The sequence below is a fragment of the Streptococcus xiaochunlingii genome (assembly GCF_006385805.1).
In the GTDB taxonomy this organism is placed as follows: domain Bacteria; phylum Bacillota; class Bacilli; order Lactobacillales; family Streptococcaceae; genus Streptococcus; species Streptococcus xiaochunlingii.
Map to the genome: position 1 here is coordinate 344940 of NZ_VFSG01000001.1, position 56192 is coordinate 401131.

The following is a 56192-nucleotide window of genomic DNA, read 5'->3' on the forward strand; positions in this document are numbered from 1 at the left end:
CGACCCTAATCGGTCCTATCACAGAGGAATTGGTATTCCGGGCAGCTGGCTTGAGAGCCTTAGAAAAGTATGGAAAAGTCTTTGCGATTGTCATGACAGCGCTGGCTTTTGGAATGTTCCATGCCAATTTTGATCAGTTGTTCTTTGCGACGATTATCGGCTTTGGTTTTGGCTACTTGACCTTCGAGTATTCGATCTGGTGGGCTATTTTCTACCATATCTTTAACAACCTGGTCCTCTCTCAAGGGCTTCATTACCTCGGCACGCATGTCAATATGAATGTGGCCGAGTGGGTTCAAATTCTCGTCTTTTTAGGTGGAACCATCGTCTTTACCATCGTCTTGATTTTAAAGAGAAAAGCTATTTTTCACTACATTCAAGAAAACCGACCAGCACCAGGCGTCTTCCAAAGAAGCATGTATTCCTTCTGGTTCTGGGTCTTGGTCCTTGGGACAACCTTTATGTCCTTACTTCCTTACCTAAGAGGCTATTAATATCAAAGAGGCTGGGACAAAAGTCCTAGCCTCTCAATTTTTTTTGGATTGTCGAGCAATACGCAGTGGTTGAGTGGGCTCTACTACGCTGATTTTATCAGCTTTTACAGCCCTACTCAACTGTCCCACCCTCTTTTTTGCTATAATAGAGAGTATGAATAACTTGATTAAATCCAAGCTCGAGCTTTTGCCGACGAGTCCGGGCTGTTACATTCACAAAGATAAAAACGGTACCATCATCTATGTGGGGAAGGCCAAGAATCTTCGCAATCGGGTGCGGTCCTATTTCAGAGGGAGCCACGATACCAAGACCGAAGCCCTGGTATCTGAGATTGTGGATTTTGAGTTTATCGTCACTGAGTCCAATATTGAGGCCTTGCTTCTTGAGATCAACCTCATCAAGGAAAACAAGCCCAAGTACAATATCATGCTCAAGGACGACAAGTCCTATCCCTTCATCAAGATTACTAATGAGCGCTATCCGCGCCTCATCATCACGCGCCAGGTCAAAAAGGATGGTGGTCTCTATTTCGGTCCCTATCCAGACGTAGGAGCGGCCAATGAGATCAAGCGGCTTTTGGACCGGATTTTCCCATTTCGTAAGTGTACCAATCCGCCTTCTAAGGTCTGCTTTTACTACCATCTAGGGCAGTGCATGGCCCACACAGTCTGCCACAAGGACGAGGCCTATTTCAAGGGCATGGCCCAAGAGGTTTCTGATTTCCTCAAGGGGCAGGATGATAAGATTATCGACGAGCTCAAGCTCAAGATGACTACCGTTGCGCAAAACATGGAATTCGAGCGGGCGGCCGAGTACCGCGATCTGATCCAGGCTATTGGGACCCTGCGGACCAAACAGCGGGTCATGGCCAAGGATTTGCAGAATCGGGATGTATTTGGCTACTACGTGGACAAGGGCTGGATGTGTGTGCAGGTCTTCTTTGTCCGTCAGGGCAAGCTGATCGAGCGCGATGTCAATCTCTTCCCTTACTACAATGATCCGGACGAGGATTTCTTGACCTATGTGGGGCAGTTTTACCAGGAGAAATCTCACCTGATCCCCAATGAAATCCTGATCCCTCAGGATATCGATGAGGAAGCGGTCAAGGCCCTAGTGGATACCAAGGTCCTCAAGCCCCAGCGCGGGGAAAAGAAGCAGTTGGTCAATCTGGCCATCAAGAATGCGCGGGTCAGTCTGGAGCAGAAGTTCAATCTCCTTGAAAAATCCATGGAAAAGACCCAAGGTGCTATTGAAAACCTTGGAAAACTTCTGCAAATTCCAACTCCTGTGCGCATTGAATCTTTTGACAACTCCAACATCATGGGGACCAGTCCAGTCTCAGCCATGGTGGTCTTTGTCAATGGGAAGCCAAGCAAAAAGGACTATCGCAAGTACAAGATCAAGACCGTTGTTGGACCAGATGACTATGCCAGCATGCGGGAAGTCATTCGCAGACGCTATAGCCGGGTTATGCGGGATAGCCTGACACCACCAGATCTGATCGTCATCGATGGGGGTCAGGGCCAGGTCAATATCGCTAAGCAAGTGATCCAAGACGAGTTAGGGCTGGATATTCCTATTGCGGGCCTACAAAAGAATGACAAGCACCAAACCCATGAATTGCTTTTCGGTGATCCTCTCCAAGTCATCGAACTCTCTCGAACCTCGCAGGAATTTTTCCTCCTGCAACGGATCCAGGATGAGGTCCACCGTTTCGCCATCACCTTCCACCGCCAGCTCCGGTCCAAGAATTCCTTCTCTTCTCAGCTGGACGGCATCGAAGGCTTGGGACCAAAACGCAAGCAGTTGCTGATGAAACATTTCAAGTCACTGACCAAGATCAAAGAGGCCACTGTGGATGAGATCGTCACGGTCGGCATCCCACGAGCAGTCGCGGAGGCAGTGCAAGCCAAGCTCCATCAAGGAAAGCAGGAAGAAGCAAGTACCTTGATGGAAGTGGCGGAGGATTCTGAACCATACCAATCATAAGGAGTTTATAATGAACCATCGAATCGCTATTTTATCTGATATCCACGGAGATACGACAGCTCTGGAGACAGTAATTGCGGATGCGCGTGCTCTAGGTGCGACGGAATACTGGCTTTTAGGGGACATTTTGCTACCGGGACCTGGAAGAGATGACCTTTTTGAATTGCTAGATGCGATTCCGATTACAGCTGCTGTTCGTGGAAATTGGGACGATTGTGTCCTAGAGGCTTTAGATGGCGAGTACGGGCTTGAGGATCCGCAGGAGATCCAACTTCTTCGCCTCACTCAGTACCTCATGGAAGGACTAGATCCTAAGCGGATAGATTGGCTTCGTTCCCTTCCCTTGGTAGAAAAGAAGGAGGTCAATGGTATTCGTTTTTCACTGACCCACAATTTGCCAGAAAAGAATTACGGTGGAGACTTGCGTCCAGCAAATGCGACGGAGAACTTTGACCAATTGCTCGATGACCATACGGATATGGCGATTTACGGTCATGTTCACAAGCAGTTGCTTCGCTATGGCAGTCAGGGTCAGCAGATCCTCAATCCGGGGACTATTGGCATGCCTTATTTCGACTGGGAACCAATTCAAAATCACAGGGCCCAGTATGCTCTGATCGATGTCGAGGCAGATGGGGTGACCAACCTGCACTTTCGGAAGGTGGCCTATGACTATGAAGCAGAGCTCCAAGATGCTAAGGACAAGGGCCTTCCTTTTATTGAGATGTACGAAGAACTGAGACGCGAGGATAACTATCGGGGTCATAACATCGAGCTTCTAACTTCTTTGATTGAACAACACGACTATCTAAAGGAGGTTAATGCTTTCCTTGAGTCTATAAAAACGCATAAGGGGTAAGTAATAAAGAAATGGGTTTAACTGTTGATCAGCATAGAGAGCTTGTGGTAAATGATATCCGACAAGCCCTTCAACATGTTTTTGGTGAGCATTTCGAAATTGTAGACATAGAAACGACAGCCCGGAGTGCTTATGGTCCGACTTTTATTCTTGAGATTCATCTTGAAGAATATAAGACAACAATAAATATGTTGGTTGAAGGTAACGATGTATCACTCCTTTGGGGGCCTGAAAGATTCGGAATGGAGTTTTTGTATGATCGAGATCGTTTTAGGGATAGCTTTGGAAAGATCAAAGCTTATCTGGATCAACCTGGCCTTATGTTTTCTGAAACACTGACTCCTGATAATCTCTTAAAAAAGCGTTTCCTCCTTAAAAGAATGATAGAATCGACCTTTGAGGGAATAGCAATAATAGACTTCTGGAGAAGACCCTTCGAAAAGAATGAACCCTTTAGGGTTGTCTTTACTTGTTTGTTGCCTCATTATCCAGCTTTTTTTAGCTTTGAGATAGCGGGTCAGCAGTTTGTCCTTGAAGAGATAGACCCCATGCCTTCTAGTATAGATGACCAAGCATTTCCAATCCATCAGTCTATTGATCTAACCGTATCCAATATGACTTCTTTCTTGGATTGGTTTAAAGATAGTCTAGAAGGGAATACTTCCACTGATACGTTTTCTGCTTTAACACTCCCCCTTGATCCTGCCACCGTTGAAGAGAATATTTCTCAAGTACAAGAGATAATCCGATCGACGTTTACAAAGGACGTTTCCTTTATGGAAACGAAAAAACTGACCGAGGATCAGACTGTTTATGGCATTGATTTTTCAGTTCGATCTGAATATTATGATGCGATATTTTCAATTAGCTTGGTTGGACGACACTTTGCTCTTCGTGTTATGAAGCCAGATAAACCAGATAAGAAAGACAATTGGATGATCAATGGTTTTCCTTATCTGCTGGTGGAGGAAAACCTTAGCAAAGTCATCAGAGAAGCGGAGGCCTATTTTGCTAGACAGGTAGAACCAGTTGAAGCGAAAGTAGGGTCAACTGAAAGCAATAGTAAAGTAAAACCAAGCACCCAAGCTCTGATAGAAGTAGACCAAGCTAAGGACAAAGAAGAGGCGCTCAAAAAAGAGTTTTTAGGATTAAGAAAACTATGGAAAGGCCAATTCCTGATTTTCTGTCTTTTGATGATCGCCGTCTTCGCCCTAGAAATGTATATGGGGGGAGCTGGTTATAAGGCCTTTAAGATGAAAATTAAGTATAGTTGGATTTCTGTCCATAGTTTTTCATTTCTCTTTCTGACCTTGTATGCATTGTTGACCCTCTTTCCGACTCAAAAGAGAATCTATGAGCTCTTGCCTCAATCCCCAAGTTGGAAATCTCTTTCGACCAAGGGAGTTCGGCTACCTAAGAAGGAAACTGGCTGGACCTCTTTAGTGATCCTAATCTTACTTCTTCTAGGGACTCTTGATTTCCTCAGTCGCAAGCCAGAGCCCAAGGTCGAAAATCCGTTGAACTATCAAGAAATTAACAATCTCTATGAGGAAGAAAGAAATTCTCACTACGATGATATCATCAACAAAATCCAAGACTCTAGTGGCCAGTTCTTTGAAAAAGAAAGTCCTGCGTCGGAATAATCTGAACCCGTAGAAGTGAGAGTGGCCTAGTGGAAAATGAAACAGGGTCCTCAATGAAAAAACTCTGCAAGCTCTTTCATTTTGTGTTAAAATAGAGGTAATAGAATTAGAAAAGGAAGTTGACTATGAAATTCCTAGAACTCAACAAAAAACGTCATGCGATCAAGCATTTCACAGACCAGCCGGTCGATCCAAAAGATGTGCGGACAGCTATTGAAATTGCGACCTTGGCACCAAGTGCGCACAATAGCCAACCATGGAAATTCGTGGTCGTTCGTCAGAAAAATGCGGAATTGGCTAAACTAGCCTATGGTGGGAACTATGACCAAGTCATGGAAGCACCTGTGACCATCGCTCTCTTTACGGATACCGATTTGCAACGTCGGGCTCGGAAGATTGCTCGTGTCGGTGGGGTCCAGAACTTCTCAGAGGAGCAGTTGCAATACTTCATGCAAAACCTACCTGCAGAATATGCTCGCTACAATGAACAACAGATTAGCGATTACTTGGCATTGAATGCTGGATTGGTCGCAATGAACCTGGTATTGGCCTTGACGGACCAAGGGATCGGCTCAAACATCATCCTTGGCTTTGACAAATCAAAAGTCAACGAAGTCTTGGAAATCGAAGAGCGTTTCCGTCCAGAACTCTTGATCACGGTTGGTTACGCAGCAGAGAAGGTAGAACCTAGCTACCGCTTGCCAGTAGACGAAATCATCGAAAAACGCTAATAACAACAGAAAGAACCGGATGGTCCTCGTCTCGTACGATACAAGTCCGGTTTTCTAGAATCCTTTGGCAGTCGCTGAAGGGATTCTAGAGGATTCAATTTAAATCGAAATAACGGAGGAATGCATGACAACAATTGACTTTAAAGCAGAAGTAGAAAAACGTCGCGAAGAAATGATGGCTGACCTTTTCAGCCTCTTGGAAATCAACTCAGAACGGGATGACAGCCAAGCAGATGAGACTCACCCTTATGGACCTGGACCCGTCAAAGCTCTTGAGAAATTCTTGGAAATTGCTGAGCGTGATGGCTACGAAACAACCAACGTGGACAACTATGCTGGACACTTCACCTTTGGACAAGGGGAAGAAGAGCTCGGAATCTTTGCTCACATGGACGTGGTACCTGCTGGTAGTGGCTGGAACACAGATCCTTACAAACCTGAGATTATCGATGGCAAGCTCTATGCACGTGGTTCATCTGATGACAAGGGACCTACAGTAGCTTGTTACTACGGTTTGAAGATTATCAAGGATCTGGGATTACCTGTATCTAAGCGCGTGCGCTTTGTGGTCGGTACAGATGAAGAATCCGGCTGGGGCGATATGGACTATTATTTCAAACACGTCGGTCTTCCTGATCCAGACTTTGGTTTCTCTCCGGATGCTGAATTCCCAATCATCAACGGAGAAAAAGGAAACATTACCGAGTACCTCCATTTTGGTGGTCAAAACACAGGTCAAGCGCATCTTCATAGCTTCACCGGTGGCCTTCGTGAAAACATGGTACCTGAGTCAGCGACAGCTCTTGTTTCAGGACAATTGCCAGATCTAGTTAGTCTCTTGGAGGCCTTTGCCAATGAACACCAACTTCGTTATGAAGTAGCAACAGAGGATGATGGTAAATTTAAAGTCACCATTATCGGGAAATCTGCCCACGGTTCTACTCCAGAAGCTGGGATCAATGGAGCAACCTACTTGGCTCTCTTCTTGAACCAGTTTGACTTCGGTGGAGATGCCAAAGCATACTTGCAAGTGTCAGCATCTCTTCTTCATGAAGACTTTGCTGGTGAGAAGCTTGGCATTGCCCATGTGGATGAAAAGATGGGAGCTCTCAGCATGAATGCGGGTGTCTTCAACTTCGACGAAAACAGCTCAGATAACACCATTGCCTTGAACATTCGTTACCCTAAAGGAACAGATCCAGAAATCATCAAAGCTGGACTTGAAAAAGTAGAAGGAGTGGCGTCCGTTAGCTTGTCTGCCCACGGCCACACCCCTCACTATGTTCCAATGGAAGATGAATTGGTCTCAACGCTTTTGCGTGTCTATGAAAAACAAACCGGACTGAAAGGTCATGAGCAAGTAATCGGTGGCGGAACCTTTGGTCGTCTATTGAAACGTGGGGTTGCCTTCGGTGCCATGTTCCCAGACTATGTGAACACTATGCACCAAGCCAATGAATTTGCGGATGTAGAAGATCTCTACCGTGCAGCTGCAATCTACGCAGAAGCCATCTACGAACTCATCAAATAAGACGCTACTCAGTCGGCACTTGCTGGCTGAGTTTTTGCTTAGAGGAGGAGAAATGGATCAACTAAAGCGGATCAAAGAGGCCATCATGGCCGATCCACAAAACAAAGACTATACGGATAAAGGAATCGAGCCCTTATTTGCGGCACCAAAGACTGCTCGGATCAATATTATTGGCCAAGCGCCTGGTCTCAAGACCCAAGAAGCAGGTCTCTATTGGAAGGACAAGAGTGGAGACCGTCTTAGGGAGTGGTTAGGAGTCGATGAGGAGACCTTCTACCATTCGGGTTTATTTGCGGTCATTCCCATGGACTTTTATTTCCCAGGGCATGGTAAGTCAGGCGACCTGCCACCTCGCAAGGGCTTTGCGGAAAAGTGGCACCCACAACTCCTCAAGGAGTGTCCGGATATAGAACTCACCCTCTTGATCGGCCAGTACGCCCAAGCCTACTATCTCCATGAGAAGGTCAGTGGCAAGGTGACAGAGCGGGTGCGTCGGTACAAGGACTACCTGCCAGATTATTTCCCTCTGGTCCATCCTTCTCCCCGCAATCAGATCTGGATGGCCAAGAACCCCTGGTTTGAGGCAGAAGTAGTACCTGATCTCCAGGCTCGGGTTCAGCAGATTTTAAGAGAGTTCAAAAAGAATAATGAGTGATAACCACAATAGGAGGTATTGCCATGGATGCATATCAAAAAGTCAAAGACAAATTGGACGAACTCGGGATTGAATTTGATGTGGTGGAACACCCACCTGCCTTCACGACTGAGCAAGCCGATTCCTATATTGAAGGTTTAGAAGGTGTCCGGACAAAGACCATGTTTTTAACCAACAAAAAGAAAACCCAGTACTATCTGCTCATCATGGATGACCAGAAACCCTTGGACATGGATGATTTCAAAGAGCAAGTAGGAGCCAATCGGATCCGCATGGCTTCCGCCGAATCGCTAGCTGAAAAAATGCAATTACCAGCAGGGACGGTATCTCCATTTGGCTTGTTAAACAATGAAGAAAAAGATATTCTCGTCTATTTCGATCAGGACATTGTATCAGAAGAGATCATGACCTTCCATCCGAACACCAATGAAAAGACCATCTTTATCAAAACACAAGACCTATTCCGCTTTTTAGAGTCCATTGACTTTAACTATGAAATACTAACACTTCCATAATAGAACCTATAGGAGAAATCATGAAAGAAATTCCATTTAATGACTTTTTAGCAAAGTACCAGGCAGGAGAAATTAACGTCGTCGATGTCCGTGAGCAGGAGGAATATGATGCTCTTCATCTGGACGGAGTGACCTTGCTTCCCTTATCAGTGTTGGCAGAACGCTATTCAGAGCTGAACAAAGACCAAGCCTATTATGTCATCTGCAAGTCTGGTCGGCGCTCAGCCCGTGCCTGTCAATTTTTGGAAGAAGCGGGCTATGATGTAACCAACGTCCAAGGTGGCATGGATGCATTTGAGTAGTTGGGATGGCCCAGCTTGTGAATTCCGGTAGAACATTGAATTCTAGTGGAAATTTTTATATAATATATCTGTATTTTGTTTTATAAGGAGATTATTTTATGATCAAACAGGATTGGCTTGATTACTTTGAAGCTGTGAACGGTCGTTCAGCAACTGAAGCAGAGATCGCTCAAGCGTTGGCTGCGGGTGAGTTTCAAGAAGAACAAGCAGCGCAAGAGGCTTCACAATTTGTAGGGGCTCCAGTAGCTCCAGAGCAAGCAAACGCTGGCTTTGTTGCTGCTCCAGCTGCACCAGAAGAAGTGACTTCACAGTACGTTGCAGCACCAGAAGCACCAGTTTCAGAAGCGCCACAATACACTACACCTGAAGCACCAGTACAAGAAGCGCCACAATTTGCTGCTGCACCAGAAGCGCCAGTTCAAGAGGCGCCACAATTTAGTGTTGCCCCAGAAGCGCCAGTGCAAGAAGCACCACAATTCGCTGCTGCCCCAGAAGCACCAGTGCAAGAAGCGCCACAATTTGCTGCTGCCCCAGAAGCACCAGTGCAAGAAGCGCCACAATATACTGCTGCGCCTGAAGCACCAGTACAAGAAGCGCCACAGTTCAATGCTGCGCCAGAAGTGCCAGCCTTTGGTGCTCAACCAAATGGCTTCCAACAAGCGCCTCAACAACAGCCACAACCAGGATTTGGTCAACCAGCTCCAGGGCAAGCTCCAGGTCAAGGATTCCAACAAGCACCTTATCCAGGTCAACCTCAACCAGGTCAAGCCTATTATGCACAACCAAGTCAATTTGGAATAGCTGTTGGTGGTTATTGGAATTGGTTCCTTTCAGCCTTGAAACGTCCGTCGACAGAGTATAATACAAAGGCTCTCAATGGAATTTTGCAATATGTCTTGACAGCATTTGTCTTGACCTTGGCAACTTTTTTCACAGCTAGTGGTTTTACAGGCGGATATGGAATGGACTTTCGTGCCTTTATGTTAACATTGATTTCAATGTTCTTTACTATTTATGCTTTCCAAGTAACAGGATTCTTTGTCCGTCGCGTGGTTCTTCAAGACAAGGAATATAGTTATGGTCGCTCATTTGAAGAGTTTGGACGCTTATCCGTCTACAATTTACCACTTGCTCTGCTTGCTTTCTTAACAGGACTTATTAAAGTTTATGAATTTTATGGATTAGTAAACTACCTCATTTTCTTATTATTCTTTGTTGGGACTTGCTATGTAGTTCACCTAGGTTTGAACAAATCAAGCTTAAAAGCTGACAGATTTTTGCTTTTGGTGGCATCATCTATAATCGTGTTTCTCATTGCAATCTTTGTCCTTTATGTGAATGCTCGTATTTTAGAACAAGTAGCTGCAGGTTTTATTCCAAATACTCCAAGTTTCTCAAACTTTAGATTCTAGATATACCATGAAATGGAAGGTGGGAGATCCACTTTCCCTATTTTATAGTGAGGGAGAAAAGATTCATGCAAAAGAAATGGGTAGAATTATTTGAAAAAGTAATCGGTCGTAAACCGACTGCTGAAGAATTTATTGCAGGAAGAGAGACTGGCTTTGATTTTAAGGCAATCAAATCGATTGCAGGAGTGGCGATTGATCAGGTACCAACGGAACCTACAGGATTAGGAAACCAGGAACCGGTAGAAGAGGTTGTAAATCCTCTCCAACAGGCTTGGGAAGAGCGCTTCGTTACTCTTTATGGACGATCACCAGTTTCTGAAGAGATTGAAGCTGCACGAAGTCAGAATTTTGAAATCGTTGAAGTACCTGCTCCTTCAGTTGAGTTTGAAGAGGACAATCAAACAACACATGTCTTGGCCCCAGTTACAAGCTCATCAGAGGCACCAGAAATCCTGCCCCAGCCAGTTGAAACAATAGTGACAGCAAACGCGCTCGAACAAGAGGACTCTGTTAAGAAAGGCGAGAAAAAGGGTAAGAAAAAGAAAGTCTTTCTCTTTAGTCTACTTGGTTTATTGGTCTTGATTTTGTCTGGTCTAGGTTATTACTTCTCGTCAACAACCGGCCCACAGGTTACAGTAGATAAATTGGTTACGGCTATTGAACATAAGGATTATCGAGAAGTAGCTAGCATTCTTTCTAGTGAAAAGGATAAGTGGACCAAGGAAGAAGCTCAAAGCTTACTAGACTATATGACTTCTCAGAAGATCGATGTCATTTACGAATTAGATCATATCGCCCAGTCTTCGAAAACAGGTATTGTCAAGGATAAAAAACAGAATCTGCTGATTGGAATTGAGAAAGCGAATAAGAAATTTGGTATTTTTCAAGAATACCGCATTACGACTTATCCACTTGAAGTCACAGCAACTACGAATCTAGATGATGCCAAGCTTAAGACCAGCGAAAAAGAGTCGACAGTGCTCAAGAAGAACCAAACGACCAAGCTTGGAAAAGTTCACTTTGCTTCACGAGACATGCAACTAGATGGGAAGACCGAAGTTGGAAAAATCTCTAGTGGTGTGAAGTTAGATCCGGCTCAAGCCTCTAAAAATAAGCTGAACTTGACTTTTAATTCGGAGAAACGTCTTCTTGAGGTTGAATTCCCAGAAGAAGTCAGCAATCCAACGGATATCAAGGTTGCAGTTAATGGTAAGGAAGTCGGCACAAGCACCTTATTTGAAGTTGATGTAGTGGCCCATCAAGAAATAGAAGTTCACGCTGTCTTTAACTTGAATGGTGAGAGCTATACAACTGAAAAGGCAAAAGTCACTATTGGAGAAACTTCAGATGATGATGAAGTCATCACTTTGAAACTTTCTAAAGATGTGATTAAACGATTGAAAGATGCTGAGACAGCACGTAAAGCTAAGGAAGAAGAAGCCAAGAAGGCAGAAGAGAAGAAAACTGCTATCACCTCCTTCCTCCAAGACTACCGGACAGAAATCTTCTCATCTGTCTCAAGTAGATCCAACACCTACTCCAAGTACTATGACACTTCAAGTGAAGCCTATAAGGAAATGGTGGAGTGGACGACAGGTGGAGGCGTCAAGAAGGCTGAAATTGACTACTATACACCAGGTGTTTTCAACGTTCTCAGCGTTACCGAAGAGAACGGAATGATCATCGTGAAAACCCACGAAGAATATACTGTACACTATGTGACCAGCCGAAAAGATAGCCAAAGTAGCAAGGACAAGACCTACACCCTAAAACCTGTGGGGGATACTTACGTGATTACGGCTATTGCGGTCACGGCTGGTAATTAGGAGGTTTATGATGAAATTAAGCATGACAAAATGGACGCTTGCTGGCCTGGTTCTGTTGAGCCTAGGTGCTTGTGGCCAACAAAAGGAATCAAAGAGCTCATCTCAAAAAGAGCCTGCTTCCAGTAAGCAAGTCGCTCAGTCGTCAGCCGGCAAAGAAACCAGTGCTTCTGAAGCAACTTCATCTGATGATAGCGACAAGTCAACGAAGAAGGCAGGCGAAGTCACAGTAGACAAAGGCGTTTCTTTCAATGGTTCTTACTACAGTGTTCAAGGAAAGTCTGGGGATATCGTCATCGCCAACAAGCACTACCCCTTAGCTGCAGACTACAATCCAGGTGAGGATCCGACAGCTGTTGCGGCCTTGCACGAGTTGATTGCAGCCATGCAGGCAGAAGGCTATGCTATCAGCGATCAATACAGTGGTTTCCGCAGTTATGAGACCCAGGTTGATCTCTACCAAAGCTATGTCAATCAAGACGGAGCAGCTGCAGCAGATCGCTACTCAGCTCGTCCTGGCTATAGTGAGCACCAGACAGGTCTAGCATTTGACCTCATCGATACTAGTGGCAATCTGGTCCAAGAAGCAGGTGCAAGCAAATGGTTGCTCAAGAATGCTGCTAAGTATGGCTTTATCGTCCGTTATCAAGAAGGAAAAGAAGCGAGCACAGGCTACATGCCGGAAAGCTGGCACCTTCGCTATATCGGAGAAGATGCAAAAGACGTCGCAGCTTCAGGAAAAAGCCTAGAAGAATACTTCAACTTTACCGGTGGCGACTACGAATAACAAGAAAACCGCTCTTTCAGGAAGCTTGAAGGAGCGGTATTTTTGTGCGGAGAAGAACAAGAAAAAACCACTGCCAAGTGGAAGTGGTTTTGATTGGTTTCTTATTTGAGACCGTATTTTTTGTTGAAACGATCCACACGTCCATCTGCTTGAGTGAACTTTTGACGTCCAGTGTAGAATGGGTGTGAGTCTGATGAAATTTCAACACGGATCAATGGGTAAGTTTCACCTTCGAATTCAACAGTCTCGTTAGAGTACTTAGTTGAACCACTAAGGAACTTATAACCAGTAGTAGTGTCCATGAAGACAACAGGGCGATATTCTGGATGGATATCTTTTTTCATTTTGCAATAATTCCTTTCTGCCATGGTCTCTTTCCGAGCCATAGATTGTTACTTAGCTAGTGTATCAAAAACAAAAGAGTTTGGCAAGGATTTTTACCAATTTTTTCGCATTTTATAAAGAAAAAAAGTGGAAAAAGCTCATCCTATCAGACAAGCTTTTCCCACTCTGTCTAACAGACCTAGTAAGGAAATGTTGGACATGTAAGATCAATAGAAATTTTTTTATTCTTGACCAGGTTCAGTAGTTGGCTGTTCTGGTTGTTGAGGCTGCTGTTGCTCTTGAGGTTGCCAAGCTTGTTGAGGCGCTTGTTGGAACTCTTGTTGAGGCTGTTGAGGCGCTTGTTGGAACCCTGGTTGAGGCTGTTGAGGCGCTTGTTGGAACCCTGGTTGAGGTTGTTGAGGCGCTTGTTGGAACCCTGGTTGAGGTTGTTGAGGCGCTTGTTGGAATCCTTGTTGCGGTTGTTGAGGCGCTTGTTGGAACCCTTGTTGCGGTTGTTGAGGCGCTTGTTGGAACCCTTGCTGAGGTTGTTGAGGAGCCTGAGGTGCTTGTTGGAATCCTTGCTGAAGTTGTTGAGGAGCCTGAGGTGCTTGTTGGAATCCTTGTCCTGGAGCAGGTTGACCAAACCCTTGTTGTGGTTGTTGCCATTGTTGTTGTCCAGGATGACCAGGTTGTTGTGGTGATTGGACAGATGAAGCAATAGACTGGGCAAATCCTTTAGTTGTTGATGCAAGTTCTTGGAATGTTCCTTTAGTGATTTTACCGCCAGACATAGCTAAGAGCCCAGTAGCTACAGTAGCAATGCCTGCTAGTAAACAAAGAATCAAACCAAAACCAAGTGAAATTCCAAAGCCACCAAAATTAACAGCATATTTATTTATATTGAATACATCAATAATTGAAATGATTGTTTGAATAGCTCCAATGACGATTACACCAATTGCAAAAGGTTTTTCCATAGGTTTTTCATAGTTTTTTAAACAAGAAAGAACAATGGATACAATTGCAAGGAAAATAATTAACCAACCATCTCCTTGAGTACCACTGATGGTCATGCTACCCAATGCTCCAGCTGAAGCTGAGGCCCAAGGTAAAAAACTTCCTAAAATTGCAACTGCAGATGCAGCAATGATAAAAATACGGTTTTTATTCATAAGTTGTCTCCTTTTTTGTGTATATTATAGCATATTTTTCCTTTTTCTGGATAGTAAACTTTTGAAATTGCTTGATAATTGTCTTTATTCTTTAGTAATCATTCGGTATTTATTCTTTTTTTATAAAAAAATAGGTGAATTATTTCTAGTTTGAGAATTTTCACCTGTTTGGAATGAAATGATAGCCTTATTTATTTTTAGCAACTTCCTGTAGTTCCCGATAGATTTGCTCGTTTTCTTCTAAGGAATAAGAATTGGCACCACTGGCGAGTGGGTGGCCTCCACCATCGTGGCGTTTGGCAATCTCGTTGATCACCAGAGCTTTACTTCTCATACGGACGCGGTAGTGGCCATCAGCTTGCTCGACAAAAATAGCCCAGACGCTGACGTCTTCGATTCGACCAGGTGCTGAGACGATCGCAGCAGTCTCGGCATCTGTGATTTGGTAATGTTTGAGGAGCTCTTGGGTAAGGGTCACGCGACTTGCTCCATTTTTATCGATTTCGAGATTGTCATAGACATAGCCTTGAAGCTTGGCAATCTTAGAGCTCATGCTATCCATCTGACGAGAAAGACCGGCAAAGTCAAAGTCAAAGCTACGAAGGTGGGCAACCATCTCGAAAGTCCGGCTTGTCGTCGAAGGGTAGAGGAAGCGTCCAGTGTCTCCAACAATACCAGCATAGAGGAGACGGGCTGCTTCTGGACTGATCTCAAGCTGTTGTTCAAGAGCGAAGAGGGTAATGAGCTCGCTCGTAGAGCTCGAGTCGGTGTCTACCCAGAGGAAATCTCCGTAGGCATCGTCGTTTGGATGGTGGTCAATCTTGATCAGAAAATCGCCTCTGGTGTAGCGTTTGTCATCGATGCGAGGGGTATTGGCAGTATCGCAGACAATGACTAGAGCACCCTCATAGTCTTCATCTGTGACAGTATCCATACTATCCATCCAAGCAAGAGTTGGCTCGTTAAAGCCGGTAGCTAAGACTCTTTTGTCTGGGAAGTTGGTCTGGATGATTTCTTTCAGGCCGACCTGGCTTCCAATCGCGTCTGGATCGGGATTCATATGACGGTGAAGGATAATGGTATCGTATTGGTTGATTTTCTCTAAAATGTCCTGTGTAATCTGCATATAGTACCTCATTTAGTTCTCATTCAATTTTAGCATAAGGCGGGCATTTGGAAAAGAAAAAGATTATCTGACTCTCTGGTGGAGAATTTCCGAACAATGCCAGGTACCCAGAACTTCCCCATGCAAAATGCGCGCGAAAGTGGTATAATGTCATAAGATTATTATTTGGAGGGAATTATGACATTAGCAAAGATTGTTTTTGCAAGTATGACAGGAAATACAGAAGAGATTGCTGATATCGTAGCAGATAAGTTTCGTGATCTTGGTGTCGAAGTAGAAGTCGACGAATGTACAACAGTAGACGCAGAGGACTTTCTTGAGGCTGATATTGCAGTCGTAGCGACCTATACCTACGGTGATGGTGAGCTTCCTGACGAAATCGTTGACTTTTATGAAGACTTAGCTGGTCTTGACTTGAACGGTAAGATCTACGGTGTCGTTGGTTCAGGTGATACCTTCTACGACGAGTTCTGTAAGGCGGTCGATGACTTTGATCGTGTCTTTGCAGCGACGGGTGCGGTTAAAGGTTCTGAGTGCGTCAAAGTGGATCTGTCAGCTGAAGACGAAGATATTGAAAAATTAGAAGCTTTTGCAGATGAACTCGCAGCAAAAGTTGGCTAATCCATAGCTAAGAAAGGTGTTTGCATGTGGCAGGCACTTTTTTTTATGGATGAAAACATTCAATAGCTGGATAGGGCTAGTAAGATAGCTCGATTTTTGATAAAATGGGTAGCAAAAAGTGAGGAGACCAGTATGGAATTAGAGAAGATTCGCCAAGAGATTGATAGCATCGATAAAGAATTGGTCCGTCTATTAGAACGCCGGATGCACTGTGTAGAAGATGTCATTCGCTACAAAGAAACCCATCAAAATCCTGTCTTGGACCGGGCTAGAGAAGATGAGGTCTTAGCCAATGTAGCCAGCTTGGTCCAGGAGAAACGCTATGAGGAAACCATCCTTGCCACTTATCGGGACTTGATGAAGCGGTCTAGAGGCTATCAGGCCGATCAATTAGATGCGGACTAGGGTGCCCAAGATGACGATGATTAAAAGAACCTTAGTTTATACCCTAGATGCCCTCATAATCGGGGCGATTGTTGGGGTGATTGATACCCTCTTTGGGCGGGTCTTGATTGGGATTGGAGAAGTTCGTACGGACTATCTCCTCTATCTCTTGCCCTTTCTAGCTCTAGCAGGTATCTTGATCACCTATCTCAATCGCACCTATGGGGGCAAGAGTCAAAAAGGGATGGAGCTCCTCTTTGAAGTCGGAGAGGGAAGCGAGAAAGACATTCCCAAGCGCTTGATACCCTTGACTATCCTTTCTACCTGGATGACGCATCTCTTTGGTGGGTCCGCTGGTCGAGAAGGAGTGGCGGTCCAGCTCGGTGGGACAGTGGCCCATGCTCTACGAAGAGAGAGACTTGGTCCAGACGCTTCACGGATCTATTTGGTCACTGGGATGGCTGCTGGCTTTGGCGGACTCTTTCAGACGCCCCTAGCTGCCATCTTCTTTGCCATGGAAGTCCTAGTGATAGGGAGACTAGAATGGCGTGCTCTCTATCCTGCGACAATCGCAGCCTTTGTTGCTAGTTGGACCTCTCACACCTTGGGGCTAGAGAAGTTTACTCAAGTCATTTCAGACAAGCTATCTCTATCCCTACAAGTATTCTTACAGTTGCTTCTCTTAGGGCTCATATTTGGTCTGACAGGCAAGCTCTTTGCCTATCTGCTAGGCAAGTTTAAACAAGGTTTTGCCAAGGCCTTCGTCAATCCCTATGTGAGGATTGGAGTGGTCGGTCTCGGCCTCAGTATTCTCTTGTATCTGATTGGGACAGGTCGCTATTCGGGACTGGGAACCAATCTGATCTCGCAAAGCTTTGAAGGAGCTGATGGGAAGAGCTTGATCACTGGGGCAGACTGGATCCTCAAGCTCCTATTTACAGTGACGACCATTGCTGCAGGCTATAAGGGAGGAGAAGTAACCCCGCTCTTTTCTATCGGGGCGAGTTTGGGTGTCTGGCTAGCTACTTTCTTTGGACTTCCGATTTATCTGGTAGCCGCCTTAGGCTATGCGGCGGTCTTCGCAGGAGCAACGTCGACGACGATCGGCCCCATTCTGATTGGTTGTGAGATCTTTGGTTTCCAGCATTGGCCAGCCTTTCTCTTGGTCTGTCTGGTGGCTACGCGTCTCTTTCCAGCCCTGTCTATCTATGGAGGACAAAAAGTTGCGAAAAAGTTGCAATAATCCTTTACAAAAGGACATTCTTTTGGTATTATAAATTTTGTGCGTAATGGAAGCACAAAAATACAGTTTATCCGCTGAGGGAGTAGCCCTCAAGATTGACGAAGATAGGAGAATAAAATGAATCCATTAATCCAAAGCTTGACTGAAGGTCAACTTCGTACTGATATCCCTGCATTCCGTCCTGGTGACACTGTTCGTGTACACGCGAAAGTTGTCGAAGGATCTCGTGAACGTATCCAGATCTTTGAAGGTGTTGTTATCGCTCGTAAAGGTCAAGGACACACTGAAATGTACACTGTTCGTAAAATCTCTAACGGTGTCGGTGTTGAACGTACATTCCCAGTACACACTCCACGTGTAGAAAAGATTGAAGTTGTACGTTACGGTAAAGTACGTCGTGCGAAATTGTACTACCTTCGTGCATTGCAAGGTAAAGCAGCTCGTATTAAAGAAATCCGTCGTTAAGACGAACAAGGAGGCGGGAGTGATCTCGCTTCTTTTTTTATAGGTCCCCTTAGTTCAATGGATATAACAACTCCCTCCTAAGGAGTAATTGCTGGTTCGATTCCGGCAGGGGACATAAATAGAAATGAAACACTGATTCTTCAGTGTTTTTTTGTTGGTTTATGCAAGGATGGATCTTGGGAAAAGTTCTTGTATGGTATAATAGTGGAAAACGTTAACATTGATTTTTAAGGTAGTTCTATCATCTTTGAACACTAAATAAAAAAGATTATGAGTGCTATACAAGTTTAGTCTGAAAGGGATATAAGAAAAGGAAGAAAAATGAAAATTTCTGGTACAAGGTCTATCATCACATTTGACTATGAAAATGGTTATGTTTTAAAAGCAGAGGGTGAATTGTTGACCGATGGAAGTTTTACTGTATATAGGTCAAGTATACAGAATTGGGAGCCACCATACAATCACATTCGTATCTCACAAAAAGAGATCGATAAACTCATCGAGGAAGTGAACTCCATGATGACTGAGCAAACAATACAGATCGAATTTATCTGAGTTAGAGTAGGAGAAGGATGATGAAAATCGATTACAGTGAACGGATGGTCATATGGGAGTGGGATGGTTCTGTAATAAAGATAGAACTACCAGATATCATTCATGCAGAATATGATAAAGATAAGAACATTGTTATCGTCTATAGTGGAGAAAACTTTGTAAGTAAAATCATTTTCTACTTTAGTTTAGAAGGAAAATTGTTAGGGCAACAAAATCTACTAGAAGGGACCCTAGATTGGAATCATAATGGGAAGCATCAGATTAGTTTTCATCATTTACATTGTCTTCGCTTTAGCCCTAAATATCAGCGTATCTTGAGCATATTTCGCTCATCCAGCGATTTTGACGTTCCATCAGAACTAGAGGTTTATAATTTAGAAGGTGAGAAAATCGACCAAATTGAATCTCCTGCAGGGTTTACTATGCTATATATTTCTGAGATAAGTAAGAAGAAACTGAGAATTGTATGCGAGGCTCTTAAAGAGGATTGTTTTGATAAATCTGGTCGAAGTGATTTCTATTTTAATCTAGATTTAGAAACTAGAAAATGGGTAAAAGATGGCTTCGCCTATTGAGGAAGAGAAAAAGAAGCCTGATTTTATGATATTCTGGTTGAGAGAAAAACTTGCACTAGGAGAATACAAATGAAACCAACAAAACTAGAATGGGAAGATGTTATCCAGTTCGAAGAAGTAAAAGGTTATGGTCAGCACATTTGGAGAGATGGCAATCATCTTTATTACGTTTCCGAGGAGGGAGGAATTGCCCCTCAGCGTGTGGTTTATGAATTACCAAACGAGTTATTTGCCTTATTAGAAAGTGGGGAGAGAACGGAGTTAGAAGTATTAAGTAAACTTCAGACCGATCGTTGGCCACCGACGGAAGAAGAGAGAAAAGAGTCTAGAAGAAAATTTATAAGTAAATATCCAGCTTCTTTGATAGATGTCCCTAAAAATAGGAAGTTATTTTCTAAGGAAGAACTTAAAGAATTGATTCCAATTGCTGAGAAACAGTGGATTGAATCTGAAGGCAAACTTCCAGATGATTATGTATCGCCACTTAAGTAAAAGAGGTATAAAATGAAACCAACAAACCTAGAATGGGAAGATGTTATCCAGTTTGAAGAAGTTGAAGGATATGGGAAATCCATCTGGAAAAATGAGGACAAGTATTATTTGGTTTTAGAAGAAGGAACCGTGGCTTCTTGGTTAGCGGTTTATGAATTACCAAATGAATTATTTGCCTTACTAGAGAGTGGGGAGAGAACACCACTAGAAGTATCTTGGAAGATTCAGAACGATTGTTGGCCACCGACGGAAGAAGAAAAGAAAGCTAGTGAGAAACAATTTATATTAAAAGGCTTAACTCCTTTAATAGCTAATCCTAAGAGTTGGGAATTATTTACTCAGGAAGAACTTGAAAGATTAATTCCACTTGCTGAACAAAAATGGATTGACTGGAGAGGCAATCTTCCAGACGATTATGTATCGCCATTGAAATAGGCAGAGAAGGATGAATATGACAATAATAAAAGGAAATGGGTTTATTATAACTGAAGAAAATGGCAATTATACAATGTCTTGGATGACGGGAGGTTTTCAAGATAGAGAAGTTACTTATCCACTCAGTAAAGAATTAGTAGATAAAGCTTTAATGTCAGAACAGGATGCTTTCGAGGTTGAGCTATTCTTACAAACTGGAGAATGGGTGACTAAGGAAAGTAAAGAAGTAGCTAGGCAAAATTACTTTAGATCCTCACCGGTTCGTATTTTGGTAAATCCATCATCTATTAAACGATTGTTTTCCAATCAAGAATTTGAAGAACTGTTACAAAAAGCAATTTCTTCAGAGCTCAAACCAACTGAACTTGACGCTATTGGTGTTGTTGATAGTCATTTAGAACTTCTTCTGGTGGATCCAGTTGGCTGGGAGGAAGAGATAGAAGCAGTCCATTTGGAAATTCTGCAGGAAAAAATCAACAATTATATTCACTTCCTCGAAAGCAAGCAATATGTGGATCGATATGGTGATAACTTTGATAAAAAAGTCATCCTAATTACTTTCCAATATTCTCCATCTGATAACGGTCTAGCTTTTCTCACAACGGTTCAGAAGCTATTTCAACAGACGGATATGAGCTTGAAGGTAGAATTACCGGAGTAAAGTAGAACTCAAAAGAGCACTATCGATGAATTGATGAGTTATAAAAAGTGTTAAAGTAAAGGTTGATAAAAAATAAGTTAGACTGAATTGACCTGAATTATCTAAAAGCCTATTAGAATAACATTTCTAAGAATCTTTTATATGCCGGCAGGGGACAGAAATAGAAATGAAATTCTGAGAGTTGAACCGCACCCCAATAGTTAGATTTTTTCTATCTAACTTTTGGCTGCAGTTTACTTTTGACCGTGTGTTGATGTTTTAGAGTTGTGCTGTTTCGAATGGTTCCAAAACTTATTTTTTGTATGATTATGTCAGAATATTTTAAAAATGAGAGGTTTTCTATGGAGAGTAATGTGTTTTTTGATTACTTTTTAAAATCACTTAAGTTTTATTTACGTGGTAGGTGTAAGGATATTGGATTTATAGAGTTTTTCAAAGATGAAAATAATTGTTTTATTACTATAGAGGATTATGTTTTGGAATCATTTGTAGTATTGTCAAATATTTTGAGTAAGGAGAGGATTGTGTTTTCCTGTGGAATTATTTATAGTAAGGGGGTAGTTACTGGAGTAGAAGTATGTATGAATGTATTTGAGTTAGAAAGATTAAATAATTTGTATAAGATATAGTTTTGAAGATAGTAAAAAATATAAGAGAATCTATCTATGTAGGATGTGTGGAGTTGATAGTATCAATGTTTCCTAGTTTTAGAGCTTTGTTGTTTCGAATGGTCCTAAAATGCCTTCAATAATTTGCAGCAACCAGCAGTCGCTATTTCCGTAGCCATTTATTGTTTTTTTAAGCTTTTCTTGTTACAATATCCATATAGACAAAAAGACTGGGATTCCAGCCTTTTTAATTGTTTTTAAGAAAGGTTTTTTATGAAACGCAAATCGATTTTGTTTCTATTTTTGTTCTTGCTCTCGATTGGTCTGGCCTATGAGACGCAGTCTATCACAGCTGGTTGGATGACAGGCAGTCAGTATGGGATTATTGGTATCTCTGTGCTCTTGCTCCTAGTTTATGCGATTCCTGCTGTTTGGGCTCTCTTTCATTTCGCCAAGAAGTGGAAGTTGTCTTGGATTCCGGTTCTTTTTTCTCTCCTAGGTGGGGGCTTTATCGCAGGTTGGTTGTCTAGTTTTGCCAATACCTATTTCCACGAGATGATTCAAGCGGTAGCGCCTAATAGCGACTTTTGGAACCAGTATGAGAGTGCCATCGCAGGCCCCCTCTTTGAGGAACCCTTCAAGTTGATTCCGATCTTCTTTGTCCTCTACTTGTTCAATGTGCGTCGGATCAAATCTATCTTCCTTTTAGCGATTGCATCTGGTCTTGGTTTCCAGATTGTGGAGGACTTTGCCTATATCCGTCAAGACATGCCAGAAGGCTTCTCATACGCAGTATCTGGTATCCTAGGTCGGATCATGAATGGGGTCGTATCACACTGGGTCTACACAGCCCTCTTCATGGTAGGTCTCTACTTAATCGTCCAAGCGACAAAAGGTCGCAAGGAGTTGATGCTGACGGGTTGGTTCTATTTTGTATCTGGTTTTGGTCTTCACTTTGTCGGCAATTCACCATTTGGCCAAATCGAGACAGAACTTCCTCTCGCTATTCCATTCTTGACAGCAGTCGGACTCTTCTTGGTCTACCAAGCCTACCTCACTGTTCAAAGTCTGGACCAAGGAAATTAATAATAGAAAAATCGTATGTTTCAAACATACGATTTTTTTGATGGTTATTTTCCAAGACAGAACTGGCTGAAGAGTTGGGTGATGAGCTCGTCTGGAGCAGCGTCTCCTGTGATCTCTCCAAGGATTTCCCAAGTACGGGTCAGGTCGACTTGGAGTAGATCTACTGGCATGCCCATAGCCAGGCCTTCGTTGACTGCTTGGAGGCTTTCAACGGCTTTCTCAATGAGAGAGATGTGGCGGGCATTGGACAGGTATGTAGCATCTTGCTCGACCAGGCCAGCGTTTTCGAAGAAGAGAGCATTGATCCGGTCTTCGATCTGGTTGATATTTTGATTTTTAAGGACAGAAATTTTAATATGATCGGCAGGGATCTCGTCCAACTCGATTTGCTGCGGGAGATCGACCTTGTTGAGGAGGATGATGCGGTTGCTGTCTTGAGAGATTTCTAGCAACTGGCGATCCTGATCGGTTAAGGGTTCACTGGCATTGAGGACTAGAAGGACCAGGTCGGCTTCTTTAAGGGCTTTGCGAGAGCGCTCCACACCGATGCGCTCGACGATGTCCTCGGTCTCGCGGATCCCAGCCGTATCGACCAGCTTGAGAGGAACACCGTTGATGTTGACGTATTCCTCGATGACGTCCCGGGTGGTCCCTTCGATATCGGTCACGATAGCTTTTTCCTCGCGCAGGAGGTTGTTGAGAAGGCTAGACTTACCGACGTTTGGCCGGCCGATGATAGCAGTAGAGATCCCTTCACGTAAGATCTTACCCCGGCGAGCTGTCTTGAGGAGGTTGGTCAAGAGGGCTTCAAACTCAGTGGTCTTCTCAAGGATGATCTCAGTCGTTGCTTCCTCGACGTCGTCGTACTCAGGATAGTCGATGTTGACTTCGACCTGAGCCAGGGTATTGAGGATCTCTTGGCGCGTGTTGTTGATGAGATCAGAGAGGGATCCATCCAACTGTTTGACAGCGATGTTCATAGCCTTGTCAGTCTTGGCGCGGATAATATCCATGACCGCCTCAGCCTGGGTCAAATCGACACGACCATTGAGGAAGGCCCGCTTGGTAAATTCACCTGGCTCAGCTAATCGAGCACCTTCGCGGATCACCAATTGCAGGATTTCATTGGTCACAGCAATCCCACCGTGAGTGTTGATCTCGATGATATCTTCGCGAGTGAAGGTCTTAGGAGAGCGCATGGCTCCAACCATGACTTCGTCGAGGATCTCATCCTTATCTGGATCCACGATATGGCCGTAGTTGAGGGTATGGCTAGCCACGCTATTCAAGTCTTTTCCTTTAAAGATCTTTTGTGCGATTTTAAAGCTGTCTGTTCCACTCAAGCGGACAATCCCAATAGCCCCTTCACCGAGCGGAGTCGAGATCGCAGCGATAGTATCAAATTCTCTAGTAATCATGTATCTTCTCTTTTCCTGTGTATTCCCTTCTATTCTATCGTAAACTAGCAAGAGGGGCAAGATATTGCTTTTAGATGGAGAAGTTGAAAAGGTTTTCAGTTAACTAGTGAAATCTGTCGGCCAATATGCTATACTAAATATGAATAGAAATGGAGGTCTATGATGGTAAACCTAAAAGAACAGGTAGGCATTAAGGCGGCTGAGTTTGTTACTGACGGCATGATTGTCGGTCTTGGTACAGGGTCAACTGCTTATTATTTTGTGGCTGAATTGGGGCGTCGCATCAAGGAAGAAGGTTTGAAGATTACTGCTGTAACGACCTCAAGCGTGACCTATGAACAGGCTGCAGGTTTGGGAATTCCTCTCAAAGCCATTGACGATGTAGAAGTGGTAGACTTGACCGTAGATGGTGCGGATGAAGTAGACCCTGCTTTGAACGGGATTAAAGGTGGGGGCGGTGCCCTCTTGATGGAGAAAATCGTTGCGACCAACTCAAAAGACTGCATCTGGATTGTCGATGAGTCTAAACAAGTGGAGACGCTTGGTGCCTTTAAACTACCAGTAGAAGTGGTTCAATACGGAGCAGAGAATCTTTTCCGTCATTTTGAGAAGAAGGGCTATTCACCAGCTTACCGTGAAAAGGAGGGCCAGCGCTTTGTGACCGACCAAGGTAACTTTATCATTGATTTGGATTTGAAAGTGATCCCAGACGCTGAAGCCTTAGCAGAAGAGTTGGACCGGACTGTCGGTGTTGTCGACCATGGTCTCTTCTTAGGAATGGTTTCAAAAGTCATCGTTGGGACACCAGAAGGTCCAAAAATCATTAGCAAATCACTTTAAAAAGGGCATTTTGTCCTTTTTTCTGAGGATATAAAACTTATTTATAAAATTTTATATGAAAGCGTTACATTTTCAAAAATTTGTGTTATACTGTATTCAGTTTAAATTATAAAGGAGACATTCAAAATGCCAAAATTTAATCGTATGCATTTAGTTGTATTGGATTCAGTAGGGATCGGAGCAGCTCCAGATGCTAATAACTTTGTCAATGCCGGTGTACCTGATGGCGCATCTGACACACTTGGACACATCTCAAAAGCAGTTGGTTTGAATGTACCAAACATGGCAAAGCTTGGTCTTGGAAATATTCCGCGTGAACAACCCTTAAAGACTGTACCTGCTGAGAGCAATCCAACTGGTTACGCAACGAAGTTAGAAGAAGTCTCTCTTGGAAAAGATACCATGACAGGTCACTGGGAAATCATGGGCCTTAATATTACAGAACCCTTTGATACATTCTGGAATGGATTCCCAGAAGAAATTATTACTAAGATTGAAGAATTCTCAGGTCGTAAGGTCATCCGCGAAGCTAACAAACCTTATTCTGGTACGGCGGTCATCGATGACTTCGGACCACGTCAAATGGAAACAGGCGAGTTGATCATCTATACATCAGCTGACCCAGTTCTTCAAATCGCAGCCCATGAAGACATCATTCCTTTGGATGAACTCTACCGTATCTGTGAATACGCTCGTTCTATCACATTGGAACGTCCAGCTCTTCTTGGACGCATCATTGCTCGTCCTTATGTTGGGGAACCAGGAAACTTCACACGTACGGCTAACCGTCGTGACTTGGCCGTTTCACCATTTGCGCCAACTGTTTTGGACAAATTGAACGAAGCTGGTATCGATACTTACTCAGTTGGTAAGATCAGCGATATCTTCAACGGCGCTGGTATCAACCATGATATGGGCCACAACAAATCAAACAGCCACGGTATTGACAACTTGATCAAGGCTATGAAATCAGAAGACTTTAAACATGGCTTTTCATTTACCAACTTGGTAGACTTCGATGCCCTTTATGGTCACCGTCGTGATCCACATGGTTACCGTGATTGCTTGCATGAGTTTGACGAGCGCTTGCCGGAAATCATCGCTGCTATAAAAGAAGATGATCTCTTGATGATCACGGCTGACCACGGAAACGACCCTACATACGCTGGTACTGACCATACGCGTGAGTACATCCCGTTCTTGGCTTACAGCCAATCCTTCAAAGGTAGTGGCTTGATCCCAGTTGGACACTTTGCGGATATCTCAGCGACAGTGGCGGACAACTTCGGTGTGGAGAAAGCCATGATCGGTGAAAGCTTCTTAGATAAATTGGTCTAAGATGACGCGATTTGCCTTACTCGTAAGAGGAATCAATGTTGGCGGCAAGAATAAGGTGGTCATGGCGGATCTGCGTCAGCAATTGACGGATCTAGGCCTCGGCCAAGTGGAAACCTACATCAATAGTGGCAATACCTTCTTTACGACGGATCTTCCGCGGACTCAATTAGTGGAGGGGCTGTCGACCTTCTTTGGGAACCATTATCCCTTTATTGAGCGCTTTTCTCTCCTGAGTCGAGAAGACTATGAAGCAGAATGTGCGAACTTACCGGACTGGTGGACGGAAGAAATGACCCGCAAGGATGTCCTCTTTTACACCGAGGGCTTGGATAGGGAATCCGTAGAAGAGAAGCTGCTGGCTTTGGATTTGGGAGAAGAAGTGCTCCACTTTGGCAAGCTAGCGGTTTTCTGGGGGAAATTCTCAGAAGAAAGCTATGCTAAAACGGCCTACCACAAACATCTGATGAAGATGCCTTTCTATCGACAGATGACTATTCGCAACGCCAACACCTTTGACAAAATCGGTACATTACTTAAGAAATAATAGGAGGAACACAATGACATTATTAGCAAAAATCAATGAAACAGCAGCATTTTTGAAGGGCAAAGGAATCGAAGCTCCTGAGTTTGGTTTGATCCTTGGATCAGGCCTTGGAGAATTGGCTGAAGAAATCGAAAATGCAGTTGTAGTAGACTACTCCGAAATTCCAAACTGGGGTCAATCAACAGTAGTCGGACACGCTGGTAAATTGGTTTATGGTGATCTTGCTGGACGTAAAGTCTTGGCCCTTCAAGGACGTTTCCACTTCTACGAAGGAAACCCATTGGAAGTGGTGACTTTCCCAGTTCGTGTCATGAAAGTTTTGGGATGTGAAGGAGTGCTTGTCACCAACGCTGCAGGTGGTATTGGCTTCGGTCCTGGTACTTTGATGGCCATCACTGACCACATCAACATGACTGGTCAAAACCCATTGATTGGTGAAAACTTGGATGACTTTGGTCCACGTTTCCCTGATATGTCGAAAGCTTACACTCCAGAATACCGTGAGACTGCTCATCAAGTGGCTGACAAATTGGGAATTAAACTGGATGATGGGGTTTATATTGGTGTGACAGGTCCTACCTATGAAACTCCAGCTGAAATCCGTGCATATAAGACTCTTGGAGCAGACGCTGTCGGTATGTCAACTGTTCCTGAAGTCATCGTTGCTGCTCACTCTGGTTTGAAGGTTCTTGGTATTTCATGTATTACCAACTTTGCGGCTGGTTTCCAAGAAGAGCTCAACCACGAAGAAGTAGTGGAAGTGACTGAGCGCGTCAAGGGAGACTTCAAAGGATTGCTTAAAGCGATTCTTGCTGAGTTGTAAGAACATTGGAAAGAATTGTGAAATCCCTTCAAACAATTGCCTATAAACGAAGACTAGTCCTAGCAGCTTGTCTGCTAGGGCTTGTTTCAGGTTTAGCGGGTATCTTTCTTCATTACCTATTAGAATTGGTGGAATGGTTGGCTTTTGGGCGTTCAGAGCACCAGTCTGGCTTTTTGACAGATGGAGTGGCGCCTTCACGGATTTTGACCGGTCTCCTTCTTGTTGGTGGCTGTTCAGCCTTAGTCTGGTATTTCCTGCAACGAAAAGGAAACATCCTTTCTATCAAGGGCCAGATGAAGGAGGAAGCTTCACGTCCCCGTCTTCATTTCTGGAAGCAGCTACTCCATTCCACCTGGCAAATCATTGCCGTAGGAGCTGGTGCACCAGTAGGAAAAGAAGGAGCACCCCGAGAGATTGGGGCCTTATTGGCAACTCCGCTTGGACGAGTACTAGACTTATCGTTTAAGGACCGCATCTTTCTGATTGCTTGCGGGGCTGGCGCAGGCTTGGCATCGGTCTACCAAGTGCCACTAACCAGTGTCTTTTTTATCTTTGAAACCTTGGGGCTGGCATTTTCGATAAAACGCTTTGTCTTGGCCGGGATTACTACTTATATGGCTGCTTATACGGCAGGCTTGATTATTTCAGACAGAGCCCTCTATCAAGTGCCTGAAATAACTTGGTCACATACTGTCTTATGGCAGATGCTTATTGGAATAGTCATCCTTACTCCAGTAGCCTGGCTCTTTGCCCGTTTCACAAAGAAGGCCGTCAATCATCGAATCAAGGACAAACGAATTCTCATCACTTTGCCATTAGCATTTGTTTTCCTAGCTGGTCTAGCAAGCTTTCAGCCCCACCTGCTTGGAAATGGGCGGATGATGGCTCAGGAGATTCTCAATGGGGCCACATGGCAGACGATTCTACTCCTGTTTACCCTAAAAGCTCTAGTCGTTCTGGTTACCTTTAGGGCCGGGGCCTATGGAGGGACTCTGACGCCTTCCTTTGCACTGGGAATGGCAGGAGCAGCCCTTATCTCTTTGGTACTTGGTGTTGGAAATACTCCAGCTTTCTTTCTCCTAGGTTCGGTTTGCTTTTTGACAGTGACCTTAAAAGCTCCCTTATCTGCAACTGGCTTGGTCCTTGGGTTTACGGGACAAGGGTTAACAGCTCTACCCTATCTCTTGCTGACAGCTTTTCTAACTGTTGGTTTCTCCAAAGGATTGGATCATCTCATGGGGAAAAAATCAAGGAGTCTCCAGTAGATAAGATTCAGTAGTTTTTATATAGGGGATTTACCCTACAAGCTAGATGAAACCTATCTTCTTATGGTATAATTTAACTAAGCATATAAGGAACCAGGCTTGTTGGGGCTGGAATAAACCCCACTTTTGATGCCGGGCCTCTATGATGAATTCGGAAAGCTAGAGTTTGTGTTCTGACTTGAACACGAGCAGAAAGCTTTCTAAAAAATACACACAGAAAGGTAGAGCATGTGTTCTGATTTGAACACGAGCGGAAAGCTCGGAAAATAGATAATCTGACTGAGAAATCAGGATTTCTCGTCAGATTCCTAATTTTCAGTCGCTTTCTGGTCGCTCTCCAAATCACTCAATAAAAAAAGAAAGGATGGGTTTACCGTATTCGCTGAACTGAATACGGGCGGAGAACTGTGTAAAAAAGATAAACTGTCTAGCATCTGCGATGCGTCGTCAGTTTCCTATTTTTACTTTGTTCTCTGTCACCCTTTATATCTTAATTATGTCTATCCATATTGCTGCTAAGCAAGGTGAAATTGCTGATAAAATTCTTCTTCCTGGAGATCCTCTTCGTGCGAAATTTATCGCTGAGAATTTCCTTGAGGATGCTGTATGTTTTAACGAAGTCCGGAACATGTTTGGTTACACAGGTACTTACAAGGGTCATCGTGTATCTGTTATGGGAACTGGAATGGGGATGCCATCCATCTCTATCTATGCGCGTGAGTTGATCGTGGACTACGGCGTGAAGAAATTGATCCGTGTGGGTACAGCTGGTTCTTTGAATGGCGATGTCCACGTCCGTGAATTGGTCTTGGCGCAAGCTGCCGCAACCAACTCAAACATCATCCGTAACGACTGGCCTCAATACGATTTCCCACAAATCGCAAGCTTTGATTTGCTTGATAAGGCCTACCACATTGCCAAAGACCTTGGTATGACCACTCACGTTGGGAATGTCTTGTCTTCTGATGTCTTCTATTCAAACTACTTTGAAAAGAACTTGGAGCTTGGTAAATGGGGCGTGAAAGCTGTGGAAATGGAAGCAGCGGCTCTTTACTATCTTGCTGCTCAACACCATGTGGATGCCCTTGCCATCATGACCATTTCTGATAGCTTGGTCAATCCAGATGAGGATACGACTGCAGAAGAACGTCAAAATACTTTCACTGATATGATGAAAGTTGGTCTTGAAACCTTGATCGCAGACTAATGACAGAAAACCTTCATGATGAGTGGCTCTACGACCTTCAGACCTACCAGTATAGTCGGGCCCTACGCTCTGCTAGGAAGCAGAAGAGTGTGCCAGAACTGGTCTTGATATTATTGCAGTTAATGGCCGAGCGTCGAGAGCTCAATATCCAACCAATCATGAACCAAAAGTTGAAAACTGACTTGCTAGATGCAACAGGTTTTCAGCTTTTTTGGCATGAAAATCCTGAAGAGGAACAGTTGGCGAACTATCTGTATGATTTAGAAGCCAAGCTCCGCAACGAGCAGATTATCGACTTTATTCGGGCGGTGAGTCCAGCTATTTATCGGATCTTTATGCGTTTGATTGAGATGCAGATCCCTGATATTGCGGACTACATTCACAACTCTAAAGAGTCCAGCTATGACCATTGGAAGTTTGACAAGATTCGGGCCTCTGAAAATCCAGCATTGCAACAATTCCATAGCGAGAGTGCGGTCAATTCGTCCAGTTTGACGGAGTTGATCTTACTCTTGGACTTGACAGATTCCATCAAGGATGCGGCCAAGCAACTGCGGGAGTTGGAGAAATCTGTCCGCAATCCTCTGGCCCACTTGATCAAACCCTTTGATGAGGAAGAATTGCACCGGACGACTGGTTTCTCCTCCCAGCATTTTATGGAACTCTTGGTGAGTTTAGCCCAGGAGACGGGGATTGTTTACCGGCGAGAACCTTTTTACTTTGACCAGGCCAATGCTGTTATCGAGGCACTCTTGTAAGGAGGAAGACATGGATAAACTGAAAGAGTTGCAAGAAATCATTGATCAGAGTCAACGGATTGTTTTTTTCGGTGGGGCAGGCGTCTCAACAGAGTCCAATATCCCTGATTTTCGGAGCTCTGATGGTGTTTATAGCGTCACCTTAGGGCGCCATTTTACAGCAGAGCAACTGGTCTCTCATACCATGTTTGAGCGTTATCCAGAGGACTTTTTCGACTTTTACAAGAAGTACCTGCTCTATCCAGATGCCAAGCCCAATGCAGCCCATCGCTATCTGGCTTGGCTAGAAGAGACCGGTAAGCTCATGGCAATCGTGACGCAAAATATTGATAGTCTCCATGAAATGGCAGGGTCTAAAAAAGTCTTGAAACTCCATGGTAGTGCCGACCGCAATTACTGTACGGGTTGCCAGCGCTTTTATGATCTGGAAGCCTTTCTAGCTTTGGAAGGGCCTGTTCCGCGTTGCTTGGACTGTGGCAAGGTGGTCAAGCCGGATGTGACCCTCTATGAGGAAGCCCTTGATATGGAGATCTTTAGCCAAGCAGCCAAAGCCATCCGAGAGGCAGATCTGCTGATTATCGGTGGTACCTCCCTCGTCGTCTACCCAGCAGCCAGCCTGATCCAGTATTTACAAGGGGAGAAGCTGGTCGTCATCAATAGGACCAGTATCCCACAGGACAAGCAGGCAGACCTGGTCATCGAAGGGAAGATTGGCCAAGTGTTTTCGAAATTAAGACAATAAAAGAACACCTGAGAGAAGTGGAAATCCACTTGTTTCAGGTGTTTTTATTGTGCTTGTGTAGCTAGTTAGTTCCTATTTATCAAATTGGACTTCCTCAAGTAAGTATTCGATAAATTTCTCACCCATCTTAGAGAGGCTAGCTTTCTCGTGTTGGATGTAGACCAGCTCGATTGGGTCATCGATATCTAGCGGGATGGAGACGATATTGTCTCCGTTGAGGTTGCTGTTAAGGATACCAGTCGCAATGGTGTAGCCGTCCAGACCAATCAAGAGATTGAAGAGGGTGGCACGGTCACTGACGACGATGGACTTTTTGTGATGCTCTTGGGAGAGGATTTCTTCTGAGAAGTAGAAGGAGTTGTGGGTCCCTTGGTCGTAGCTGAGATAAGGGAAGTCTTCTAGATCTTCTAATTTCACCACCTCTTTGTTAGCTAGAGGGTTGGTCTTGCTGACGAAGATATGAGGTTGGGCAGTGAAGAGGTGGGTTGCCTTGAGGTGGCTGTCATCCAGCATTTTAGAAAGGACATCCCGGTTGTACCCATTGAGGAAGAGGACACCGATCTCACTACGGAAGTTCTTGACGTCATCGATGATTTCCCAGGTTCTGGTCTCCCGTAGGAAGAGCTCGTATTTCTCCATATCGCTTTTCTTGAGGAGAGAGACGAAGGCTTCGACTACGAAGGCATAGTGCTGGGAGGATACGCTAAAGAGCTCCCGATTGGCTACTGGGTTTTTATAGCGTTCTTCTAAGAGTTGGGTCTGCTCCACGACTTGTCGTGCATAAGAAAGGAACTCCATCCCATCCTTAGTCAGAGTGATCCCTTTGGGGTTACGGATGAAGATATCAATTCCCATTTCTTTTTCCAAGTCCCGCACAGCATTGGACAAACTTGGCTGGGTGATGAAGAGTTGCTTGGACGCCTCATTCATAGAGCCTGTTTCGACGATTTTGATAATGTAATGTAATTGTTGGATTCTCATGCTTATATTTTAACATACTTTTGACAGAAAATCCTAGCTAGTATCAGTCTCTAGAATGATTTTTCCCTATAAAACAGGTTTAGAATTGAAGGATTAATTGTAGCTTGATAAAATGAGGGAAATGATGGAGGAGATGTGATGAAGAAAATCGTTTTCTGGTACAAAAAATGGAACCAGGAACTGGAGACCAAATTTTTAGCCAGTCTATTAAAGATTAACTTTATGACCAACTTATTGATCTTTCTTGGATTGTACGTCTTTCTAATCCTTGGTAGCTTACCAGGAAATATCCAATCTTTGGGTTTCTGGAATGCTATTTTTGGAGTCGCAATATACAGTGTTACAATTCTTGTTCATGCCCTAGGGGTTAGTTATTTTGTTCCCAATATCTTTGTGATTCTGTATGTTATTTCTCGCTGGTCTACGATACAGGCCCAGACCTTGGAAAAGGAACTGGTCGGTGTCTATGAAGAAAAAGAAGAAGAAAAAATTAAACGAAGGGTCAACAATCGCAAGTACTTTGTGATCCTATGGATAGGAGTCTTTGGCTGTATCCTGGAATCCTTCGTCATCTATCTGGTAAAGGATCTGACTGGTTATGATTGGACCCATCAGCTCATCAATGAGCAGAAGCATACCATAATTTGGTCGGAGGCTCTCCCGACGATTCTTACCTTAGCACTGATTTCCTTCCTAGCTCTGGTCATCTATTCTTATAGGGATGCCAATTCCTTGTCCCCGCTTTTGAACATTTTTTGTATTAGTGGGATATTGATGGGCTTGGTATTGTTAGGGGTGTTTGACATCCAGGTACAAGTCATCGGTTGTCACACGGTCTTCTTGTTGGTTTATTCTATTAGTCTCCTGCGGACCAGGATAAAGGAGTGGGAGGGAGCTGATCCCATTAAGGCCTATGACAATCCAATTCTCCAGCGCTTTCACCTGATCCTCCGCCAATCCAAACACTGGCCTTGGTTGGCAGTCGTCTTTGCCCTCCCCTTGTTAGCGGTATTGGTCATGGTTCTCATGCTCTTTGGTCAACGTCCTGATAGCTTGGTCAAGGCCTGGACCAATACGGCAGATTGGACCTTCTCGGAAAAGATCCCTCCTCAGAATCTCATCATGGATGAGCACTATCTCTGTACGGTTGCGGCTGGTGGCCATGAAAAAGTTGTCAAGCCCCAACGGATGGGAGTCCGGCATGGTCATCCTGTTGTGGTGAATCGCCAGCTCTGTATTGCCAATGCCTTTGAGCAGGTTCTAGAAGAAAAAACGCCACGTTTCCATCGCTTCCTGCGTCGTAATTATGACCGCTATGGCTACCCCTTTGCCAAACATATCAAGAAGAAATGGGCCATGGATGTCATTTACTATCTGATGAAGCCCCTGGAATGGATCTTCTTGTTGGTTCTCTACTTAGTCGATCGCAAGCCAGAAAATCGCATCGCTTTACAGTATATCCCACCGGTACCAGAAGGGTTTTCTCCTGAGACAGATGGGAAATGAGCGGAGCCCTCGGGCTTCTACTTGACAAGCGACAAGGAGAGCGATATAATGAGACAAATTTAACCTTTAAGGGGTCCAGAGAGGCCTGCAAGGAAAGACAGAAAAAAGATCAGCGGACCGAGTCTAGCTGATCATTTGTAGGACCTTGCTTTTGCGAGGTCTTTTTTGCTGGAAGAAAGAAGAGGAAACCAATGGTCAGTGACAGCTGTAAAAAACGGTTTGGAAAAATCATGATGGAAGACATGGAGTTAATCGCTCAAGAAGAGATTGCGCCACGGATTTTTTCAATGGTCTTGAAGGGGGAAATGGTGGAGCAGATGCTACCGGGGCAGTTTCTCCATATCCGTGTACCGGATGACTCTAAACTCCTTCGTCGTCCCATTTCCATCTCAGAGATTGATCCAGACAGCAAGACCTGTCGCCTCATTTATCGGGTAGAAGGGGGAGGGACAGCCATCTTTTCTCACTTGCCTGTCGGTAGCTTCCTCAGTGTCATGGGTCCTCAAGGAAACGGCTTTGACCTTAAGGGTCTTGGTCAAGGGGCACGTGCCTTGATCATCGGTGGCGGGATTGGAGTGCCTCCCTTGGTCCAAGTGGCTAAACAACTACATGAGCAGGGAGTAGAAGTCCATTCTGTCCTTGGATTTGCCAATAAAGAAGCTGTGATCCTGGAAGAAGAATTGAAGCAGTACGGCCAAGTCACCATTACAACAGACGATGGTTCTTATGGTACCAAGGGTTATGTGTCAACAATCGTTGATCAGATGGACCAGGAGTTTGATGCCGTCTATTCTTGTGGGGCACCTGGTATGCTCAAATATGTCAATACCAAATTCCATGACCATCCTCGCGCCTATATTTCTATGGAATCGCGTATGGCCTGTGGGATGGGTGCCTGCTATGCCTGTGTGGTGCATCTGGAAAATGAGAGCCAAGCAGCCAACAAGCGCGTGTGTGAAGATGGACCGGTCTTTGAAACTGGTACGATTGTGATGTAGGGAGGAAAGTATGACAAGTAATCGATTAGCTGTATCCTTACCAGGATTAGACTTGAAAAATCCCATTATTCCGGCTTCCGGCTGTTTTGGCTTTGGTCAGGAATATGCCAAATACTATGATTTAGACCTGCTTGGATCCATTATGATCAAGGCGACAACCGCTGAGGCTCGCTTCGGAAATCCCACACCACGTGTTGCCGAAACACCTGCCGGCATGCTCAATGCCATTGGGCTCCAAAATCCAGGGGTAGACGTGGTTCTATCAGAGAAACTTCCTTGGTTGGCCCAGCATTATCCAGATCTACCGATTATCGCCAATGTAGCTGGCTTCTCTAATGAAGAGTATGCGACGGTATCTGGCAAGATCTCGCAAGCACCAAATGTCAAGGCCATCGAGCTCAATATCTCTTGTCCCAACGTAGACCATGGCAACAATGGCCTCTTAATCGGACAAGTTCCTGAGTTGGCATATGATGCAGTAAAAGCAGCGGTAGAAGCCTCCTCCGTTCCTGTCTATGTCAAATTAACACCTAGTGTGGCGGACATTACTCAAGTCGCAAGGGCTGTAGAAGATGCAGGGGCTAGTGGCTTGACCATGATCAACACGCTAGTCGGGATGCGCTTTGACCTCAAGACTGGCAAGCCCATCATTGCCAATGGCACAGGTGGCATGTCAGGTCCAGCTATCTTCCCAGTAGCCTTGAAACTCATCCGCCAAGTAGCCCAATCGACCAAACTTCCGATTATTGGGATGGGCGGTGTAGATTCAGCAGAAGCAGCCCTGGAGATGTTTATTGCTGGTGCCTCTGCAATCGGAGTAGGAACTGCTAACTTTACAGATCCATATGCTTGTCCGACCATTATCGAAAATCTTCCACAGGTCATGGATCAGTATGGAATAACTAGCTTGGAAGATTTACGTCGGCATGTCCGAGAAAATCTATTATAAGGATTATCAAGAAAATAAAAAATGCCTGCTGGCTACAACCCCAACAGGCTACTGAGTAAGTTACAACTAAAACAACCCTTACTCAGCATAGAAAATATCTTACAGGAAAATCGGTAATATGTCAAGTTTTTTGTTATGATCAAGGACTCTTACTAGTCTAATCCGAAAAGACAGACTGAATCCGAACGTTTTTCGATTATTTCTTGACTTTTCTTTCATATCGTACTACAATGTAGAAAAACCTTTAAAGTAGTCCTGAGAGGCTCCTAAGGTCTAGACGGTGAATCAGGGTAGATACTACCTAATTTTCGTGTAACCTTGCCTCGGGCAAGGTTTTTTTGTGGAAAAAATGTCAGCCATAAAAAGGAGAAACCCATGCGTGAAGAACGTCCCATCATCGCCCTTGATTTTCCAGCTTTTGAAGATGTCAAAAACTTTCTAGAACATTTCCCAGAAGATGAAAAACTGTTTGTAAAAATCGGAATGGAATTTTTCTATGCAGTCGGCCCAGAAATTGTTCACTATCTGAAAGGTCGTGGCCATAGCATTTTCTTGGATTTAAAATTGCACGACATCCCAAATACGGTTAAGTCAGCCATGTCTGTCCTAGGCACCTTTGGTGTGGATATGGTGACAGTTCATGCAGCCGGTGGTGTAGAGATGATGCGCGAAGCCAAAAAAGCACTTGGACCAGGAGCTAAGTTGGTAGCGGTGACTCAATTGACCTCTACCAGTGAAGAAGACATGCGTGATTGCCAAAACATCCAAACCACTGTCCAAGAATCAGTAGTTAATTATGCCCGTAAGGCGCAAGAAGCAGGCTTGGATGGCGTTGTTTGCTCAGCCCATGAAGTAGATTTGATCAAGAAAGCTACATCAGAAGAGTTTGTTTGTGTGACCCCAGGGATCCGTCCTGCAGGAGCAGAAATTGGTGACCAAAAACGGGTCATGACCCCACAAGAAGCCCATGCCATCGGTTCAGACTACATCGTGGTTGGACGTCCGATTATCCAAGCAGAAAACCCATGGGATGCTTATCATGAAATTAAGAGACAATGGAATAGTTAAGAACGTCTTAGAAGCTGTGCTTCAAGACGTTCTATGGGAAGCCCGATAGGGCCTTCCCTAAACTATTCACTAGATTATGAGAATAAAAAGTATCGTTTTATTCTCATAATCGTCGGAACACTAATTGCTACTAAAAGTGAAACTTTTGTAGCTCTACGGGAAGCCCGATAGGGCCTTCCCTGAACTATTCACTAACCTGTACAGTCGTTTAAAAATAAATAATTGATTTAATTCGTATTCGATTAAAATCGTAAAAAGGAGTTATCATGTCATTAGCTAAAGATATTGCCAGCCATCTTCTAAAAATTGAAGCCGTTTATTTGAAACCAGAAGAGCCTTTTACGTGGGCTTCTGGGATTAAGTCCCCTATTTATACGGATAACCGTGTGACCCTCGCTTATCCTGAAACTCGTACCTTGATTGAAAATGGATTTGTAGATAAAATCAAGGAAGCCTTCCCTGAAGTAGAAGTGATTGCAGGTACAGCAACTGCAGGGATTCCTCACGGAGCCATTATTGCGGACAAGATGAATTTGCCATTTGCCTACATTCGTAGCAAACCAAAAGACCACGGTGCTGGTAATCAAATTGAAGGCCGTGTACCACAAGGTCAAAAGATGGTCGTAGTGGAAGATTTGATTTCTACTGGTGGATCTGTCTTGGAAGCTGTCGCAGCTGCGAAACGTGAAGGAGCAGATGTCCTTGGTGTGGTGGCTATCTTTACCTACCAACTAGAGAAGGCAGATAAGAAATTTGCGGAAGCTGGCGTTCAACTTGAAACCTTGTCTAACTACACAGAATTGATCCATTTGGCTGAACAACAAGGTTATATCACTTCTGAAGGTTTGGAACTGTTACGCCGTTTCAAGGAAAATCAAGAAACTTGGCAAGACTAAAGTATAATGGAAGAGGGCCAACGTTTGGCTCTCCTTTTGTTTTTGTAAAAGGAAGAAAAAATGATGCAGCTTGAAAGACGCACTCGTCTGAGTCTAGAAGAAAAGAAGCAGTGTGAACAGCTTGTGAGAGCCTGTCACCAATATGACCATACCTATCGCTTGCCCTATTTGGACAATCTCTATAATGATGATCCTACGATGCCAGCATTTATCCTTGCATTGGTGGAGGGGCAGCTGGTTGGATTTTTGTCCATCTATGCGGATGAACCCAAGGAAGCAGAGGTTCAGCTCTTTGTGACTCCTTCTTTTCGTCGACAAGGTATTGCCCGTTCCTTATGGGAAGACTTTATGGACTTGGCCAAGGACTATCAGCTAGAAGAACGACTATATGTGTCAGAGGTTCGGTTTTTGGATCAAAACACGGACTTACTTAGCCATTTTCATTTAGTGGAGGCAGAAGAGGAAGACCACGAACTTTGGTTGGAGGCCCCATGTCAGGTCACCGACCATGAGAAGAGAGAAGGGCTGATGGTATTGGAAGCTGTGGAGTCCATGCTCCAAGAGATCGCGCATTTTCAATCCAAGGCTTTTGAGACAGATCTTGATTATGCCCTTAAGTACGCGACCGAGTCCTTAGATGGGCAGGATACCCGTCTCTTTGTCTTGCGTGACCATGAGCAAGTACTTGCTTCTGTTACGGTGGATTTATCTCAGGGAACGACCTATTTCTTTGGATTAGCCGTTGACCCGGATCATCTCCGTAAAGGGTACGCACGCTATCTCTTACGAAGTGTGATGAATCAGATGGCTACAGAAGTGGAGCAGCAATTTCAGATTGTCGTTGAAAAAGAGAATCAAGCAGCCCTGAGTCTATATCTAGGGCTTGGCTTCACCATCCAAACTGAAGTCCTCTATTTGATGGAGAGCCGATAGAATCCAGCGAAATCCCTATTTTTTTGCTATAATGGAGCTATGTTAGTAAAAAGTAAAAATGTCTTATTTGGATTGCTCCATCTGGTCATGTTGCTTCTGATGGTGCACTGGTTTGTCATTAGTGTCGTCTACCTAAAAGATATTTCGGGATGGGGCCTTGTAGTTGGGGGACTTTTCTTTCTCCTAGCTTATGTTGGTCGCTCCTATCTCAAAAGAGCCTTTGCCTGGTTGATGAAACACAAGACCGGATTGATGGTTGGAGCGATTCTGGTTCAGATTGTTTTTATGCTGTCTGCGGAACTCTTTATCCGTCGGGATGCCGCGGTGGTCTATACGGGAGCCTTTGGCCTTCTAAAAGAGTCCTCCATCTCTAGTTACCTGAGCCGGAATCCCAATAACCTTCCCTTGTTCTTGTACGAACGCTTTTTCTACCAAATCTTTGGTGGGGCAGGCCTCTGGGTCATGCAAGTTCTCAACATAGTATTTGTGAATGCAGGAGCCATCCTCTTGTATCGTTTAGGGCTGAAACATTATGACCAAAAAGTAGCAGACTGGGTGTATACGCTCTATGTGCTCTTAATCTGTTATTCCCCTTATTTTTACTCCATGTACACGGACATTCCGCCTCTTCCTCTCATCGCCTTGCAATTAGGGCTAGCCTTGGATCTCTTAAAAGGGGGCGACAGTGGTGAACAATGGAAGACATCCTTGTGGCTTGGCCTCTTATCAGGGCTTACTATGCTGATCCGTCCGACGACTATTATTGTTGTGATGGCCTTTTGGATTGTTCTCTTCTTTAAAGGGCAGTGGAAGGTCTTTGGAACAGTCTTTGCTTTAACCCTTTTATCAACTGGTCTGGTCTTTGGAGCTCTGAATACAGCTGTCAAACACCAAACGGCTGTGCCTATTTTAAAAGGGGAAGGTCTGGCTAAAGGACCGCTCTTGTTTATTAACTTGGGATTGACGGATATTGGTCACAACCAAGCAGATATGAAAGAAGGTCTCTTGAAATATGTCGACGAAGATAAGAGAGACGAGTACAATAATGGGATGTTCAAGAACGAATATATCATGAAAGAAATCAAACGGCGCTTGAAGGAATATGGTCCGATTGGACTCCTGGGACACCTTTATACCAAGCAATCCTTGACGGTGGCAGAAGGGACACTTGGTTGGCTCTATCGGGATGTGGAGTATGAGAAGACTCCCGTTATCAATCCTCTTTACGAGCGCTACACTAAGGATTTCCCCTTTGCTAAGTGGGTTCGGACCTACTTCTTGAGTACGGATCGTCCTCAATACAAATATTATGAGTTCCTTAAACAAGTCATTTGGATCATCATGGCAGCTGGGCTGGTCTTTGTCTATCTGAAGAAAAGAGAAGAGGATGATATCCACTTCTTGTCATTAGCTGTATTTGGTGGACTCCTCTTTTTGACCATGTTTGAAGGTGGAAAAACTCGCTACCTCATTCAATTTTTACCACAAATTCTCTTACTAGCTTCAATTGGTCTAGCGGATCGCCCAAAGAAATGGCTTCTCGCTAGCAGAGGCTCTTCAGAAACCCATATGTAAGGAGATAGCATGCAGCATTCAAGTTGGCACCAATTGCTTAAGGAGCGGCTTCCAGAGGGCTACTTTAAGCAAATTAATCAATTTTTAGACCAGGTCTATGCATCAGGGACCATCTATCCGCCACGTGAAAAGGTATTTCAGGCCTTAAAGACAACGAATCTGGAAGAGGTTAAGGTTGTGATTCTAGGTCAGGATCCCTATCACGGTCCTGGTCAAGCACAGGGGCTCAGCTTTTCTGTACCGGATGACATCCCAGCACCTCCATCCTTGCAAAACATTTTAAAGGAGTTGGCGGAAGATGTGGGGCTTAAGCCTTCCCATGATTTGACGCCTTGGGCAGAGCAAGGGGTTCTCTTACTCAATGCCTGTCTGACAGTGCCTGCTGGGCAAGCCAATGGGCATGCTGGCCTGATTTGGGAAGAGTTTACGGATGCAGTTATTCGCCTAGTCAGTCAAGAGGAGGAGCATGTCGTCTTTATTCTGTGGGGAGCCTATGCTCGGAAGAAGAAGTCTTTGATTGATGCAAGCAAACACTTGATTATAGAAAGCGCCCATCCCAGTCCCTTATCGGCCTATCGCGGTTTCTTTGGCTCCCGTCCTTTTTCAAGGACCAACGCTTATTTAACGGAGATGGGTCGCGAGCCGATTGATTGGTTGCGAAGTTAGGAAAATAGAAAGAAGAAATAATGCCACAGTTAGCTACAATTTGCTATATCGATAATGGAGAAGCATTTTTGATGCTTCATCGCAATAAAAAGCCCAATGATGTCCATGAAGGCAAATGGATCGGTGTTGGTGGAAAATTAGAACGCGGGGAAACTCCTCAAGAGTGTGCTGCTAGAGAAATTCTTGAAGAAACGGGTCTAGTTGCTAAGCCAGTTCTAAAAGGAATTATCACCTTCCCTGAATTTACTCCCGATCTAGACTGGTACACCTATGTCTTCAAGGTGACAGAGTTTGAAGGGGAACTCATCGAGTGTAACGAGGGGACACTGGAGTGGGTGCCTTATGATCAAGTCTTAAGTAAGCCAACTTGGGAGGGGGACCACACCTTTGTCGAGTGGCTCTTGGAGGATAAACCCTTCTTTTCAGCTATGTTCCGCTATGATGGGGATCGCTTGCTAGAGACCCATGTTGATTTCTATGAATAAAGGAGTAGAAGATGTTAGTCATTAAAAATGGTCGGGTAATGGATCCGAAAACTGGTTTGGACCAAGTATGTGATCTTTTGGTAGATCAGGGGAAAATTGTGGAAATAGGTCCATCTCTTTCTTATGAGGGAGCCCAAGTTATCGATGCGAGTGGCAAGGTGGTAGCGCCAGGTTTGGTGGACATTCACGTTCACTTCCGGGAACCAGGTCAGACCCACAAGGAAGATATTCACACTGGAGCTCTGGCTGCTGCAGCTGGTGGTTTTACCACAGTTGTCATGATGGCCAATACCACTCCAACTATTTCGGATGTCGTGACCTTAAAAGAAGTCTTGGATTCTGCTGCTAAGGAAGCCATCCATGTCAAAACCGTTGCGACGGTTACCCAGAACTTTGATGGCCAACATCTCACTGACTTTGAAGGCTTGTTACAAGCTGGAGCTGTTGGTTTCTCAGATGATGGGATACCGTTGCAAAGTACCAAGGTAGTCCGTCAGGCCTTGGAAGAAGCCAAACGTCTGGGGACCTTCATTAGTCTTCACGAAGAAGATCCAGAGTTGAACGGCATTCTGGGACTCAATGAGCACATTGCTCGGGAGCATTTCAAAGTTTGCGGAGCGACTGGTGTGGCAGAATACTCGATGGCAGCGCGTGATGCTATGATTGCTCACGCGACAGGTGGCCACCTCCACATCCAACACCTCTCGAAAGCTGAGAGTGTCAAGGTGGTCGAGTTTGCCCAAGCGATCGGTGCTCCTGTTACAGCAGAAGTAGCTCCTCAGCATTTCTCTAAGACTGAAGACCTCTTGCTGTCTAAGGGAAGCAATGCCAAGATGAATCCGCCTCTTCGTCGGGAAGAAGACCGTCGTGCAGTCATCGAAGGCTTGAAGTCAGGAGTCATTACCGTAATCGCGACAGACCACGCGCCTCATCATGCGGATGAAAAGAACGTAGCCGATATCACCAAGGCTCCTTCCGGCATGACAGGATTAGAGACATCTCTATCGCTTGGTTTGACCTATTTGGTCCATGCAGGAGAGCTCAGCTTGATGGAACTCTTAGAAAAAATGACCTATAATCCTGCTAAATTATATAACTTTGAAGCGGGTTATTTGGAAGTCGGTGGACCAGCGGATATTGTGATCTTTGATCCGGATGCTGACCGTTTAGTGTCTGATCATTTTGCTTCTAAGGCAGCTAATTCACCGTTTGTTGGTGAATCCCTCAAGGGACAGGTGGCCTATACTATCTGCCAGGGCAAGATTGTCTACCAAGCCTAAACCTGACTTAAAAATAAGAAAGTCAAATTGAAAGCTGGACGAATGAGGAGTATATGAATAGTAGAAAAATACTAGAGATGATCTTGTATTGTTTGGTCACTTTTCTGGTCTGCTTTTTTCTGGTCAATTGGCTCCTTCCTTCGGCAGAACCAGTGATGACCAAACCGTTAACAAGTGCCAAAAAGAAGGTAGTCACCTATGTAGCGATTGGGGATTCCTTGACCAAAGGCGTAGGAGATAGCACCAATCAAGGAGGTTTTGTCCCTCTGCTCGCTCAGAGTTTGACCAATGAATCCGGTCTTGAATTCAAAGCGATCAACTATGGTGTTTCTGGTAACACGAGCGGTCAAATTTTGTCACGTATGCAGGAGAAAAAGGAGATTCGAAAAGACCTGAAGAAGGCTCAGTTACTGACCATTACTGTCGGGGGCAATGACCTGCGAAAGGCCATTCTTGAGGATACCAGTAACTTAGATCTGGACCGTTTTGAAAAAGCATCGAAGACCTATGAGAAAAATCTCAAACAGATCATCGAATTGGGCCGTAAGGACAACCCGGATCTGCCCGTTTACGTGGTGGGGATCTATAATCCCTTGTATCTCAACTTCCCCGATCTAACGGAATTGCAGACCCTTGTCGATCAGTGGAACCAAAGAACGGAGGAGACCCTCTCTGCCTATCAAGGCGTCTACTTTGTTCCAATCAATGACCTCCTTTATAAGGGCATTGATGGCAAGAGTGGGGTGACAGAATCTGAATTAGGAAAAGAGACTGTAACCAATGATGCCTTGTATGATGAGGATAGTTTCCATCCCAATAATACTGGTTATGAGATCATGAAAGAAGCCGTACTGGAGAAAATACATGCAACTGAGAAAAAATGGTTCGAGTGAGAAGAAGGTTAAGCCAGCAACCACAGGACCTCATTTTAAGGAGAGACGAGAAAAAACGCCAATTAACATCTGGAAATGGCTCTTTCTAGGCTTGGTCAGTTTCTTGCTGGCAACAAGTCTAGTCGTATGGACTCGTTTCTCAACGGTACGAGAGGATGTCCGGCAACTACAGACTCCTAGCCAAGGAGGAGATGTCAAGATCGGCAGTATGACCACAACTAGGGCTCAACTAAATGAAACCATCAAGGTCATGCTTAAAAGTTATCATTTGAGTGATTATCAACTGTATGCAGACAACCAACAGATGTTACTAGAGGGGAAGATGGACTTTTTAGGAAAGGAGTACCCGCTCTATATCTATTTCCAGCCAAGTAAGCTAGAGGATGGGAGTATCCTCCTGACCCTCAAGGATTTTTCAGTTGGGACCTTGAAACTTCCTAAGAAGACCGTGATGCAGGTGCTGTCTACAAACAAGGATCTACCTGATTTTGTAAAAATTGATAGCAAAGAAGCGACGATCAAGATCGAGCTTGCCAAGATTAAAAATGAGATGGATTTCTATGTCAAGGCCAATACCATTGATCTATACAATGATCAAATCATCTTTGATCTCTACAGGAAAAAATAAGAAGATCAGGCGAAAGTAAGAAAGCGACTTTCGCCTTTATTTTGTTTCTATTCAAAAAATTCAGAATATTATAGAAAATTCTTGACATTAATTTTCCCCTATGCTAAAATACTAAACAAGACATCAATCAAAGGAGAAAGTCAGACATGAAAACAGCTAAGTTTATTCAATTTGCTTTGTTGTTGAGGTACTCGGGCTAGTGCAAAAGCATTAGTCCTGTTTGGCTTACCAAGCGGGAGTAACAAAACATCTCGCTTAGGTAACTGGCGAGATGTTTTTATTTTATTCACTATGTTTAGAAAAGAGGAGACCCTATGCGTAAAGTTGAATTTTTAGATACCAGTCTTCGGGACGGTGAACAGACTCCAGGAGTCAATTTCTCCATTAAAGAAAAGATTGCCATTGCCAAGCAATTGGAAAAATGGGGCATTTCTGCTATTGAAGCAGGTTTTCCTGCAGCTAGTCCGGATTCCTTCACTGCTGTGCAAGAGATTGCGAAGGTCTTGACCAAGACTGCTGTGACAGGTTTGGCTCGCTCCGTTAAATCCGATATCGATGCTTGCTATGAAGCCTTGAAAGATGCCAAGTATCCGCAAGTTCACGTCTTTATCGCAACGAGTCCCATTCACCGGGAGTTTAAACTCAACAAGACCAAGGAAGAAATTCTTGAAGCCATCAAAGAGCACGTTTCTTATGCGCGTTCTAAGTTTGAAGTTGTTGAATTCTCACCCGAAGATGCGACACGGACGGAATTGGATTTCCTCTTGCAAGTTGTCCAGACTGCGGTCGATGCAGGGGCTAGCTACATCAATATTCCTGATACAGTCGGTTTCACGACACCAGCAGAGTACGGAGCTATTTTCAAATACTTGATCGACCATGTCAAGACGGATCGTGAGATTATCTATTCCCCTCATTGCCATGATGATCTAGGAATGGCTGTGGCTAATAGCCTCGCCGCTGTCAAGAATGGAGCTGGTCGTGTCGAAGGAACCATCAATGGCATCGGGGAACGGGCAGGCAATGCGGCACTTGAAGAAGTAGCGGTCGCTCTTAATATTCGCGAAGACTATTTCCAAGTGGAGAGTCCGATTGTCCTTGATGAAACCATCAACACCTCTGAGTTGGTTTCTCGTTACTCTGGGATTCCAATTCCTAAAAACAAGGCAGTTGTTGGTGGCAATGCCTTCTCACACGAGTCTGGGATTCACCAAGATGGGGTTCTTAAAAATCCTCTTACTTATGAAATCATCACCCCTGAGTTGGTGGGTGTTAAGAGCAATAGCCTTCCACTTGGCAAATTGTCCGGTCGCCATGCCTTCGTTGAAAAACTGCATGAGTTGGGACTGGAATTCACAGAAGAAGACATCCAGCCATTGTTTGCTAAGTTCAAATCTCTGGCAGACAAGAAACACGAGATCACTGATGCCGATATCCGCGCCTTGGTGGCTGGGACTGCAGTGGAAAATCCAGAAGGCTTCCACTTTGATGATCTTCGCCTCACAACCAATGAAGATGAAAGCATCACTGCAGCAGTCAGTCTGAAAAATGAAGATGGTGAAATTCTTGAATACCTTGCCAAAGGTCAAGGTTCAGTGGAAGCAATCTTTAACGCTATTGATCAATTCTTCCACCAAGAAGTTCGTCTGACTTCCTACACCATTGATGCGGTGACAGATGGAATTGATGCCCAAGCGCGTGTGCTGGTCACTGTTGAAAACGAAGCGACGGATACCATCTTTAATGCTTCTGGTTTAGATTTTGACGTATTGAAGGCGTCAGCAATTGCCTATATCAATGCCAATACCTTGGTGCAAAAAGAGAATGCTGGAGAGATCGGTCACATTGTATCCTATCGTGATCTACCAGATGCCTAAAGGAGAACACTATGACGAAGAAGATTGTCGCCCTAGCTGGAGACGGAATTGGACCAGAGATCATGGAGGCTGGCCTGTCCGTGCTGAAAGCAGTGGCAGAAAAAACAAATTTCGACTATTCAGTCCAAGCTCATCCATTTGGGGGAGCAGGGATTGATGCGGCTGGTCATCCTCTACCAGCTTCTACTCTAGAAGCTACAAAGGAAGCGGATGCCATTCTCTTAGCGGCTATCGGAAGTCCTCAGTATGACCAAGCACCGATTCGTCCGGAGCAAGGCTTGTTAGCTCTTCGTAAGGAGCTCAACCTTTATGCCAACATTCGTCCGGTCAAAATCTACGATGCCCTCAAGCACCTCTCTCCATTGAAGGAGGAGCGCATCCATGGTGTGGACTTCGTAGTGGTTCGCGAGCTCACCGGAGGGATCTACTTCGGAGAGCATATCTTAGAAGAAAATCAAGCACGGGATATCAACGACTACTCAGTTGAAGAAGTAGAGCGAATCGTGCGGAAGGCTTTTGAGATTGCGCGGAGACGTCGCAAGAAAGTCACTAGCATTGATAAACAAAATGTCCTCGCAACCTCCAAGCTTTGGAGAAAAGTAGCTGATCGAGTGGCTCAAGACTTTCCAGATGTGACCTTGGAGCACCAGTTGGTAGACTCAGCAGCCATGCTCATGATTACCAATCCATCTCGCTTTGATGTCATCGTGACGGAAAACCTCTTTGGTGATATCCTTTCAGATGAGTCCAGTGTCTTGTCTGGCACTCTTGGGGTAATGCCATCGGCTAGCCATTCAGAATCAGGTCCAAGCATGTATGAGCCAATTCATGGATCGGCTCCAGATATTGCGGGTCAAGGCGTGGCGAATCCAGTCTCGATGATCCTCTCTGTTGCCATGATGATGCGAGAAAGTTTTGATCGAGAAGAAGATGCTAGCCGCATTGAAAAAGCAGTCGAAGCGACTCTTGCTGCAGGGATCTTTACGAGAGACCTAGGAGGCAGTGCTTCGACAAAAGAAATGACAGAAGAGATTATAAAACGCTTATGAGTGTAAAAGGAATGATTACTGGCTTGATCCTTCTATGGAATCTCTTCGTAGGGATTCTCTACGGAGTTGATAAGGAAAAGGCCAAAAGAAATACTTGGCGGATACCAGAAAAGACCTTGCTCTTTTATGCTTTTGCAGTTGGAGGGCTAGGAGCCTGGATAGGAGGGCTACTCTTTCATCACAAGACACAGAAGTGGTATTTTAAGGTCACCTGGCTCTTAGGAACCCTTCTCACACTTTACACACTCTACGCTTTATGGAGGTAAGGATGGCAGGAAAATCAATTTTTGATAAAATCTGGGAACGGCATGTAGTGACCGGTGAGGAAGGCCAGCCCCAACTCATGTATGTGGACCAACACTATATCCACGAGGTGACCAGTCCCCAGGCTTTTCAAGGGCTTAGAGACACTGGTAGAAGGGTTCGGAGACCAGATTTAACCTTTGGAACCTTTGATCACAATGTCCCGACTGTTAACATTTATGATATCCGGGATGTGATTTCCAAGGCTCAGATTGATAAATTAGCTGAAAATGTCAAGGACTTTGGGATCGATCATGCAGGTCATGGTTCAGAAAAACAGGGAATTGTCCATATGGTTGGTCCTGAAACAGGACGTACCCAGCCTGGAAAGTTCATTGTCTGTGGAGACAGCCATACGGCGACCCATGGAGCTTTCGGCGCCATTGCCTTTGGAATTGGGACCAGTGAGGTGGAGCATGTCTTTGCGACTCAGACCATCTGGCAGGTCAAACCGAAGAAGCTCTTGGTCGAGTTTACTGGAAAGCCTCAGAAGGGGATTTATGCCAAGGACTATATTTTGGCCTTGATTGCTCGTTATGGCGTAGCCTGTGGGGTTGGCCATGTGGTCGAGTATAGAGGGGAAGCAATCGATAGCCTCACCATGGAAGAGCGGATGACCATCTGCAATATGTCCATTGAATTCGGCTCTAAGATGGGGATTATGAATCCAGATGAGACGACTTTTGACTATCTCCGTGGTCGTGAATGTGTGCCAAAAGATTTTGAAGCTGCAGTAGCCGATTGGCAGTCCCTGGTCAGTGACAACGATGCGACATATGATAGAGTCATCACCATCGATGTATCCCAGTTAGCACCCATGGTGACCTGGGGGACCAACCCTTCTATGGGAGTCGACGTGGAAACAGCCTTTCCAGAAATTCGGGATATGAATGATGAACGGGCCTATGCCTACATGGATCTCCAACCAGGTCAAAAGGCTTCAGACATCGAGTTGGGCTATATCTTTATCGGATCTTGTACCAATGCCAGACTCAGCGATTTGCAGCTGGCTGCCCGTTTCGTAGAAGGGAAGAAAATTGCCCCTAATTTAACCGCCATCGTAGTTCCAGGTTCCCGTCCTGTCAAACGAGCAGCGGAAAAAATGGGTTTGGATAAGATCTTTCTGGATGCTGGCTTTGAATGGCGTGATCCAGGATGCTCTATGTGTCTCGGGATGAATCCAGACAAGGTGCCGGATGGCGTCCACTGTGCCTCTACTAGCAACCGAAACTTTGAAGACCGCCAAGGATTTGGGGCTAAGACCCATCTCTGTAGCCCCGCAATGGCCGCTGCAGCAGCAATAGCCGGTCGCTTTGTCGATGTGCGCCAAATGCCAGAAGTTGAGTAAAAGGAGGAATCATGGAGAAATTTACCATTTATACGGGAACTACGGTTCCTTTGATGAACGATAATATCGATACCGACCAAATCCTTCCCAAGCAATTTTTAAAGCTGATTGATAAAAAAGGCTTTGGTAAATACCTCATGTACGCTTGGCGCTACTTGGATGATCAATACACCGAGGATACAGAATTTATCTTTAACAAACCAGAATACAGCAAGGCAACCATCTTGATTACTGGCGACAATTTTGGGGCTGGTTCTTCTCGGGAGCACGCAGCCTGGGCTTTAGCTGATTATGGCTTTAAAGTCGTTATCGCCGGCTCTTTTGGAGATATCCATTACAATAATGAACTCAATAATGGGATGCTACCAATAGTCCAGCCTTTAGAGGTTCGTCAAAAGCTGGCAAGATTGAAGCCGACAGATGAGGTAACGGTGGATTTGGAAGAGCAGAAGATCATCTCGCCTGTTGGAGAATTTAGCTTTGAGATCGATGGGGATTGGAAGAACAAATTACTCAACGGTCTAGATGATATTGGGATTACCCTCCAATACGAGGACTTGATTGCTGCTTATGAGAAGAATCGGCCCGCCTATTGGCAATAAAAATTGTATAGTTAATTAAGAATTTTCAGAAAATACATTGAAGCTTTTTGGGAATTTTGATAGAATAGAAAAAAAGAAATAGAAGAGGACGAAATTTATGACAAAACACATTCAATGGGACGGAACACTTTCACAAGAAGGATTTGACATTCTTAAAGGAGAGGGTGGCTGTATCGTCTGCCCTACCAAAGTCGGCTATATCATCATGACTAGCGACAAAGCTGGCTTGGAACGGAAGTTTGAAGCCAAAGAACGTAACCGCAACAAACCAGGTGTCGTTCTTTGCGGAAGTATGGATGAACTTCGTGCCCTTGCTCAATTGAATCCTGAAATCGAAGCCTTCTACCAAAAACATTGGGATGAAGATATCTTGCTTGGTTGTATCCTTCCTTGGCGTGAAGATGCTTATGCAAAATTACAAGCCTTCGGAGATGGACGCGAAGAACTCATGACAGATGTTCGTGGAACCAGCTGTTTTGTCATTAAATTTGGTAAAGCTGGTGAGCAAATCGCCAAAGAAATGTGGGAAAAAGAAGGCAAGATGGTTTACGCCTCTTCAGCCAATCCTTCAGGTAAAGGAAACCGTGGTAAGGTTGAAGGAATCGGTGAGCGCATTGAAGGTGCCGTAGACTTGGTCATCGAAGCTGACGATTATGTAGCCTCTATCCAACCAGACAAAACCATTGAAACACGCTATGAACAAGGGGTGATGGTCTCAATGGTGGATGCAGAAGGAAAACTCATCCCAGAACAAGGAGCAGGCAGCCGTTCTGTTAATACTTGTCCAGTTGTGATCCGTAAAGGATTGGATATCGATAAGATCATGATGCACCTATCCGATCATTTCAACTCTTGGAACTACCGCCAAGGGGAGTACTATTAAAAGATAGATGTATTAAAAAGGTCGTTACTTACAGTAACGACCTTTTTGCGTTTTTTTATTATTTACTAATAGCTGACTTCCAATCTTAGTAAGTCACTACATTAATCTCGCCCTTATCGTACTCAGCGATAAAGATGTCATCAACAGTTTCGAATCCTTTTTTATTGAGTTCGGCCATGAGCCATTCTTCAGTTTTACCAATGGTCTCTAAGATCTCTACTTGGACCACACCATCTGTAATGATTGGGTATTTGGGATTTTCATCTCCCATTCGAACGATTATGAGTTGGCCATTTTGTTCGATGACGGCTCTTTTGACTTCTTTCAATTGGAAGACCCCTTGAGAGCGCAACTTAAGAGCGACGTCAGAAGCAGAAAGGCCTTTTGAGCGACAAGCTTCTGGATCTAATTTTCCGTTTTTTATGATAATAGTTGGTTTTCCATCAATCAGATGTTTGATGAAGTAAACATTGGTATTAAGCCATTTGAGTGACAGAATCAAAATCGTCCAGATGATGAGGATGACGATATATTGAAGGATGGTAATCGAGCTATTGTAGATGACCCCGCCGATAATACCCCCGAGAACAAAGTTCTGTATTTGGTCTACTGCAGAACTTGGAGCTAAATTTCCTTTTCCTGTTACGTTAATAACAAAAACAAGAGAAAGAAGCCCCAAGGCCAATTTAATTGCAATTGTAGCAAAAAAGCTTATCATTTTTCAACCTCCACCAGTTCTACATCTGTTTTATATAAGTCCATTTTTTCAAGTAAATAGCTATCTGGGTCTGTTCCGCTAATCGCACGATAGAATTGCTTGTCTACCTTGATAATAGCTCCGTCGGTCGTATCCGAAGTATTGACATAGACATCTTCTTTATCTACACCTAATTCTTTTGAAACAACTTCGATAAAGTGTAGGGAAGAGCGGAATTGATTGTCATTAGACTGATTGTTTTGAAAATTTGAAATGCCAATCAAAACAACGGCTACTAAGATTAAGACAGAAATAATAGACAATTCACGGAACTTACTTCCACGTTTATCCTTATATGCCTTAAAGACAAAAAAAGCAGTTACCAACACTAAGAGAATGGACATAATCACCATAACCCAATTTTGCTGGCTAATCTGACTAAGTACATAGTCGTAGGAATAGAATTTCATAAAAACCCTCTCTTTTGTTAATTCAAGATATTATAAACCATTTCAATCCATACTTCAATAATTTAAAATGAAAATTCTATTTTTTTAAGGTTTGGATTGTACCTTAAAGGTTGGAGAATGGCAGTAGGAGTTTTCTATCTAATAGAAATTTGGTACACTAGTGCTATGAAGATGGAAGATACAATGAAAAAAGCGATCATTTTAGGGGCTACAGGGGGGATTGGCCGTCAGCTAGCGAAAGAATTGGCAAGAAGACTGGATCATCTGGTCTTAGTAGGTCGGGATTCAGACAGACTTTCCCAAGTCCAAGAGGAACTAACTGGGAGCAAGGCGCAACTGTCAATCGTAACATTAGATATACTAGATCAAATGGCTCTAGAAGCTTTTGTAGAGGACCTAGATGCAGATCTTCTTGTCAATTGTGCGGGGGTAGCCTATTTTTCCCTAGGCAGCTATCTAGCTACAGCAAATGAGAAAGATCTCTGGCAAATCAATTACCATGCTCCGGTCAACCTAATCAAGAAGTTAGTGCAGAAAAATCAGAAGATCCAGCTGGTCCAGTTGTCATCTCTGGCCGCTCTTTTTCCTCATCCCTATTTAGCAGCCTACAGTTCCAGCAAGGCTGCCTTGCAGACCTACACTCTTGCTATCCAGGAGGAACTCAGTCAATCAGATTCCCCGGTCCAGCTAAGTCTGTACATTCTAGGACCAGTCCAAACAGCTATTTTTCCTCCCGAACTAGTAGAAGCATTGGGAGGCAGTCGCTTGCAGATGAAGCCTGAGAAAGTCGCTCAGCAGTTGATTCGGTTCATAGAAAGAGATACTTCCTATGCTGTTATCGGCCTTCGCTATCGCTTGCTCGTTTCGCTAGGTCGTCTGCTTCCCAAAAGATGGATTATTCGTCTCCTTGCAAGGTATTTACGAAAGGGACTTAATAGATGAAATTTATATTTATATTTTTAAGCGTTGTTTATCTTCTCTTATTTCTCATCCGTTGGTTGCTGTCCCTCATTTATTATAAAAAAGGCCAGTCTCATATTGCGGACTTCCCAGAAGAGCTTTTTACAGTGGTCCAACCTATCCTCTCTGGGGATCCTCGTTTAGAGAGTGATTTGCGGGCCAATCTCCAGCAAACAAAAGCAGTGGAATTCTACTGGTTGATTGACCAGTCTGATACAGAAGCCCAGCGAGTAGCAGATCAGATTTGCCAAGATTCTTCCTTTGCCCAACGCATTCGAATCTTTCTCATTGAAGATGTCCCTCAGGGGATTAATCCCAAGAGTTATAAGATTGAGCAGGTTGTAGAGGAGCTGACCCGACCTTATCTGATTGTTTTGGATGATGATAGTGTGATTGATTTTTCTAAAATGGGTGAGCTGACTACCTATCTAAGTCAAGAGGTCATTCTGACAGGTATTCCCTATAACCAAGAAAGAAGTAATTTCTGGTCCAAGCTGGTTGCAGCATTCGTTAATGGCAATTCTTTTATTACCTATTTTACCATGGCAGAAGTTGAGGCAAATCACTCCATCAACGGGATGTTTTATATCCTACCGGTAGAACTTGCAAAAGATCAGGGGCTCTTCACAGCGATTAAGGACTATCTATGTGATGATTTAGCTGTGGCCGATTTTTTAAGGAGTAAAGGAGTATCCATTATCCAAACACGGGTCACCTGTAATGTTCGAACCACTATCAAGGACGTCAAGCAATATCTGCTCCAGATGAAGCGTTGGCTTCTCTTTAGCTCTATCTATCTCAAAGAACACCTGGACTGGAAGGTCTTTTGCCTCATAGGTTTACCGAGTTTTCTGCCTCTTCCAGGTTTGATCTTAAGTCTTATTTTAGGGTGGCCTTATCTTCTTCTAGCCTTAAGCTTACTGGTATTCAAGGCAGTTTGGATGCTCCTCTATCGACAAAGCATTCTAACCAATCGCTTACACTTGGATGAAGTCACCTACGAAGTGCTGAATGATCTCTTGCTTCCTTGGCTGTTTGTCTTTGTTCTATTGACTCCACCTGTGATAAATTGGCGGGGGCGGAAGATTCGTGTGACGGACGGAAAGATTCGTTATGAGTAAGATGAAGTCCTATCTAGACCGTTTGTCTGCTTTATCTCTTGATCAGACCATGCTAAACTCTAATCGCTTGGTTCTCTTTCTCAGTGGGAGCAGTGATGTCACTTGTGCCGGGCTGACAGCTGGGCAGCTAGACCTCCTTCATGCGATTTGTCCATCCGGCTATACAGTAGTAGAGAGTAATTTCCCCTTCAATCAAGATTTTGAACATATACAGTTTCCTCAAATATCCCTAATGTCGGCTTCTGCATCCAATATCATCTACTATTGGCATACGATTTTGAACCCTCGTTTCCAAAAGCTGTTACAGAAGCACTTGTCTCCCTTGTTGGAAGCGCAGGAGGTGGTTCTTGTTTGTAAGAGTTCAGGGGTCAATATGCTGACCCAGTGGCTCAGAAGTATAGGGAATCAGGTCTCCCTTCCAAGATTGCGTGTGATAGCGCTTGGCCCGGTTTCCCATCTTCTCTTAAGTCAAAAGGAGGTAGAGGTATTGGTTATCAAAGGCAAAAAAGATCCTTATTCACGAATTTTGGACCGCCATTTAGCGGATATCCAAGTGGATACGAACCATTATAGCTATGAATACAGAGAAGATGTGAAAGGAATCATCTATGACTGGATTAGACAAAGTGATAAAAATCGATGTGATTAGCGTCCCCTTTAGTGGTCATTTATTTCCGACTTTGACTTTGGTCAAGCCCTTGCTGGAGGATCCGCGTTTTCAGATCCGTGTCATAACAGGTTTTCAGAAAAAGGCATTGGTTGAGCAGATTGGTTTTGACTGCCTTGCCTTGTTTCCTGACCGTCCGACAGTCATGGAAGATATAGCCAATACATCAAAGCAAGCAAACCTATTTATCATGTACCAACAATTAGGGGCCAATAGCAGACTGATCCCTGAAGTTTTTGACGAAATAACTCGAATTTGGAACTCTGAGGGGAGACCAGACTTGATCATTGCAGATTTTGTAGCCGCTCCTGCTGGAGTTTTAGCAGATCGTTTGGGCATTCCCTGGATTACGACCATTCCAAGTCCAGTAGCGATTGAAAGTCGCACGACAACGCCTGCTTATCTAGGTGGCTGGAAACCTCACCAGGGGACCTTCTATAAGTGGAGAGATTCTCTGGGTAGGCAAGTCATCCGTCTGGCAAAGAAAGTTGGATTTTCGCTAGTTAAGAAGAATCTCGATACCCTAGAGGATTTCAAATTGTACCGTGAAGATGGGACAGAAGCGATCTATTCTCCCTATTCAATCTTGGCTCTAGGCATGAAAGAGTTGGAGTTTCGAGACGATTTTCCATCCCAGCTCAAATGGGTTGGTTATCGCTGTCTCTCTTTTGACCGACTTCCTCAAGAGCAGAGGCAGTATTTCACTAGCTCTAAAAAGCGGGTCCTCGTCACTTGTGGCACTCATTTAAAATGGGAAAAAGAGCGGATGGTGGAGTTGGCAAAGCTTTTGAGCCAAGAATATCCTGACTATGTCTTTTACGTAACCCTAGGCGACCCTAGTGGTTTGAATCACCCACCCCGGGTGTTGTCAGATAATCTTTTGATTTTTGATTATCTTCCTTATTCAGATGTTCTAAATCAGATGGACTTTACTATTCATCATGCAGGTGCTGGGATTTTGATGGGGTGTATCGAAGAGGGCATTCCAAGCCTGATTTTGCCCCAGGACTATGACCAGTTTGACAATGCGGTTCGGGCTGAGTTATTCCAAATAGGATTGGTCTCTCGTAAAAAGACAGATTCCGAAGTCTTGCGCTTATTTAATGAATTGGTTTCTCGGGAAGATTGGTCGCACCTAAAGGCTCTAGCTCAGAAAAGCAAAGCCTACCAGCCAACAAAGATTCTTTATCAAGAAATAGAGAAACTCTTGAAAGTGAGGTTATAGAAGAAGTGAAGGGGGAGACTCTTGTTTACTTTCTTCCAAAGACCTTCTATTTTTAAACATAAAAAAACTAGAGGTTTGACTCTAGTCTTTTTGTTTTTGATGGGTGATGTTTTTTCCCCAAGAGATGATGTTTTCATTCTTGTTGAGGATGCGCTTGATATTGTCCTTGTGGCGGATGATGATCAAGGTTGCCAAAGCGAGGACAATAAGAGTGAAAATAAGGTCATAGCTTGGGAGAATCCAGCCAGTCAATGGGAGGAAGAGAACTCCGATACTAGCCAGAATAGCAACCGTTACACTTGAAAAAGAAATCATGCTGGTTAAATAGAGGCTAACAAAGAAATAGATGGCTAAGAGGATGAGGAATACAGGAGAGAAACCAATGAGAACCCCAGCACTGGTTGCGACTGCCTTGCCTCCTTTAAAGCCTGCAAAAATAGGGAAGGTGTGGCCGAGGACGGCGAGAAGACCAAAAATCATTGGCGAGATCCCTGTGACCCCAAAAATAGTCGGCAATAAAACAGCCAAAGTTCCCTTGAGGAAATCAATCGCAAATACGATAATTCCAGCTTTCTTCCCTAAAATCCGAAAGGTATTGGTCGTCCCTGTATTTCCAGAACCGTGTTCCCGTAGATTGATGTTAAAGAAGATTTTCCCAATCCACAAACCAGAAGGGATAGAACCTAATAAGTATGCTAATACGAGTAA

Annotated in this window: 61 protein-coding genes and 1 tRNA gene (2 of these 62 cut by a window edge); 54 read left to right on the forward strand and 8 right to left on the reverse strand. The window is 44.2% G+C overall.

Features of this window, described 5'->3' with window-relative positions; genetic code table 11:
- The 12 genes from FJR71_RS01790 to ldcB all read left to right on the forward strand — a co-directional run.
- Positions 1–494, forward strand: partial view of a CPBP family intramembrane glutamic endopeptidase gene (locus FJR71_RS01790; RefSeq protein WP_140813928.1) — the 3' portion only. Its footprint begins 466 nt before the window's first position; 494 of the gene's 960 nt are visible here — the last part of the coding sequence; the start codon falls outside the window, past its left edge; it ends in the stop codon at positions 492–494.
- Between the two features lie 154 nt (positions 495–648).
- Positions 649–2484, forward strand: a complete 1836-nt coding sequence (gene uvrC / locus FJR71_RS01795; RefSeq protein WP_140813929.1) for an excinuclease ABC subunit UvrC — start codon at positions 649–651, stop codon at positions 2482–2484.
- A 10-nt stretch (positions 2485–2494) separates the two neighbouring features.
- Positions 2495–3343 carry a metallophosphoesterase family protein gene (locus tag FJR71_RS01800; protein ID WP_140813930.1) on the forward strand — a complete coding sequence of 283 codons (849 nt, stop codon included), beginning with the start codon at positions 2495–2497 and terminating at the stop codon, positions 3341–3343.
- A gap of 11 nt (positions 3344–3354) precedes the next feature.
- Complete coding sequence (locus tag FJR71_RS01805; RefSeq protein WP_140813931.1) at positions 3355–4986, forward strand: hypothetical protein; 1632 nt, start codon at positions 3355–3357, stop codon at positions 4984–4986.
- A 125-nt stretch (positions 4987–5111) separates the two neighbouring features.
- Complete coding sequence (locus FJR71_RS01810) at positions 5112–5717, forward strand: nitroreductase family protein (protein ID WP_048689069.1); 606 nt, start codon at positions 5112–5114, stop codon at positions 5715–5717.
- A gap of 124 nt (positions 5718–5841) precedes the next feature.
- Positions 5842–7248, forward strand: a complete 1407-nt coding sequence (gene pepV, locus FJR71_RS01815) for a dipeptidase PepV (RefSeq protein ID WP_140813932.1) — start codon at positions 5842–5844, stop codon at positions 7246–7248.
- 52 nt (positions 7249–7300) lie between these two features.
- Positions 7301–7903, forward strand: coding sequence for a uracil-DNA glycosylase family protein (locus FJR71_RS01820; protein ID WP_140813933.1), 603 nt, complete (start codon positions 7301–7303; stop codon positions 7901–7903).
- Positions 7904–7926: 23 nt separating this feature from the next.
- Entirely contained in the window at positions 7927–8418 is a 492-nt protein-coding gene (locus tag FJR71_RS01825; protein ID WP_140813934.1) for a prolyl-tRNA synthetase associated domain-containing protein, read from the forward strand.
- A gap of 20 nt (positions 8419–8438) precedes the next feature.
- The gene (locus FJR71_RS01830) at positions 8439–8720 is read left to right on the forward strand and encodes a rhodanese-like domain-containing protein (RefSeq protein ID WP_140813935.1); all 282 of its coding nucleotides are present in this window, start codon (positions 8439–8441) and stop codon (positions 8718–8720) included.
- 98 nt (positions 8721–8818) lie between these two features.
- Entirely contained in the window at positions 8819–10132 is a 1314-nt protein-coding gene (locus FJR71_RS01835; RefSeq protein ID WP_140813936.1) for a DUF6574 domain-containing protein, read from the forward strand.
- A gap of 65 nt (positions 10133–10197) precedes the next feature.
- Positions 10198–11958 carry a TcaA second domain-containing protein gene (locus FJR71_RS01840; RefSeq protein ID WP_172605087.1) on the forward strand — a complete coding sequence of 587 codons (1761 nt, stop codon included), beginning with the start codon at positions 10198–10200 and terminating at the stop codon, positions 11956–11958.
- A 10-nt stretch (positions 11959–11968) separates the two neighbouring features.
- Positions 11969–12742 carry an LD-carboxypeptidase LdcB/DacB gene (gene ldcB, locus FJR71_RS01845; protein ID WP_125335620.1) on the forward strand — a complete coding sequence of 258 codons (774 nt, stop codon included), beginning with the start codon at positions 11969–11971 and terminating at the stop codon, positions 12740–12742.
- 101 nt (positions 12743–12843) lie between these two features.
- On the opposite strand, the gene FJR71_RS01850 is transcribed toward ldcB, so the two are convergent.
- From FJR71_RS01850 to FJR71_RS01860, 3 genes are all read right to left on the reverse strand, one after another.
- The gene (locus FJR71_RS01850; protein ID WP_023023047.1) at positions 12844–13086 is read right to left on the reverse strand and encodes a type B 50S ribosomal protein L31; all 243 of its coding nucleotides are present in this window, start codon (positions 13084–13086) and stop codon (positions 12844–12846) included.
- A gap of 222 nt (positions 13087–13308) precedes the next feature.
- A complete protein-coding gene (locus FJR71_RS01855) occupies positions 13309–14238 on the reverse strand; it encodes a hypothetical protein (protein WP_140813937.1) in 930 nt (309 codons plus the stop codon).
- Between the two features lie 187 nt (positions 14239–14425).
- The gene (locus tag FJR71_RS01860) at positions 14426–15364 is read right to left on the reverse strand and encodes a DHH family phosphoesterase (RefSeq protein WP_140813938.1); all 939 of its coding nucleotides are present in this window, start codon (positions 15362–15364) and stop codon (positions 14426–14428) included.
- A 177-nt stretch (positions 15365–15541) separates the two neighbouring features.
- Between FJR71_RS01860 and FJR71_RS01865 the strand changes: the two genes are divergently transcribed.
- The 12 genes from FJR71_RS01865 to FJR71_RS01920 all read left to right on the forward strand — a co-directional run bounded on the left by FJR71_RS01865 (position 15542) and on the right by FJR71_RS01920 (position 22489).
- Positions 15542–15985 (forward strand): flavodoxin, encoded by a 444-nt coding sequence (locus FJR71_RS01865; protein WP_140813939.1) that lies wholly within the window; start codon positions 15542–15544, stop codon positions 15983–15985.
- A 132-nt stretch (positions 15986–16117) separates the two neighbouring features.
- Positions 16118–16390: a chorismate mutase gene (locus FJR71_RS01870; RefSeq protein WP_061563897.1), complete on the forward strand. Its 273-nt coding sequence runs from the start codon at positions 16118–16120 to the stop codon at positions 16388–16390.
- Positions 16391–16400: 10 nt separating this feature from the next.
- Positions 16401–17612 carry a chloride channel protein gene (locus FJR71_RS01875; protein WP_140813940.1) on the forward strand — a complete coding sequence of 404 codons (1212 nt, stop codon included), beginning with the start codon at positions 16401–16403 and terminating at the stop codon, positions 17610–17612.
- 117 nt (positions 17613–17729) lie between these two features.
- Entirely contained in the window at positions 17730–18077 is a 348-nt protein-coding gene (gene rplS, locus FJR71_RS01880; protein ID WP_003003254.1) for a 50S ribosomal protein L19, read from the forward strand.
- 43 nt (positions 18078–18120) lie between these two features.
- A tRNA-Arg gene (locus FJR71_RS01885) sits at positions 18121–18192 on the forward strand.
- A 206-nt stretch (positions 18193–18398) separates the two neighbouring features.
- On the forward strand, positions 18399–18632 hold the full coding sequence (locus FJR71_RS01890; RefSeq protein WP_140813941.1) for an Imm74 family immunity protein: 234 nt from the start codon (positions 18399–18401) through the stop codon (positions 18630–18632).
- Between the two features lie 20 nt (positions 18633–18652).
- Complete coding sequence (locus FJR71_RS01895) at positions 18653–19207, forward strand: hypothetical protein (protein ID WP_140813942.1); 555 nt, start codon at positions 18653–18655, stop codon at positions 19205–19207.
- Between the two features lie 69 nt (positions 19208–19276).
- Entirely contained in the window at positions 19277–19699 is a 423-nt protein-coding gene (locus FJR71_RS01900; protein WP_140813943.1) for a hypothetical protein, read from the forward strand.
- A 12-nt stretch (positions 19700–19711) separates the two neighbouring features.
- Complete coding sequence (locus FJR71_RS01905) at positions 19712–20134, forward strand: hypothetical protein (RefSeq protein WP_140813944.1); 423 nt, start codon at positions 19712–19714, stop codon at positions 20132–20134.
- Positions 20135–20150: 16 nt separating this feature from the next.
- Positions 20151–20795, forward strand: a complete 645-nt coding sequence (locus FJR71_RS01910; RefSeq protein WP_140813945.1) for a DUF6572 domain-containing protein — start codon at positions 20151–20153, stop codon at positions 20793–20795.
- Between the two features lie 341 nt (positions 20796–21136).
- Positions 21137–21424 carry a hypothetical protein gene (locus FJR71_RS01915; protein WP_140813946.1) on the forward strand — a complete coding sequence of 96 codons (288 nt, stop codon included), beginning with the start codon at positions 21137–21139 and terminating at the stop codon, positions 21422–21424.
- A 252-nt stretch (positions 21425–21676) separates the two neighbouring features.
- Entirely contained in the window at positions 21677–22489 is an 813-nt protein-coding gene (locus tag FJR71_RS01920; RefSeq protein WP_048715859.1) for a PrsW family glutamic-type intramembrane protease, read from the forward strand.
- Positions 22490–22533: 44 nt separating this feature from the next.
- Here the strand turns inward: FJR71_RS01920 and mnmE are convergent, their stop codons facing one another.
- Positions 22534–23907: a tRNA uridine-5-carboxymethylaminomethyl(34) synthesis GTPase MnmE gene (gene mnmE, locus FJR71_RS01925; RefSeq protein ID WP_140813947.1), complete on the reverse strand. Its 1374-nt coding sequence runs from the start codon at positions 23905–23907 to the stop codon at positions 22534–22536.
- 162 nt (positions 23908–24069) lie between these two features.
- Between mnmE and rpiA the strand changes: the two genes are divergently transcribed.
- The 8 genes from rpiA to FJR71_RS01970 all read left to right on the forward strand — a co-directional run bounded on the left by rpiA (position 24070) and on the right by FJR71_RS01970 (position 31424).
- Entirely contained in the window at positions 24070–24747 is a 678-nt protein-coding gene (gene rpiA / locus FJR71_RS01930) for a ribose-5-phosphate isomerase RpiA (protein WP_140814436.1), read from the forward strand.
- Between the two features lie 126 nt (positions 24748–24873).
- Positions 24874–26085 (forward strand): phosphopentomutase, encoded by a 1212-nt coding sequence (locus FJR71_RS01935; RefSeq protein WP_140813948.1) that lies wholly within the window; start codon positions 24874–24876, stop codon positions 26083–26085.
- Position 26086: 1 nt separating this feature from the next.
- The gene (locus FJR71_RS01940; protein WP_140813949.1) at positions 26087–26629 is read left to right on the forward strand and encodes a DUF1697 domain-containing protein; all 543 of its coding nucleotides are present in this window, start codon (positions 26087–26089) and stop codon (positions 26627–26629) included.
- Between the two features lie 13 nt (positions 26630–26642).
- Positions 26643–27452 carry a purine-nucleoside phosphorylase gene (locus tag FJR71_RS01945; RefSeq protein WP_140813950.1) on the forward strand — a complete coding sequence of 270 codons (810 nt, stop codon included), beginning with the start codon at positions 26643–26645 and terminating at the stop codon, positions 27450–27452.
- 17 nt (positions 27453–27469) lie between these two features.
- Complete coding sequence (locus FJR71_RS01950; RefSeq protein WP_422070346.1) at positions 27470–28717, forward strand: chloride channel protein; 1248 nt, start codon at positions 27470–27472, stop codon at positions 28715–28717.
- Positions 28718–29213: 496 nt separating this feature from the next.
- A complete protein-coding gene (gene deoD, locus FJR71_RS01960; RefSeq protein ID WP_048716249.1) occupies positions 29214–29924 on the forward strand; it encodes a purine-nucleoside phosphorylase in 711 nt (236 codons plus the stop codon).
- Positions 29924–30682 (forward strand): hypothetical protein, encoded by a 759-nt coding sequence (locus tag FJR71_RS01965; protein ID WP_140813953.1) that lies wholly within the window; start codon positions 29924–29926, stop codon positions 30680–30682. Before deoD ends, FJR71_RS01965 begins: the two co-directional genes overlap by 1 nt.
- A 10-nt stretch (positions 30683–30692) precedes the next feature.
- Positions 30693–31424, forward strand: a complete 732-nt coding sequence (locus tag FJR71_RS01970) for an NAD-dependent protein deacylase (protein ID WP_140813954.1) — start codon at positions 30693–30695, stop codon at positions 31422–31424.
- Between the two features lie 72 nt (positions 31425–31496).
- On the opposite strand, the gene FJR71_RS01975 is transcribed toward FJR71_RS01970, so the two are convergent.
- Positions 31497–32405, reverse strand: a complete 909-nt coding sequence (locus FJR71_RS01975) for a LysR family transcriptional regulator (RefSeq protein WP_048689847.1) — start codon at positions 32403–32405, stop codon at positions 31497–31499.
- Positions 32406–32543: 138 nt separating this feature from the next.
- On the opposite strand from FJR71_RS01975, the gene FJR71_RS01980 reads away from it, so the two are divergent.
- From FJR71_RS01980 to FJR71_RS02065, 18 genes are all read left to right on the forward strand, one after another.
- Complete coding sequence (locus FJR71_RS01980) at positions 32544–33911, forward strand: DUF6688 domain-containing protein (protein ID WP_140813955.1); 1368 nt, start codon at positions 32544–32546, stop codon at positions 33909–33911.
- Between the two features lie 191 nt (positions 33912–34102).
- Positions 34103–34909 (forward strand): dihydroorotate dehydrogenase electron transfer subunit, encoded by an 807-nt coding sequence (locus FJR71_RS01985; protein ID WP_048689839.1) that lies wholly within the window; start codon positions 34103–34105, stop codon positions 34907–34909.
- A 10-nt stretch (positions 34910–34919) separates the two neighbouring features.
- Positions 34920–35858, forward strand: coding sequence for a dihydroorotate dehydrogenase (locus FJR71_RS01990; protein WP_048689836.1), 939 nt, complete (start codon positions 34920–34922; stop codon positions 35856–35858).
- 375 nt (positions 35859–36233) lie between these two features.
- Positions 36234–36926: an orotidine-5'-phosphate decarboxylase gene (gene pyrF, locus FJR71_RS01995; protein WP_023023089.1), complete on the forward strand. Its 693-nt coding sequence runs from the start codon at positions 36234–36236 to the stop codon at positions 36924–36926.
- A 266-nt stretch (positions 36927–37192) separates the two neighbouring features.
- Entirely contained in the window at positions 37193–37822 is a 630-nt protein-coding gene (pyrE, locus tag FJR71_RS02000) for an orotate phosphoribosyltransferase (RefSeq protein ID WP_140813956.1), read from the forward strand.
- 60 nt (positions 37823–37882) lie between these two features.
- A complete protein-coding gene (locus tag FJR71_RS02005; protein ID WP_246040086.1) occupies positions 37883–38755 on the forward strand; it encodes a GNAT family N-acetyltransferase in 873 nt (290 codons plus the stop codon).
- A gap of 39 nt (positions 38756–38794) precedes the next feature.
- Complete coding sequence (locus FJR71_RS02010) at positions 38795–40330, forward strand: glycosyltransferase family 39 protein (protein ID WP_140813957.1); 1536 nt, start codon at positions 38795–38797, stop codon at positions 40328–40330.
- Positions 40331–40339: 9 nt separating this feature from the next.
- On the forward strand, positions 40340–40996 hold the full coding sequence (locus FJR71_RS02015; protein WP_140813958.1) for a uracil-DNA glycosylase: 657 nt from the start codon (positions 40340–40342) through the stop codon (positions 40994–40996).
- A 20-nt stretch (positions 40997–41016) separates the two neighbouring features.
- Positions 41017–41481: an NUDIX hydrolase gene (locus FJR71_RS02020; RefSeq protein ID WP_006596439.1), complete on the forward strand. Its 465-nt coding sequence runs from the start codon at positions 41017–41019 to the stop codon at positions 41479–41481.
- A gap of 11 nt (positions 41482–41492) precedes the next feature.
- Positions 41493–42761, forward strand: coding sequence for a dihydroorotase (locus FJR71_RS02025; protein ID WP_140813959.1), 1269 nt, complete (start codon positions 41493–41495; stop codon positions 42759–42761).
- A 53-nt stretch (positions 42762–42814) separates the two neighbouring features.
- Positions 42815–43654 (forward strand): SGNH/GDSL hydrolase family protein, encoded by an 840-nt coding sequence (locus tag FJR71_RS02030; RefSeq protein WP_125336154.1) that lies wholly within the window; start codon positions 42815–42817, stop codon positions 43652–43654.
- Complete coding sequence (locus FJR71_RS02035) at positions 43626–44282, forward strand: YpmS family protein (protein WP_048715892.1); 657 nt, start codon at positions 43626–43628, stop codon at positions 44280–44282. The genes FJR71_RS02030 and FJR71_RS02035 overlap by 29 nt, the downstream gene beginning before the upstream one ends.
- Before the next feature lie 314 nt (positions 44283–44596).
- Entirely contained in the window at positions 44597–46159 is a 1563-nt protein-coding gene (locus tag FJR71_RS02040; protein WP_140813960.1) for a 2-isopropylmalate synthase, read from the forward strand.
- A gap of 11 nt (positions 46160–46170) precedes the next feature.
- Positions 46171–47208 carry a 3-isopropylmalate dehydrogenase gene (leuB, locus tag FJR71_RS02045; RefSeq protein ID WP_140813961.1) on the forward strand — a complete coding sequence of 346 codons (1038 nt, stop codon included), beginning with the start codon at positions 46171–46173 and terminating at the stop codon, positions 47206–47208.
- Entirely contained in the window at positions 47205–47474 is a 270-nt protein-coding gene (locus FJR71_RS02050) for a DUF1294 domain-containing protein (RefSeq protein ID WP_048689804.1), read from the forward strand. The genes leuB and FJR71_RS02050 overlap by 4 nt, the downstream gene beginning before the upstream one ends.
- 2 nt (positions 47475–47476) lie before the next feature.
- Positions 47477–48859, forward strand: a complete 1383-nt coding sequence (leuC, locus tag FJR71_RS02055) for a 3-isopropylmalate dehydratase large subunit (protein WP_140813962.1) — start codon at positions 47477–47479, stop codon at positions 48857–48859.
- Positions 48860–48870: 11 nt separating this feature from the next.
- Entirely contained in the window at positions 48871–49461 is a 591-nt protein-coding gene (gene leuD / locus FJR71_RS02060) for a 3-isopropylmalate dehydratase small subunit (protein ID WP_048689798.1), read from the forward strand.
- Between the two features lie 97 nt (positions 49462–49558).
- Positions 49559–50344, forward strand: a complete 786-nt coding sequence (locus tag FJR71_RS02065) for an L-threonylcarbamoyladenylate synthase (RefSeq protein WP_006596430.1) — start codon at positions 49559–49561, stop codon at positions 50342–50344.
- 85 nt (positions 50345–50429) lie between these two features.
- Here the strand turns inward: FJR71_RS02065 and FJR71_RS02070 are convergent, their stop codons facing one another.
- Positions 50430–51062, reverse strand: coding sequence for a DUF421 domain-containing protein (locus tag FJR71_RS02070; protein ID WP_048689792.1), 633 nt, complete (start codon positions 51060–51062; stop codon positions 50430–50432).
- The gene (locus tag FJR71_RS02075; RefSeq protein WP_048689788.1) at positions 51059–51511 is read right to left on the reverse strand and encodes a DUF3290 family protein; all 453 of its coding nucleotides are present in this window, start codon (positions 51509–51511) and stop codon (positions 51059–51061) included. The genes FJR71_RS02070 and FJR71_RS02075 overlap by 4 nt, the downstream gene beginning before the upstream one ends.
- 165 nt (positions 51512–51676) lie before the next feature.
- On the opposite strand from FJR71_RS02075, the gene FJR71_RS02080 reads away from it, so the two are divergent.
- From FJR71_RS02080 to FJR71_RS02095, 4 genes are read left to right on the forward strand one after another with little or no spacing between them, the layout of a single operon-like run.
- Complete coding sequence (locus tag FJR71_RS02080) at positions 51677–52453, forward strand: SDR family NAD(P)-dependent oxidoreductase (RefSeq protein ID WP_140814438.1); 777 nt, start codon at positions 51677–51679, stop codon at positions 52451–52453.
- The gene (locus FJR71_RS02085; RefSeq protein WP_140813963.1) at positions 52450–53592 is read left to right on the forward strand and encodes a glycosyltransferase family 2 protein; all 1143 of its coding nucleotides are present in this window, start codon (positions 52450–52452) and stop codon (positions 53590–53592) included. Before FJR71_RS02080 ends, FJR71_RS02085 begins: the two co-directional genes overlap by 4 nt.
- The gene (locus tag FJR71_RS02090) at positions 53585–54241 is read left to right on the forward strand and encodes a hypothetical protein (protein ID WP_140813964.1); all 657 of its coding nucleotides are present in this window, start codon (positions 53585–53587) and stop codon (positions 54239–54241) included. Before FJR71_RS02085 ends, FJR71_RS02090 begins: the two co-directional genes overlap by 8 nt.
- Complete coding sequence (locus FJR71_RS02095; protein ID WP_140813965.1) at positions 54201–55484, forward strand: glycosyltransferase; 1284 nt, start codon at positions 54201–54203, stop codon at positions 55482–55484. The genes FJR71_RS02090 and FJR71_RS02095 overlap by 41 nt, the downstream gene beginning before the upstream one ends.
- 81 nt (positions 55485–55565) lie before the next feature.
- On the opposite strand, the gene plsY is transcribed toward FJR71_RS02095, so the two are convergent.
- Positions 55566–56192: the 3' portion of a glycerol-3-phosphate 1-O-acyltransferase PlsY gene (gene plsY / locus FJR71_RS02100; protein ID WP_172605089.1), read on the reverse strand. The gene runs 15 nt beyond the window's last position; only the last 627 of its 642 coding nucleotides appear in the window; the start codon falls outside the window, past its right edge; it ends in the stop codon at positions 55566–55568.

Excerpts from the sequence above, each read along its gene's own strand:
- FJR71_RS01825 (WP_140813934.1), top strand. The coding sequence starts at position 7,927 with ATGGATGCATATCAAAAAGTCAAAGACAAATTGGACGAACTCGGGATT.
- mnmE (WP_140813947.1), bottom strand. The coding sequence starts at position 23,907 with ATGATTACTAGAGAATTTGATACTATCGCTGCGATCTCGACTCCGCTC.
- FJR71_RS01915 (WP_140813946.1), top strand. The coding sequence starts at position 21,137 with ATGGAGAGTAATGTGTTTTTTGATTACTTTTTAAAATCACTTAAGTTT.
- FJR71_RS02030 (WP_125336154.1), top strand. The coding sequence starts at position 42,815 with ATGAATAGTAGAAAAATACTAGAGATGATCTTGTATTGTTTGGTCACT.
- FJR71_RS02075 (WP_048689788.1), bottom strand. The coding sequence starts at position 51,511 with ATGAAATTCTATTCCTACGACTATGTACTTAGTCAGATTAGCCAGCAA.
- FJR71_RS01890 (WP_140813941.1), top strand. The coding sequence starts at position 18,399 with ATGAAAATTTCTGGTACAAGGTCTATCATCACATTTGACTATGAAAAT.
- FJR71_RS01860 (WP_140813938.1), bottom strand. The coding sequence starts at position 15,364 with ATGCAGATTACACAGGACATTTTAGAGAAAATCAACCAATACGATACC.
- leuB (WP_140813961.1), top strand. The coding sequence starts at position 46,171 with ATGACGAAGAAGATTGTCGCCCTAGCTGGAGACGGAATTGGACCAGAG.
- FJR71_RS02090 (WP_140813964.1), top strand. The coding sequence starts at position 53,585 with ATGAGTAAGATGAAGTCCTATCTAGACCGTTTGTCTGCTTTATCTCTT.
- FJR71_RS02085 (WP_140813963.1), top strand. The coding sequence starts at position 52,450 with ATGAAATTTATATTTATATTTTTAAGCGTTGTTTATCTTCTCTTATTT.
- pyrE (WP_140813956.1), top strand. The coding sequence starts at position 37,193 with ATGTCATTAGCTAAAGATATTGCCAGCCATCTTCTAAAAATTGAAGCC.
- FJR71_RS02010 (WP_140813957.1), top strand. The coding sequence starts at position 38,795 with ATGTTAGTAAAAAGTAAAAATGTCTTATTTGGATTGCTCCATCTGGTC.
- FJR71_RS01805 (WP_140813931.1), top strand. The coding sequence starts at position 3,355 with ATGGGTTTAACTGTTGATCAGCATAGAGAGCTTGTGGTAAATGATATC.
- FJR71_RS01875 (WP_140813940.1), top strand. The coding sequence starts at position 16,401 with ATGACGATGATTAAAAGAACCTTAGTTTATACCCTAGATGCCCTCATA.
- FJR71_RS01985 (WP_048689839.1), top strand. The coding sequence starts at position 34,103 with ATGGTCAGTGACAGCTGTAAAAAACGGTTTGGAAAAATCATGATGGAA.
- FJR71_RS02035 (WP_048715892.1), top strand. The coding sequence starts at position 43,626 with ATGCAACTGAGAAAAAATGGTTCGAGTGAGAAGAAGGTTAAGCCAGCA.
- FJR71_RS01945 (WP_140813950.1), top strand. The coding sequence starts at position 26,643 with ATGACATTATTAGCAAAAATCAATGAAACAGCAGCATTTTTGAAGGGC.
- FJR71_RS01940 (WP_140813949.1), top strand. The coding sequence starts at position 26,087 with ATGACGCGATTTGCCTTACTCGTAAGAGGAATCAATGTTGGCGGCAAG.
- FJR71_RS02015 (WP_140813958.1), top strand. The coding sequence starts at position 40,340 with ATGCAGCATTCAAGTTGGCACCAATTGCTTAAGGAGCGGCTTCCAGAG.
- FJR71_RS02080 (WP_140814438.1), top strand. The coding sequence starts at position 51,677 with ATGAAGATGGAAGATACAATGAAAAAAGCGATCATTTTAGGGGCTACA.
- FJR71_RS01920 (WP_048715859.1), top strand. The coding sequence starts at position 21,677 with ATGAAACGCAAATCGATTTTGTTTCTATTTTTGTTCTTGCTCTCGATT.
- FJR71_RS01935 (WP_140813948.1), top strand. The coding sequence starts at position 24,874 with ATGCCAAAATTTAATCGTATGCATTTAGTTGTATTGGATTCAGTAGGG.
- FJR71_RS01855 (WP_140813937.1), bottom strand. The coding sequence starts at position 14,238 with ATGAATAAAAACCGTATTTTTATCATTGCTGCATCTGCAGTTGCAATT.
- FJR71_RS01800 (WP_140813930.1), top strand. The coding sequence starts at position 2,495 with ATGAACCATCGAATCGCTATTTTATCTGATATCCACGGAGATACGACA.
- FJR71_RS01850 (WP_023023047.1), bottom strand. The coding sequence starts at position 13,086 with ATGAAAAAAGATATCCATCCAGAATATCGCCCTGTTGTCTTCATGGAC.
- FJR71_RS01900 (WP_140813943.1), top strand. The coding sequence starts at position 19,277 with ATGAAACCAACAAAACTAGAATGGGAAGATGTTATCCAGTTCGAAGAA.
- FJR71_RS01830 (WP_140813935.1), top strand. The coding sequence starts at position 8,439 with ATGAAAGAAATTCCATTTAATGACTTTTTAGCAAAGTACCAGGCAGGA.
- FJR71_RS01835 (WP_140813936.1), top strand. The coding sequence starts at position 8,819 with ATGATCAAACAGGATTGGCTTGATTACTTTGAAGCTGTGAACGGTCGT.
- FJR71_RS01840 (WP_172605087.1), top strand. The coding sequence starts at position 10,198 with ATGCAAAAGAAATGGGTAGAATTATTTGAAAAAGTAATCGGTCGTAAA.
- FJR71_RS01910 (WP_140813945.1), top strand. The coding sequence starts at position 20,151 with ATGACAATAATAAAAGGAAATGGGTTTATTATAACTGAAGAAAATGGC.
- FJR71_RS02005 (WP_246040086.1), top strand. The coding sequence starts at position 37,883 with ATGATGCAGCTTGAAAGACGCACTCGTCTGAGTCTAGAAGAAAAGAAG.
- rplS (WP_003003254.1), top strand. The coding sequence starts at position 17,730 with ATGAATCCATTAATCCAAAGCTTGACTGAAGGTCAACTTCGTACTGAT.
- FJR71_RS01810 (WP_048689069.1), top strand. The coding sequence starts at position 5,112 with ATGAAATTCCTAGAACTCAACAAAAAACGTCATGCGATCAAGCATTTC.
- FJR71_RS02050 (WP_048689804.1), top strand. The coding sequence starts at position 47,205 with ATGAGTGTAAAAGGAATGATTACTGGCTTGATCCTTCTATGGAATCTC.
- FJR71_RS01980 (WP_140813955.1), top strand. The coding sequence starts at position 32,544 with ATGAAGAAAATCGTTTTCTGGTACAAAAAATGGAACCAGGAACTGGAG.
- ldcB (WP_125335620.1), top strand. The coding sequence starts at position 11,969 with ATGAAATTAAGCATGACAAAATGGACGCTTGCTGGCCTGGTTCTGTTG.
- FJR71_RS01895 (WP_140813942.1), top strand. The coding sequence starts at position 18,653 with ATGAAAATCGATTACAGTGAACGGATGGTCATATGGGAGTGGGATGGT.
- FJR71_RS02040 (WP_140813960.1), top strand. The coding sequence starts at position 44,597 with ATGCGTAAAGTTGAATTTTTAGATACCAGTCTTCGGGACGGTGAACAG.
- rpiA (WP_140814436.1), top strand. The coding sequence starts at position 24,070 with ATGGTAAACCTAAAAGAACAGGTAGGCATTAAGGCGGCTGAGTTTGTT.
- FJR71_RS01865 (WP_140813939.1), top strand. The coding sequence starts at position 15,542 with ATGACATTAGCAAAGATTGTTTTTGCAAGTATGACAGGAAATACAGAA.
- deoD (WP_048716249.1), top strand. The coding sequence starts at position 29,214 with ATGTCTATCCATATTGCTGCTAAGCAAGGTGAAATTGCTGATAAAATT.
- pepV (WP_140813932.1), top strand. The coding sequence starts at position 5,842 with ATGACAACAATTGACTTTAAAGCAGAAGTAGAAAAACGTCGCGAAGAA.
- FJR71_RS02025 (WP_140813959.1), top strand. The coding sequence starts at position 41,493 with ATGTTAGTCATTAAAAATGGTCGGGTAATGGATCCGAAAACTGGTTTG.
- leuC (WP_140813962.1), top strand. The coding sequence starts at position 47,477 with ATGGCAGGAAAATCAATTTTTGATAAAATCTGGGAACGGCATGTAGTG.
- pyrF (WP_023023089.1), top strand. The coding sequence starts at position 36,234 with ATGCGTGAAGAACGTCCCATCATCGCCCTTGATTTTCCAGCTTTTGAA.
- FJR71_RS01870 (WP_061563897.1), top strand. The coding sequence starts at position 16,118 with ATGGAATTAGAGAAGATTCGCCAAGAGATTGATAGCATCGATAAAGAA.
- FJR71_RS02095 (WP_140813965.1), top strand. The coding sequence starts at position 54,201 with ATGACTGGATTAGACAAAGTGATAAAAATCGATGTGATTAGCGTCCCC.
- uvrC (WP_140813929.1), top strand. The coding sequence starts at position 649 with ATGAATAACTTGATTAAATCCAAGCTCGAGCTTTTGCCGACGAGTCCG.
- FJR71_RS02020 (WP_006596439.1), top strand. The coding sequence starts at position 41,017 with ATGCCACAGTTAGCTACAATTTGCTATATCGATAATGGAGAAGCATTT.
- FJR71_RS01820 (WP_140813933.1), top strand. The coding sequence starts at position 7,301 with ATGGATCAACTAAAGCGGATCAAAGAGGCCATCATGGCCGATCCACAA.
- FJR71_RS01905 (WP_140813944.1), top strand. The coding sequence starts at position 19,712 with ATGAAACCAACAAACCTAGAATGGGAAGATGTTATCCAGTTTGAAGAA.
- FJR71_RS02065 (WP_006596430.1), top strand. The coding sequence starts at position 49,559 with ATGACAAAACACATTCAATGGGACGGAACACTTTCACAAGAAGGATTT.
- FJR71_RS01965 (WP_140813953.1), top strand. The coding sequence starts at position 29,924 with ATGACAGAAAACCTTCATGATGAGTGGCTCTACGACCTTCAGACCTAC.
- leuD (WP_048689798.1), top strand. The coding sequence starts at position 48,871 with ATGGAGAAATTTACCATTTATACGGGAACTACGGTTCCTTTGATGAAC.
- FJR71_RS01970 (WP_140813954.1), top strand. The coding sequence starts at position 30,693 with ATGGATAAACTGAAAGAGTTGCAAGAAATCATTGATCAGAGTCAACGG.
- FJR71_RS01990 (WP_048689836.1), top strand. The coding sequence starts at position 34,920 with ATGACAAGTAATCGATTAGCTGTATCCTTACCAGGATTAGACTTGAAA.
- FJR71_RS02070 (WP_048689792.1), bottom strand. The coding sequence starts at position 51,062 with ATGATAAGCTTTTTTGCTACAATTGCAATTAAATTGGCCTTGGGGCTT.
- FJR71_RS01975 (WP_048689847.1), bottom strand. The coding sequence starts at position 32,405 with ATGAGAATCCAACAATTACATTACATTATCAAAATCGTCGAAACAGGC.